General features: G+C 64.3%; 41 protein-coding genes (2 of these 41 running past the window's edge). 18 read left to right on the forward strand and 23 right to left on the reverse strand.

Annotated elements, in window-relative coordinates; translation table 11 throughout:
* Window positions 1-208 carry the final stretch of an inorganic phosphate transporter gene (locus ASR47_RS24840; RefSeq protein WP_065310473.1) on the forward strand. Its footprint begins 803 nt before the window's first position, so the window shows 208 of its 1,011 coding nt (coding positions 804-1,011); its start codon lies beyond the left edge, outside the window; it ends in the stop codon at window positions 206-208.
* A gap of 47 nt (window positions 209-255) precedes the next feature.
* On the opposite strand, the gene ASR47_RS24845 is transcribed toward ASR47_RS24840, so the two are convergent.
* The 3 genes from ASR47_RS24845 to ASR47_RS24850 form a co-directional block, all read right to left on the reverse strand.
* Window positions 256-501 (reverse strand): hypothetical protein, encoded by a 246-nt coding sequence (locus ASR47_RS24845; protein ID WP_065310474.1) that lies wholly within the window; start codon window positions 499-501, stop codon window positions 256-258.
* 59 nt (window positions 502-560) lie between these two features.
* Window positions 561-731 (reverse strand): hypothetical protein, encoded by a 171-nt coding sequence (locus tag ASR47_RS27595; RefSeq protein ID WP_171899034.1) that lies wholly within the window; start codon window positions 729-731, stop codon window positions 561-563.
* A 79-nt stretch (window positions 732-810) separates the two neighbouring features.
* The gene (locus ASR47_RS24850; protein WP_065310475.1) at window positions 811-1,695 is read right to left on the reverse strand and encodes an MBL fold metallo-hydrolase; all 885 of its coding nucleotides are present in this window, start codon (window positions 1,693-1,695) and stop codon (window positions 811-813) included.
* 178 nt (window positions 1,696-1,873) lie between these two features.
* On the opposite strand from ASR47_RS24850, the gene ASR47_RS24855 reads away from it, so the two are divergent.
* The 7 genes from ASR47_RS24855 to cueR all read left to right on the forward strand — a co-directional run bounded on the left by ASR47_RS24855 (window position 1,874) and on the right by cueR (window position 22,274).
* Window positions 1,874-3,517 (forward strand): HD domain-containing phosphohydrolase, encoded by a 1,644-nt coding sequence (locus tag ASR47_RS24855; RefSeq protein ID WP_065310476.1) that lies wholly within the window; start codon window positions 1,874-1,876, stop codon window positions 3,515-3,517.
* Entirely contained in the window at window positions 3,517-5,766 is a 2,250-nt protein-coding gene (locus tag ASR47_RS24860) for a CHASE2 domain-containing protein (protein WP_065310477.1), read from the forward strand. Before ASR47_RS24855 ends, ASR47_RS24860 begins: the two co-directional genes overlap by 1 nt.
* Before the next feature lie 116 nt (window positions 5,767-5,882).
* Window positions 5,883-7,499 carry a ShlB/FhaC/HecB family hemolysin secretion/activation protein gene (locus tag ASR47_RS24865; RefSeq protein ID WP_065310478.1) on the forward strand — a complete coding sequence of 539 codons (1,617 nt, stop codon included), beginning with the start codon at window positions 5,883-5,885 and terminating at the stop codon, window positions 7,497-7,499.
* 33 nt (window positions 7,500-7,532) lie between these two features.
* Window positions 7,533-18,635 carry a YDG domain-containing protein gene (locus ASR47_RS24870; protein WP_150127965.1) on the forward strand — a complete coding sequence of 3,701 codons (11,103 nt, stop codon included), beginning with the start codon at window positions 7,533-7,535 and terminating at the stop codon, window positions 18,633-18,635.
* Between the two features lie 19 nt (window positions 18,636-18,654).
* Window positions 18,655-19,386, forward strand: a complete 732-nt coding sequence (locus ASR47_RS24875) for a FecR family protein (RefSeq protein ID WP_245714462.1) — start codon at window positions 18,655-18,657, stop codon at window positions 19,384-19,386.
* Window positions 19,387-19,458: 72 nt separating this feature from the next.
* Entirely contained in the window at window positions 19,459-21,849 is a 2,391-nt protein-coding gene (locus ASR47_RS24880; RefSeq protein ID WP_065310481.1) for a heavy metal translocating P-type ATPase, read from the forward strand.
* Window positions 21,846-22,274 (forward strand): Cu(I)-responsive transcriptional regulator, encoded by a 429-nt coding sequence (gene cueR / locus ASR47_RS24885; protein ID WP_065310482.1) that lies wholly within the window; start codon window positions 21,846-21,848, stop codon window positions 22,272-22,274. Before ASR47_RS24880 ends, cueR begins: the two co-directional genes overlap by 4 nt.
* Before the next feature lie 5 nt (window positions 22,275-22,279).
* Here cueR and ASR47_RS24890 read toward each other — a convergent pair whose 3' ends face one another.
* The 4 genes from ASR47_RS24890 to ASR47_RS24905 are packed head-to-tail and all read right to left on the reverse strand — an operon-like array spanning window position 22,280 to window position 26,473.
* On the reverse strand, window positions 22,280-22,597 hold the full coding sequence (locus ASR47_RS24890; RefSeq protein ID WP_065310483.1) for a hypothetical protein: 318 nt from the start codon (window positions 22,595-22,597) through the stop codon (window positions 22,280-22,282).
* A gap of 11 nt (window positions 22,598-22,608) precedes the next feature.
* Window positions 22,609-25,125 (reverse strand): cbb3-type cytochrome c oxidase subunit I, encoded by a 2,517-nt coding sequence (locus tag ASR47_RS24895; RefSeq protein ID WP_065310484.1) that lies wholly within the window; start codon window positions 25,123-25,125, stop codon window positions 22,609-22,611.
* Window positions 25,122-26,057 (reverse strand): cytochrome c oxidase subunit II, encoded by a 936-nt coding sequence (locus tag ASR47_RS24900; RefSeq protein WP_065310485.1) that lies wholly within the window; start codon window positions 26,055-26,057, stop codon window positions 25,122-25,124. The genes ASR47_RS24895 and ASR47_RS24900 overlap by 4 nt, the downstream gene beginning before the upstream one ends.
* A complete protein-coding gene (locus ASR47_RS24905; RefSeq protein WP_245714463.1) occupies window positions 26,054-26,473 on the reverse strand; it encodes a c-type cytochrome in 420 nt (139 codons plus the stop codon). The genes ASR47_RS24900 and ASR47_RS24905 overlap by 4 nt, the downstream gene beginning before the upstream one ends.
* 98 nt (window positions 26,474-26,571) lie before the next feature.
* Between ASR47_RS24905 and ASR47_RS24910 the strand changes: the two genes are divergently transcribed.
* The 3 genes from ASR47_RS24910 to ASR47_RS24920 are packed head-to-tail and all read left to right on the forward strand — an operon-like array spanning window position 26,572 to window position 29,283.
* Entirely contained in the window at window positions 26,572-27,444 is an 873-nt protein-coding gene (locus tag ASR47_RS24910; RefSeq protein WP_065310486.1) for a c-type cytochrome, read from the forward strand.
* A 12-nt stretch (window positions 27,445-27,456) separates the two neighbouring features.
* Window positions 27,457-28,530 carry an AI-2E family transporter gene (locus ASR47_RS24915; RefSeq protein ID WP_065310487.1) on the forward strand — a complete coding sequence of 358 codons (1,074 nt, stop codon included), beginning with the start codon at window positions 27,457-27,459 and terminating at the stop codon, window positions 28,528-28,530.
* Window positions 28,531-28,542: 12 nt separating this feature from the next.
* Entirely contained in the window at window positions 28,543-29,283 is a 741-nt protein-coding gene (locus ASR47_RS24920; RefSeq protein WP_065310488.1) for a glutathione S-transferase, read from the forward strand.
* A 5-nt stretch (window positions 29,284-29,288) separates the two neighbouring features.
* Here ASR47_RS24920 and ASR47_RS24925 read toward each other — a convergent pair whose 3' ends face one another.
* Both ASR47_RS24925 and ASR47_RS24930 read right to left on the reverse strand, forming a co-directional pair.
* Window positions 29,289-29,489 carry a heavy-metal-associated domain-containing protein gene (locus tag ASR47_RS24925; RefSeq protein ID WP_065310489.1) on the reverse strand — a complete coding sequence of 67 codons (201 nt, stop codon included), beginning with the start codon at window positions 29,487-29,489 and terminating at the stop codon, window positions 29,289-29,291.
* A 73-nt stretch (window positions 29,490-29,562) separates the two neighbouring features.
* Complete coding sequence (locus ASR47_RS24930; RefSeq protein WP_065310490.1) at window positions 29,563-30,504, reverse strand: bestrophin family protein; 942 nt, start codon at window positions 30,502-30,504, stop codon at window positions 29,563-29,565.
* A 523-nt stretch (window positions 30,505-31,027) separates the two neighbouring features.
* Between ASR47_RS24930 and ASR47_RS24935 the strand changes: the two genes are divergently transcribed.
* A complete protein-coding gene (locus ASR47_RS24935; protein ID WP_065310491.1) occupies window positions 31,028-32,395 on the forward strand; it encodes an NAD-dependent succinate-semialdehyde dehydrogenase in 1,368 nt (455 codons plus the stop codon).
* A gap of 32 nt (window positions 32,396-32,427) precedes the next feature.
* Here the strand turns inward: ASR47_RS24935 and ASR47_RS24940 are convergent, their stop codons facing one another.
* A complete protein-coding gene (locus ASR47_RS24940; protein ID WP_065310492.1) occupies window positions 32,428-33,354 on the reverse strand; it encodes a TPM domain-containing protein in 927 nt (308 codons plus the stop codon).
* Between the two features lie 74 nt (window positions 33,355-33,428).
* Window positions 33,429-34,097 carry a site-2 protease family protein gene (locus ASR47_RS24945; RefSeq protein ID WP_065310493.1) on the reverse strand — a complete coding sequence of 223 codons (669 nt, stop codon included), beginning with the start codon at window positions 34,095-34,097 and terminating at the stop codon, window positions 33,429-33,431.
* Window positions 34,098-34,272: 175 nt separating this feature from the next.
* Here ASR47_RS24945 and ASR47_RS24950 point away from each other — a divergent pair, with 175 nt between their 5' ends.
* On the forward strand, window positions 34,273-39,870 hold the full coding sequence (locus ASR47_RS24950; protein ID WP_065310494.1) for a DUF3320 domain-containing protein: 5,598 nt from the start codon (window positions 34,273-34,275) through the stop codon (window positions 39,868-39,870).
* A gap of 100 nt (window positions 39,871-39,970) precedes the next feature.
* Here the strand turns inward: ASR47_RS24950 and ASR47_RS24955 are convergent, their stop codons facing one another.
* From ASR47_RS24955 to ASR47_RS24995, 9 genes are all read right to left on the reverse strand, one after another.
* Window positions 39,971-41,788, reverse strand: a complete 1,818-nt coding sequence (locus tag ASR47_RS24955) for a PhoH family protein (RefSeq protein ID WP_065310495.1) — start codon at window positions 41,786-41,788, stop codon at window positions 39,971-39,973.
* Window positions 41,789-42,058: 270 nt separating this feature from the next.
* Window positions 42,059-42,529 carry a peroxiredoxin gene (locus ASR47_RS24960; RefSeq protein ID WP_065310496.1) on the reverse strand — a complete coding sequence of 157 codons (471 nt, stop codon included), beginning with the start codon at window positions 42,527-42,529 and terminating at the stop codon, window positions 42,059-42,061.
* 74 nt (window positions 42,530-42,603) lie between these two features.
* A complete protein-coding gene (locus tag ASR47_RS24965; RefSeq protein WP_065310497.1) occupies window positions 42,604-43,563 on the reverse strand; it encodes a polysaccharide deacetylase family protein in 960 nt (319 codons plus the stop codon).
* Window positions 43,563-44,615, reverse strand: a complete 1,053-nt coding sequence (locus ASR47_RS24970; protein ID WP_065310498.1) for a bifunctional UDP-4-keto-pentose/UDP-xylose synthase — start codon at window positions 44,613-44,615, stop codon at window positions 43,563-43,565. The genes ASR47_RS24965 and ASR47_RS24970 overlap by 1 nt, the downstream gene beginning before the upstream one ends.
* A complete protein-coding gene (locus tag ASR47_RS24975; RefSeq protein ID WP_065310499.1) occupies window positions 44,612-45,544 on the reverse strand; it encodes a formyltransferase in 933 nt (310 codons plus the stop codon). The genes ASR47_RS24970 and ASR47_RS24975 overlap by 4 nt, the downstream gene beginning before the upstream one ends.
* The gene (locus ASR47_RS24980; RefSeq protein WP_065310500.1) at window positions 45,544-46,539 is read right to left on the reverse strand and encodes a glycosyltransferase; all 996 of its coding nucleotides are present in this window, start codon (window positions 46,537-46,539) and stop codon (window positions 45,544-45,546) included. Before ASR47_RS24980 ends, ASR47_RS24975 begins: the two co-directional genes overlap by 1 nt.
* An 11-nt stretch (window positions 46,540-46,550) precedes the next feature.
* Entirely contained in the window at window positions 46,551-47,699 is a 1,149-nt protein-coding gene (locus tag ASR47_RS24985) for a DegT/DnrJ/EryC1/StrS family aminotransferase (protein ID WP_065310501.1), read from the reverse strand.
* 242 nt (window positions 47,700-47,941) lie between these two features.
* Complete coding sequence (locus ASR47_RS24990) at window positions 47,942-49,615, reverse strand: glycosyltransferase family 39 protein (RefSeq protein WP_245714464.1); 1,674 nt, start codon at window positions 49,613-49,615, stop codon at window positions 47,942-47,944.
* On the reverse strand, window positions 49,612-50,028 hold the full coding sequence (locus tag ASR47_RS24995; protein ID WP_065310502.1) for an Mth938-like domain-containing protein: 417 nt from the start codon (window positions 50,026-50,028) through the stop codon (window positions 49,612-49,614). The genes ASR47_RS24990 and ASR47_RS24995 overlap by 4 nt, the downstream gene beginning before the upstream one ends.
* A gap of 179 nt (window positions 50,029-50,207) precedes the next feature.
* Here ASR47_RS24995 and ASR47_RS27250 point away from each other — a divergent pair, with 179 nt between their 5' ends.
* The 3 genes from ASR47_RS27250 to ASR47_RS25005 all read left to right on the forward strand — a co-directional run bounded on the left by ASR47_RS27250 (window position 50,208) and on the right by ASR47_RS25005 (window position 53,031).
* Window positions 50,208-50,432, forward strand: a complete 225-nt coding sequence (locus ASR47_RS27250; protein WP_150127966.1) for a hypothetical protein — start codon at window positions 50,208-50,210, stop codon at window positions 50,430-50,432.
* Window positions 50,407-51,636, forward strand: coding sequence for a pyridoxal phosphate-dependent aminotransferase (locus ASR47_RS25000; RefSeq protein ID WP_065310503.1), 1,230 nt, complete (start codon window positions 50,407-50,409; stop codon window positions 51,634-51,636). Before ASR47_RS27250 ends, ASR47_RS25000 begins: the two co-directional genes overlap by 26 nt.
* Before the next feature lie 72 nt (window positions 51,637-51,708).
* Window positions 51,709-53,031, forward strand: a complete 1,323-nt coding sequence (locus tag ASR47_RS25005; protein WP_065310504.1) for a homoserine dehydrogenase — start codon at window positions 51,709-51,711, stop codon at window positions 53,029-53,031.
* A gap of 134 nt (window positions 53,032-53,165) precedes the next feature.
* On the opposite strand, the gene ASR47_RS25010 is transcribed toward ASR47_RS25005, so the two are convergent.
* From ASR47_RS25010 to ASR47_RS25020, 3 genes are all read right to left on the reverse strand, one after another.
* A complete protein-coding gene (locus tag ASR47_RS25010) occupies window positions 53,166-53,522 on the reverse strand; it encodes a ribonuclease E inhibitor RraB (RefSeq protein ID WP_082989164.1) in 357 nt (118 codons plus the stop codon).
* 64 nt (window positions 53,523-53,586) lie between these two features.
* Window positions 53,587-55,068, reverse strand: coding sequence for a sensor histidine kinase (locus tag ASR47_RS25015; protein WP_065310726.1), 1,482 nt, complete (start codon window positions 55,066-55,068; stop codon window positions 53,587-53,589).
* A 20-nt stretch (window positions 55,069-55,088) separates the two neighbouring features.
* The gene (locus tag ASR47_RS25020) at window positions 55,089-55,802 is read right to left on the reverse strand and encodes a response regulator (protein WP_065310727.1); all 714 of its coding nucleotides are present in this window, start codon (window positions 55,800-55,802) and stop codon (window positions 55,089-55,091) included.
* Between the two features lie 187 nt (window positions 55,803-55,989).
* Between ASR47_RS25020 and ASR47_RS25025 the strand changes: the two genes are divergently transcribed.
* Window positions 55,990-57,051: a porin gene (locus ASR47_RS25025; RefSeq protein WP_065310505.1), complete on the forward strand. Its 1,062-nt coding sequence runs from the start codon at window positions 55,990-55,992 to the stop codon at window positions 57,049-57,051.
* 9 nt (window positions 57,052-57,060) lie between these two features.
* Window positions 57,061-57,671 carry the 5' portion of a tripartite tricarboxylate transporter substrate binding protein gene (locus tag ASR47_RS25030; protein WP_065310506.1) on the forward strand. It continues 394 nt past the right edge of the window, so 611 of the gene's 1,005 nt are visible here — the first part of the coding sequence; it begins with the start codon at window positions 57,061-57,063; the stop codon falls past the right edge of the window.

A 57,671-nucleotide genomic window follows, 5' to 3' on the forward strand; every position in this document is an offset into this window, starting at 1 on the left:
CACGCTGTTCGTCTCGACCGCGCTGGGCATCCCGGTGTCGACCACCCATACCATTACCGGCGCCATCGTCGGCGTCGGCTCGTCGCAGAAGATGTCGGCCGTGCGCTGGGGCGTGGCGGGCAATATCGTGTGGGCATGGATCTTCACGATTCCAGCCTCGGCCTTCGTTGCCGCGGTGGCCTGGTGGATCGGCCACCACATCATGTGATGCAGTTCCATCGCCATTGAAAAGGGAGCCGTTCAGGCTCCCTTTTTTCATGCGTCCTTCTGCGCTGCTTTTCCCTGCCGGCGCGCATACCCGATGCACAGCAGTACCATCAGCACCAGGAACACGAAGGGCGACGCCCCCATCACGGCAAACGTGACGCCGTAGCCGCAAGCGCCTTCGGACGCGCCGCCGAACCAGGAGCAGGGCAGCACTTCCAGCGCCACAAAGCCGAGCACGGCTGTCGCCAGTGCGGCCAGCACGGCAAGGCCGGCAATCGTCAGCAGGTTTTTCATGAAGGCCAGTTCTGTGGAGTGGACAAGAAAAAGGAGCCGCAGCTCCTTGTTATGGCATCTTACTGTCCGCGCGGACCCTTGTCACCACCTTGATGCTCCTTCAGGCCGTCATTCTGGCGGATCGCGCCTTTGTCCTGCTCGGCCTGCTGGCGGCTCTTGTTCGCTTCATGCTGGGCTTGCTGATCTTCGCGCTGCTGCTGTTCGCGCGCCTTGTCGCTTTGCTGGGTCATGGTGCACTCCTTGAATGATGAGATTCCATCATGCACCTTTCTGCCGGGCGAGACTGTTCGCCATTCAACATACGCAGCTTTAAGCCAGCGCCACCGTCATGCCCTCGGCCGCCAGCAACACCTGCAGCCCACCCAGGCGCCCGGCAAAGCGCGCCATCACGTCGGCAAACACGGCCTCCAATTGCTCGTCGCTGCGGGTCGGTTCGTGGTGGGTGCAGTACAGCCGTTTGGCGCCGCAGCGCAGCGCCAGTTCGAACGCGCCATCGAAGGTGCCGTGGCCCCAGCCGCGCTTGGCAGCGTATTCGTCGCGCGTGTACGAGCAGTCCATGATCAGTGCGTCGACGCCCTGGACAGCCTGGTCGATGGCTGTCTGGCGCTGGTCGATGACGGCCTGGCAGGCGGCGTGTTCGGCTGCGCCGGCGGGGTACGGATTGTGGAACGGTTCATGGTCGCCGCTGAAAAACAGCGCGGCGCCGCCGGACTCGATGCGGTAGCCCAGGTTGATCACCGGATGGTTCATTTCGGCATTCGTCACCACCGCGTCCGCGACTTCCACGCGCTCGCCGACAGCCAGCGTGCGGTAGCCGATCTCGGCGGCCATGGCCGCTTCGCTGACGGGGAAGTAATTGTTCTGCAGCTGCGTCGCCATCACGTGTTCGATGCCGTTGCCGGACGCGTCGGCCGCACCGTACAGGCACACATGGCTGCCGCGCATGAACAGCGGCGCGAACATCGGCAGGCCGTGGATATGGTCCCAGTGGCTGTGGGTGATCAGGATGTGCGCCGCAACCGGGCCTGGCGGCAGTGCGCTGGCCAGCGCAAAGATGCCGCTGCCGCCGTCGAGGATCAGCAGGGCGCCGCCGGCCGTGCGTACTTCGATGCAGGTCGTGTTGCCGCCGTAGCGCACCGTGTGCGGACCGGGGGAGGGGATGGAACCGCGCACGCCCCTGAAGGTGAATTTCATCGCTGCCTTGTTATACTGAAACGATTGTTGATTCTATTCTAATTGTCTGCGCCAGAACGGCATTTTTTTCAGCTGTTGTGTTTCGTAAATCTATTTCAGGTTATTGCCTTTTTGTAATGTACAGCTGCATGGTGGCAACGGTACACTTGCGGTTGTTGCCACTTACCTACTCACCATCATGCTCCAGCTGCACCCCGAGCAAATCGCCCAGCGGCTCGACCAGCTGACTGAACTGAGCGTCGAACTGGGCCGTGGCGCGGCGGCAGGCATGCTGCATGGCGGCGATATCACGCCGCTGCTCGAACGCATCGTGCTGGTCGCCAAGGACATGACCGGCGCCGATGGCGGCACCTTGTACCGCCCCAGCGCGGACGGGCGCAGCCTGGAGTTTCACATCAGTATCAACGACAGCCTGGGGCTGCGCCAGGGCGCCAGCGCCGGCGTGGCCATCGGCGTGCCCGGCGTGGCACTGTGGCAGGACGACGGCGCACCGAATCTCGGCTCGGTGGCGGCGTATGCGGCGCACCGCCGCGTGTCCGTCAATATCGACGATGTGTATCAGTCGGGCGACTTCAATTTCTCGGGCATGCGCGCCTTTGACGGCCACTATGGCTACCGTTCGACCTCGTTCCTGACGGTGCCGATGAGCGACCATGAAGGCGAGCTGATCGGCGTGCTGCAGCTGATCAACGCCCAGGATCGCGAGACCGGCCTGGTCAAGGCGTTTTCCGCCACCGACCAGCGCTTTATCGAGGCGCTGGCGGCGCAGGCGGCCGTGGCGCTGACCAATCAATTGCTGCTGCGCCAGCTCGAACAATTGCTGGAATCGCTGGTCAACCTGATCAATATCGGCATCGATGAAAAGTCGCCGTACACGGGTCGCCATTGCCAGTTCGTGCCCGAGCTGACGATGATGCTGGCCGACGCCGTGCACGCCACCACGCACGGCCCGATGGCCGACTTCCAGTTGAGCGAGAACGAACGCAAGCAGCTGTGGCTGGCGGGCCTGCTGCACGATTGCGGCAAGATCACCACCCCGGTGCACGTGGTCGACAAGGCCACCAAGCTCGAAACCATCTACGACCGCATCCATCTGGTCGACACGCGCTTCGAAGTGCTGCTGCGCGACGCGGAAATTGCCGCCCTGAAGGCGCAACTGGCGTCGCCGGCGCAAGCCGACGAGATTACCCTTGCCCTGCGCGAACAACAAGCGCTGCTGCGCGAGGAGCGCGACTTTCTGCGCCATGCCAATATCGGCGGCGAAGGCATGTCGCCGGCCGACCAGGAGCGCGTGCGGCACATTGCACAGCGGCGCTGGACCGGCCCCGATGGCGCCGAGCGCGATTTTCTCGACGCCAACGAACTGGAAAATCTCACCATCCGCTTCGGCACCCTGACCGACGCCGAGCGCAAGATCATCAACAACCATATTTCGGTGTCGATCCGCATGCTCGAAGCGCTGCCGTGGCCCAAGCATCTGCAAAAGGTGCCCGAATATGCGGGCGGCCACCATGAACGCATGGATGGCAAGGGCTATCCGCGCGGCCTGACGCGCGAGCAGATGTCGGTGCCGGCACGGCTGATGGCGATCGCCGATATCTTCGAAGCGCTGACGGCCTGCGACCGGCCCTATAAAAAAGGCAAGTCGCTGTCCGAGTCGCTGCGCATCCTTGGCCACTTCAGCCTGAACGGCCATATCGATCCCGACCTGTTCGACGTGTTTATTCGCAGCAAAGTGTACCTCGCGTTTGCCCACAAGCACATGCAACCCGACCAGGTCGACGCCGTCGACGAGGCCGCCATTCCCGGTTACGTGCCCTGATGCGCTCGCTTGCAGCACTGAAAAAGCATGGCGCGCGGTTGCTGCTGGGCGCGCTGTTGACCTTGCTGGCCGCCTGCGCCAGCATCGGTTTGTTCGGTAGCGATACGGTCGGCCGCCTCGACGCCATGCTGGGCGACATGCGCATGCGCGTCGAAGCGCCGCTGCTCGACAAGCGCATCGTGATCGTCGATATCGATGAAAAAAGCCTGAACCAGATCGGCCGCTTTCCCTGGGGGCGCGACGTGCAGGCGCGTCTCGTGTCGCAGCTGACCGGCCACTATGGCGTGGCGGCGGTCGGCTTCGATATCTCGTTTCCGGAAGCCGACACCAGTTCCGGCTACGGCGTGCTGGCCAACCTGGCCAGGGGCGAACTGGCCGGCGTGCCGGGCCTGCGCAGCCAGCTCGAACGCCTGAAACCCCAGATGGACTACGACGCCCTGTTTGCCGAGGCGATGCGCGGCCAGCCAGTGGTGCTGGGCTACAGCGTGTCGGACCGGCAAAAGAAGGGCGTGCTGCCGAAGCCGGCCTTTACGGTGGCGGACCTGAACGGGCGCACGGTGACGGCGTTTACGGCGCCCGGCTACGAGGCCAACCTGGCGCAGCTGCAACAGGCGGCGCATGGCGCGGGCATCTTCACGGCCCTGACCGACAGCGACGGCGTGCTGCGCTCGTCGACCCTGCTGCAGCGCATCGGCGACGGCTATTATCCGTCGCTGTCGCTGGCCACGGCCAGCGTGTACCTGAAGGCGCGCGCGATCGCACCCGTGTTCGGCCAGTCGGCCGACGAGCTGTCCGAGGCCGAGCGCGAGCATGGCGGCCTGGACCACATCGCAGTATTTACGCCGCGCGGGCGCCTCGATATCCCGGTCGGCGAAGCGCTGACCACCACCATCCAGTTTCGTGGCAAGGGCGGGCCGGACGGCGGCGCCTTCCGCTATGTGTCGGCGGCCGATGTACTGATGGGGGCGGTGCCGACGGAAGTGCTGCACGGCGCCATCGTGCTGGTGGGCACCACCGCCGCCGGCCTCAACGATATCCGCGCCACGCCCGTCAATGCCGAGTTCCCCGGTGTGGAAGTGCACGCCAACCTGATCAAGTCGATCCTCGACGGCCACTTCAAGTCGCGTCCCGATTACGCGCTGGCGATCGAGTTTGGCCAGGTGATGCTGGTAGGCTTGCTGCTGGGCTGCGCACTGGCGCTGGCCACGCCGGCGGCGGCCGTGCTGCTGGCCGGTGGCGCGCTGGCCGGTGCGCTGGGCCTGAACTGGTGGTTGTACCACCACTTCGATGCGGCGCTCGATATTGCGGTGCTGCTGCTGTTGATCGCGGCGCTGTTCGTCGCCAACCTGGCCTGGGGCTATTTTTTCGAAGTGCGCAAGGGCAGGGCGCTGGTGTCGCGCTTCGGCCAGTACGTGGCGCCGGAACTGGTGGCGCAGATGGCCGACAATCCCGACCGCTACAGCATGGATGGCGAAAGCCGCGAGCTGACGGTGCTGTTCGCCGACGTGCGCGGCTTTACCGCCATTTCGGAGCAGATGACGCCGCAGGAGTTGCGCGAATATATCAACCTGTACCTGACGGCCATGTCGGAAGATATCCGCGACAGCCACGGCGGCACGCTGGACAAATATATCGGCGACGCCGTGATGGCGTTCTGGGGCGCGCCGCTGGCGTTTCCCGATCATGCCAGCAGGGCCGTGGCCAGCGCCCTGCTGATGCAGAGAAGCGCCGCGCGCCTGAACCAGGAGTTCCAGGCGCGCGGCTGGCCTGCATTACAGATCGGCATAGGCCTCAATAGCGGCCTGATGCATGTGGGGGACATGGGTTCGCGCATCCGCCGCGCCTATACCGTGATGGGGGATGCCGTCAATCTGGGCGCGCGCCTGGAAGGCATTACCAAGGTGTATGGCGTGGGCATCGCCGTGAGCGAATTTACGTGCGCGCAGGCGCCGCAATTCGCTTACCGCGAACTGGACCGCGTGCGGGTCAAGGGCAAGACCGAACCGGTGGCCATTTACGAGCCGCGCGGCTTGCTTGCCGAAGCCGATGCCGGGGAACTGGCGCTGCTGGCGAGCTGGACGCGCGTGCTGCAACTGTTGCGTGCGCAAGACTGGGATGGCGCCGAGGCAATCTTGCTGGAACTGCCAGACGATGGGCTGCGTGGGCTGTACACCGCCCGCCTGCGCCAGTATCGCAACGATCCGCCCGGCGCAGACTGGGACGGTGTCACGACTTTCGAGACTAAATAACCATCGGTAGCACAGATATTTCTGACTGGAAATCAGAATCAGTCTAAAATTTGCTTTTAATCAATTGTTGCTCCAGCCGCGCCTGGCTGGCCATGCACTCACAAGAACTCTCACACATGAACTATCGTCTGGTGCGCCTGCTTGCAGGTTCCGCGCTGTTGCTGTGCGCGGCATGCGCAAACGCCCAATCTCCACAAGCTGATCCTGCTGCCGGCACTTCCGACACGGGGATTGCCGATACGCCCCGGTTCGATATCGCCCGTTACGACGTCAGCGGCGACACCTTGCTCGGCCCGCAACTTGTGCAAACGCTGGTGGCGCCATTTGCTGGCCAGAAACGTGACTTTGGCGATATCCAGCAAGCCGTCGAGGCACTGGAAAACGCCTATCGGGCGCGTGGCTACACGATGGTGCTGGTGAGTTTGCCGGAGCAGGAGCTCGACCATGGCGCCGTGCGGCTGGTGGTGGTGCAGACGCAGGTGGGCAAGGTGGCCATCACCGGCAACCAGGAATTTGACGATGCCAATGTGCGTCGCGCGTTGCCGGGCCTGGTGGAGGGACAGACGCCGAACATGACGGCGCTGGTGCAAAGCCTGAAGCTGGCCAATGAAAATCCGGCCCGCAAGCTGGAAATCAAGCTGTCCGGCGGCGACGACGAGGGCACGGTCGATGCAGGCATCGCGGTGACGGACGAGCGTGCCTGGAAAGCCACGCTCAATCTCGACAATACCGGCAGCAAGGATTCCGGCAAGACCCATGCCGGCGTGGTGCTGCAGCACGCCAATCTGTGGCGCCGCGACCATGTGGCCAGCCTGCAATACACCACTTCGGTCGAGCACGCCAAGCAGGTCGGCGTGTACGGCCTCGGCTACCACGTGCCGCTGTATGCGCTGGGCGACTCGCTGGACTTTTTTGCCAGTTACTCCAACGTCGATTCGGGCACGGTGTCGGCCGGCATCGTCGACCTGGCCGTCAGCGGCCGCGGCACCACCGCCGGCGCGCGCTACAACCAGAACTTCGGCAAGCGCGACGACTATGAACCGAAGCTGGTCTATGGCCTGGACTTCAAGGCCTACCGCAACAGCCTGCGCTTCTTCGGCACGGAACTGGGCACGGACGTGACGGTGCACCCGGTCAGCATCGCCTATATCGGCACCTGGAGCTTGCCGCGCGGCGAGGCCAGCGCGGGGGTGACGTTTGCGCGTAATATTCCTGGTGGCAATAACGGCAGCCAGCGTGACTTCACCCTGGCGCGTGCCGGCGCCAAAGCCGGTTACAGCACCGTGCGCCTCAGCGGCAGCTACCTCCAGGTGCTGGAGCAGGACTGGCAATGGCGCGCGCTGTTCAACGGCCAGTACACGCCCGACGCCCTGGTGCCGGGCGAGCAGTTCGGCGTCGGCGGCGCGGCCACCGTGCGCGGTTTTCTCGAGCGCGAAGTGTCCAATGACAGCGGCGCCAATCTGAACCTGGAGCTGTACACGCCGAACTGGTGCGGCGAAGGCAGCTACCAGTGCCGCGCGCTGGCGTTTTATGACACGGGCTGGGTGCGCCGCAATCATGCGCTGCCTGGCGAAATCGACGGCATGGCGATCGGGTCAAGCGGCCTGGGCCTGCGCATCCTGCTCGGCCGCTACGCCAATGTACAGCTGGACTACGCCCATGTGCTCAACCCCGGCCAGACGGGGCGCCGCGACGCCAACCGCCTGCATTTCAGAGTTGCGATTTCGTATTAAGGCATTGAGGTATTGAGCCTCGAGGAAAAAATCATGACCAAACAAAAACAAGTAAGCACCGTGCGCGCTGGCCGCCCTGTCGAGCCGCCGCTGCGCCGCACCGCGCTGGCCCTCCTGATCGCCGCCTGCTTCAATGCCGCCCACGCCAATCCGGCCTTGCCGCAAGTGGTGCATGGCCAGGCCACGTTCAACCAGCAGGGCAATCTGTTTACCATCACGAACACGCCCAACACCATCATCAACTGGCAGAGTTTTTCCGTCAATCCGGGCGAGATCACGCGCTTTCTGCAGCAAAACGCCGGCAGTAGCGTGCTCAACCGCATTACCGGGCAGGACCCCAGCAAGATCCTCGGTGCACTGCAGTCGAATGGCAAGGTGTTCCTGATCAATCCGAATGGCGTGCTGTTCGGCCGCGATGCGAAGGTCGACGTGGCCGGCCTGGTGGCGTCGAGCCTGGCGCTGTCGAACCAGGATTTCCTGGCAGGCAAGATGAATTTCAACGCCGGCGACAAGGCCGGCGCCGTCATCAACCAGGGCTCGATCAACGCCGGCAGCGGCGGGCAGATTCTCTTGATCGCGCCGAACGTGGAAAACAGCGGCATCATCACGGCGCCGAACGGCGACGTGCTGCTGGCCGCCGGCCACAGTGTGCAACTGGCCGACGCCGCCAACCCGGACCTGCGCGTGGTGTTGTCGGCGCCTGCCGACCAGGCCATCAATGTGGGCCAGATCGTGGCGCAGGGCGGGCACATCGGCATGCTGGGTGCGCTGCTGAACCAGCGCGGCGTGCTCAACGCCAACAGCGCGGTGGTCGGCGAGAACGGCAAGATCGTGCTCAAAGCCACGGGCAAGACGCTGCTGGAAAACGGCAGCATGACCAGCGCCACCAGTGCGGCGAGCAAGGGCGGCGAGATTACCGTGCTGGGCGACCAAGTCGGCATGCAAGGCAACGCTGCGGTGGACGCCAGCGGCGCCCTTGGCGGCGGCACGGTCTTGCTGGGCGGCGACTACCAGGGCAAGAACCCGGCGATTGCCAACGCGCGCCAGGTGGCTGTCGGCAAGGACGCCACCATTGCCGCGGACGCCATTCAAAGCGGCGACGGCGGCAAGGTCATCGTGTGGGGCAATGAGACGGCGCGCGTCTTCGGCACCATCACGGCGCGCGGCGGCGCGGCCTCGGGCAATGGCGGCCTGGTGGAAACGTCGGGTCATTACCTCGACGTCAAAGGCATCCGCGTCGATACCTCGTCGCGGCGCGGCAAGCGCGGCAACTGGCTGCTCGACCCGTACGATATCGACGTGGTGGCCGGTTACGGCGGCGAACTGGACAACGTCAACGAGTTTACCGACGCACCGGAATCCGGCAGCGCCAGCATCGGCGCCGACACGATTTCCAGCGCGGGCAGCGGGGTGACGTTGCAGGCGACGCGCCGCATCAATTTCAACAGCGCCATCAATATGGTCAGCCCCGGCGCCGGTGTGACCGCCATCGCCGGCGAAACCATCAACGTCAACGCCGATATCGCCACCAGCGGCGGCGCCGTGACCTTGTCGGCCAACGACGGCGGCGGCACGGCTTACGGCCTCGGCTCGGACCTGCACCTGGGCGCGACGATCATCACCAACGGCGGCACCGCCTCCCTGTCGGGCGCCAGCGTGACCGGCACCGGCACCGTCAACGCCGGCGGCGGCGACTTGACCTTGCGCGCCAATGACAGCAGCGGCGGCATCAGCTTGAGCGGCAGCGCCGACGGCAATCAACTGACCGGCGGCACGCTGCGGCTGGAAGCGGACAATATCAGTTATGGCCGCGGCATCCGCGGCAATAGCGTCACGCTGACGCCGATGACTTTCGGGCGCCCGATTACGCTGGGCGTGGTCGGCGACAAGCCGACCGACAGCCTGGGGTTGACCAATGCCGAATTATTCCGGGTCGTCGCCGGTACGCTGACCATCGGCAGCAGCAGTGCCGGCACCATCAATCAAACCGGCTCGCTGAGCATCAGCGATTACGTCACCAATCTTGAGTTGACTAGCGGCGTCGGCATCAATCTGAACAGTTTTTTCACCGTGCTGCATAACCTGAAGCTGAACGTTGGCGGCGATGGCGGCGGCGACAATCTGATCACCTCGACCAACCCGCTCAATGTCAGTGGCGAGTTTTTCCTCGAAAGCGGCAACTGGGTCCAGAATAGCGCCAGCCTGCCGTCGTTTTCAGCCTACAGTTTCAAGATCGGCAGCGCCAACTTCCTGCGCGCGACCGGCGGCGATGGCAGCACGGCAAGCCCTTACCGGATCGCCGACGTATACGGCCTGCAAGGCGTCGACAAGCAAGTCAACAATACCAATTACATTCTGGCCGGCGATATCGACGCCAGCGGCACGGCCAGCTGGAACCAGGGCGCCGGCTTCGCGCCGCTGTTCGGCGGCGACGAAGCTGCGTACAGCGGCGCCTTCGACGGGGCCAATCATGCGATCAATAACCTGACCATCAATCGCGGCAATTCCTCGTATTACGGCAGCGGCCTGTTTGCGCGGATCCAGGGCGCGACGATTAATAACCTGACGATGCAGGGCGGCAGCGTCACCGGCGGCAACAATGTCGGCGCGATCGTCGGCAACAACAGCGGCGGCTACCTGAGCAATGTGACGAGCAGCATGGCCGTCAGCGGCACCAGCAACGTCGGCGGCCTGGTCGGCAATAACGACGGCACCATCGACCAGGCGTACGCCACCGGCGGCGTCGGCGGCGCGGCCAATATCGGCGGCCTGGTCGGGCGCAATGGCGGCAGCATCAGCAATGCCTACGCCACCGGCGCGGTCGGCGCGTCGACCAATAGCGACGTGACGCTGGTGCATGAAAACATCGGCGGCCTGATCGGGCGCAGCGCATCGGGCAGCAGCGCCAGGTATGTCTACAGCAGCGGCGCGGTGGCCAGCGAAGGTTTCAGCCGCGCCGGCGCGGTCGTCGGGCGCGTCGACAGCGGCGCCATCGTCGGCCCTGCCTATTTCAATAAGGAAACTGCAGGCAGCCAGCTGGAGCCCGATGGTTCAATCGGACGCTCGGCGGTGGAGATGCAGCAGCAAGCCCAGTTTGGCGGCTTCAATTTCGGCGAAGGCGCGGTATGGCGCATCTACGACGGCTACACGACGCCGATGCTGAAAGCCTTCCTGAAGCCGCTGCAAGTGACCGCCAGCGGTGCGGTCAGCCGCGTCTATGACGGCCAGTTGGCGGCGTTCACCGGCACGCTGGCTTACAGCGGTTTGCTCGACGGCGACAGCGCCGCCAGCGGCAGCGCCGGCTACAACGCGGCGCGCAATGTCGGCAGCTATGCCTTGGGCGGCTTGTGGTCGACCAAATACGACATCACCTTGTCGGGCGCGACGACACTGTCGATCATGCCGCGCACGTTGAGCGTGGCCATCGGCGGCAGCAAGGTCTACGACGGCCAGCTTGGTTTCGGCAACGCCACTTTGACACTCGGCAATACGGTGGCCGGCGATACGCTCGGCGTCACCGGCACGGCGCAATTCGTCGACAAGAACGCCGGCGCCGGCAAGGCAGTCAATATCAGCGGCCTGGCCTTGACCGGCAACGGCCTGGGCAACTACAGCCTGGCAGAAACCGCCAGCGGCACCGCCGACATCAGGCGCGCCACGCTGGCCCTGGGCAGCGTGAGCGCAGCCAATAAAATCTACGACGGCAGCACCAGCGCCAGCCTCAGCGGCAGCCTGGACGGCGTGATCGGCGCCGACCAGGTCCAGTTGACGGGCCTCTCGGCCAGTTTCACCAACAAGAACGTGGGCGTCGCCAAGGACGTGAACTACAGCGTGACGGGCAACAACCTGAGTGGCAACGATGCGGGCAACTATGCACTGACCGCTACCGAAGGCAATACCAGCGCCGCTATCACAGCGCGCACGCTCAATCTCGGTTTTACTGGCGTCAATAAAACGTATGACGGCGGCGTTGCGGCGACTGTGACGCTGACCGATGACCGCATCGCGAACGACGTACTGGCAGCGACGGCGAACGCAGTCTTCGCCGACAAGAACGCCGCAGCGGAAAAAGCCATTGCCGTGCAAGGCGCCAGCCTGTCCGGACTTGACGCGGGCAACTATGTGCTGGCTTCGACTACCGGCGCCACCAGCGCCACCATCGCGCAACGCGCGCTGGCGCTCGGCTTTACGGCTGGCGGCAAGACCTACGACGGCAGCACTGCCGCGATGGTCGCGGTGACCGACAACCGGGTTGCCGGTGATGTGCTGACCGCAACGGCGACTGGCGCCTTTGCCGACAAGAATGCTGGTGTCAACAAGGCTGTGACGGTGCAGAACGCCAGCCTGTCCGGACTTGACGCGGCCAACTATGTACTGGCTTCGACCACCGGCGCCACCAGCGCCACCATCGCGCAACGTGCGCTGGCGCTGGGCTTTACGGCTGCCGGCAAGACCTATGACGGCAGCACTGCCGCCACGGTCGCCGTCACTGACAACCGCGTCGTCGGCGATGTGCTGACGGCAACAGCGACTGGTACGTTTGCCGACAAGAACGCTGGCGTCAATAAAGCCGTGACGGTGCAGAACGCCAGTCTGTCCGGTACCGATGCCGGTAACTATGTGCTGTCGTCGACCACTGGCGCCACCAGCGCCACCATCGCGCAGCGCGCGCTGGCGCTGGGATTCACGGCTGCCGGCAAGACCTATGACGGCAGCAATGCCGCCACGGTCGGCGTAACCGATGACCGGGTTGCTGGTGATCTACTGACCGCAACGGCTACTGGCGCCTTTGCCGACAAAAATGCCGGTGTCAATAAAACGGTGACAGTGCAGAGCGCCAGCCTGTCCGGTACCGATGCCGGTAACTATGTGCTGGCCTCGACCACCGTCACCACCAGCGCCACCATCGCGCAGCGTGCGCTGGCGCTGGGCTTTACGGCTGGCGGCAAGACCTACGACGGCAGCACTGCCGCGATGGTCGCGGTGACCGACAACCGGGTTGCCGGTGATCTACTGACCGCAACGGCGACTGGCGCCTTTGCCGACAAAAATGCCGGTGTCAATAGAACGGTGACAGTGCAGAACGCCAGCCTGTCCGGTACCGATGCCGGTAACTATGTGCTGTCGTCGACCACTGGCGCCACCAGCGCCACCATCGCGCAGCGCGCGCTGGCGCTGGGCTTTACGGCTGCCGGCAAGACCTATGACGGCAGCACCGCCGCGTCGGTCGCCGTCACTGACAACCGCGTCGTCGGCGATGTGCTGACGGCAACAGCGACTGCTACCTTTGCCGACAAGAACGCCGGCGCCAATAAAGCGGTGACCGTGCAGAACGCCGGCCTGTCCGGACTTGACGCGGCCAACTATGTACTGGCCTCGACCACCGGCGCGACCAGCGCCACCATCGCGCAACGTGCGCTGGCGCTGGGATTCACGGCTGCCGGCAAGACCTATGACGGCAGCACCGCCGCCACGGTCGGCGTAACCGATGACCGGGTTGCTGGTGACGTGCTGACTGCAGCCGCCGCTGGTTCGTTTGCCGACAAGAATGCTGGTGTCAACAAGGCAGTGAACGTGCAGAACGCCAGCCTGTCCGGTACCGATGCCGGTAACTATGTGCTGGCCTCGACCACCGGCGCCACCATCGCCACCATCGCGCAGCGCGCGCTGGCGCTGGGCTTTACGGCTGCCGGCAAGACCTACGACGGCACCACTGCCGCCACGGTCGCCGTGACCGATGACCGTGTTGCTGGTGACGTGCTGACTGCAGCCGCCGCTGGTTCGTTTGCCGACAAGAATGCGGGCGCCAACAAGGCTGTGACGGTGCAGAACGCCAGCCTGTCCGGCGCCGATGCCGGTAACTATGTGCTGTCCTCGACCACCGACGCGACCAGCGCCACCATCGCGCAACGTGCGCTGGCGCTGGGCTTTGCAGCCGCCGGAAAAACCTATGACGGTAATACTACCGCCACGGTCGCCATCACTGACAACCGCGTCGTCGGCGATGTGCTGACGGCAACAGCGACTGGTACCTTTGCCGACAAGAGCGCCGGCGCCAATAAAGCGGTGACCGTGCAGAACGCCGGCCTGTCCGGACTTGACGCGGCCAACTATGTACTGGCCTCGACCACCGGCGCCACCAGCGCCACCATCGCGCAGCGCGCGCTGGCGCTGGGCTTTACGGCTGCCGGCAAGACCTATGACGGCAGCACTGCCGCCACGGTCGCCGTCACTGACAACCGCGTCGTCGGCGATGTGCTGACGGCAACAGCGACTGGTACGTTTGCCGACAAGAACGCTGGCGTCAATAAAGCCGTGACGGTGCAGAACGCCAGTCTGTCCGGTACCGATGCCGGTAACTATGTGCTGTCCTCGACCACCGGCGCCACCAGCGCCACCATCGCGCAGCGCGCGCTGGCGCTGGGCTTTACGGCTGCCGGCAAGACCTATGACGGCAGCACTGCCGCCACGGTCGCCGTCACTGACAACCGGGTTGCCGGTGATGTGCTGACCGCAACGGCGACTGGCGCGTTTGCCGACAAGAATGCTGGTGTCAACAAGGCCGTGACGGTGCAGAACGCCAGCCTGTCCGGTACCGATGCCGGTAACTATGTGCTGGCCTCGACCACCGGCGCCACCAGCGCTACCATTGCGCAGCGTGCGCTGGCGCTCGGCTTTACGGCTGCCGGCAAGACCTATGACGGCAGCACCGCCGCCACGGTCGGCGTAACCGATGACCGTGTTGCTGGTGACGTGCTGACCGCAGCAGCCGCTGGTTCGTTTGCCGACAAGAACGCTGGCGACAATAAAGCCGTGGCAGTGCAGAACGCCAGCGTCTCTGGCGCCGATGCGGCCAACTATGTGCTGTCCTCGACCACTGGCGCCACCAGCGCCACCATCGCGCAACGTGCGCTGGCGCTGGGCTTTACGGCTGCCGGCAAGACCTATGACGGCAGCACTGCCGCCACGGTCGCCGTGACCGATGACCGGGTTGCCGGTGATGCAATTACCGCAACCGCCAGCGGCGCCTTTGCCGACAAAAATGCCGGTGTCAATAAAACGGTGACAGTGCAGAACGCCAGCCTGTCCGGTACCGATGCCGGTAACTATGTGCTGGGTTCGACTACCGGCACCAGCAGCGCCACCATCGCGCAACGCGCGCTGGCGCTCGGCTTTACGGCTGGCGGCAAGACCTACGACGGCAGCACTGCCGCGTCGGTCGCCGTCACTGACAACCGTATCGCCGGTGACGTGCTGACCGCAGCAGCGACTGGCGCATTTGCCGACAAGAACGCCGGCGTCAACAAATCGGTGACGGTGCAAAACGCCAGCGTCTCTGGCGCCGATGCGGCAAACTATGTGCTGTCGTCGACCACTGGCGCCACCAGCGCCACCATCGCGCAACGTGCGCTGGCGCTCGGCTTTACGGCTGCCGGCAAGACCTATGACGGCAGCAATGCCGCCACGGTCGGCGTAACCGATGACCGGGTTGCTGGTGATCTACTGACCGCAACGGCTACTGGCGCCTTTGCCGACAAAAATGCCGGTGTCAATAAAACGGTGACAGTGCAGAGCGCCAGCCTGTCCGGTACCGATGCCGGTAACTATGTGCTGGCCTCGACCACCGTCACCACCAGCGCCACCATCGCGCAACGTGCGCTGGCGCTGGGCTTTACGGCTGGCGGCAAGACCTACGACGGCAGCACTGCCGCGATGGTCGCGGTGACCGACAACCGGGTTGCCGGTGATGTGCTGACCGCAACGGCGACTGGCGCGTTTGCCGACAAGAACGCCGGCGTCAACAAAACGGTGACTGTGCAGAACGCCGGCCTGTCCGGACTTGACGCGGCCAACTATGTACTGGCTTCGACCACCGGCGCCACCAGCGCCACCATCACGCAGCGCGAACTGGCGCTGGCCTTTGCGGCAGCGGGCAAAACCTATGACGGCAATACTACCGCCACGGTCGCCGTCACTGACAACCGCGTTGCCGGCGATGTGCTGACGGCAACAGCGACTGCTACCTTTGCTGACAAGAACGCTGGCGCCAATAAAGCCGTGACAGTGCAGAACGCCAGCCTGTCCGGTACCGATGCCGGTAACTATGTGCTGTCGTCGACCACCGGCGCCACCAGCGCCACCAGCGCCACCATCGTGCAACGTGCGCTGGCGCTGGGCTTTACGGCTGCCGGCAAGACCTATGACGGCAGCACCGCCGCCACGGTCGCCGTGACCGATGACCGGGTTGCCGGTGACGTGCTGACTGCAGCCGCCGCTGGTTCGTTTGCCGACAAGAATGCGGGCGCCAACAAGGCTGTGACGGTGCAGAACGCCGGCCTGTCCGGACTTGACGCGGCCAACTATGTACTGGCCTCAACCACCGGCGCCACCAGCGCCACCATCACCCAGCGCGAACTGTCGCTGGCCTTTGCGGCAGCGGGCAAGACCTACGACGGCAACACCGCCGCCACGGTCGCCGTCACTGACAATCGCGTTGCGGGCGATGTGCTGACAGCAACGGCCAGCGGCGCCTTTGCCGACAAGAACGCCGGCGCCAATAAAGTGGTGACAGTGCAGAGCGCCATTCTGTCCGGTACCGATGCAGCCAACTACACCTTGAGCTCAACCACCGGCGCCACCAGCGCCACCATCACCCAGCGCGAACTGTCGCTGGCCTTTGCGGCAGCGGGCAAAACCTACGACGGCAACACCGCCGCCTCGGTCGCCGTCACTGACAATCGCGTTGCGGGCGATGTGCTGACAGCAACGGCCAGCGGCGCCTTTGCCGACAAGAACGCCGGCGCCAATAAAGTGGTGACAGTGCAGAGCGCCAGTCTGTCCGGTACCGATGCAGCCAACTACACCTTGAGCTCAACCACCGGCGCCACCAGCGCCACCATCACCCAGCGCGAACTGTCGCTGGCCTTTGCGGCAGCGGGCAAGACCTACGACGGCAACACCGCCGCCTCGGTCGCCGTCACTGACAACCGCGTTGCGGGCGATGTGCTGACAGCAACGGCCAGCGGCGCCTTTGCCGACAAGAACGCTGGCGCCAATAAAGTGGTGACAGTGCAGAGCGCCATTCTGTCCGGTACCGATGCAGCCAACTACACCTTGAGCTCAACCACCGGCGCCACCAGCGCCACCATCACCCAGCGCGAACTGTCGCTGGCCTTTGCGGCAACGGGCAAGACCTACGACGGCAACACCGCCGCCACGGTCGCCGTGACCGATAATCGTGTTGCTGGCGACGTTCTGACGGCAACGGCTGCTGGCACATTTGCCGACAAGAACGCCGCCGCCAATAAAGTCGTGACAGTGCAGAACGCCAGCCTGTCCGGCCTTGACGCGGGCAATTATCGCCTGGCCACTACCGGCGGTGCGAGCACGGCCAGCATTGCGCAGCGCGCCCTGAGCCTGGCTTACACCGGTGTCGACAAAGTGTATGACGGTGCGGGCGGCGCGCAGGTGGCGATCAGCGACAACCGTATAGCCGGCGACGTGCTGAGCGCCTCGGCCAACGCGGCCTTTGCTGACAAGAATGCGGGCAGCGGCAAGGCCGTGGCGGTGCAGGGCGCGGCACTGTCCGGCGCGGATGCCGGTAACTACCGCCTGGCCAACACGGCTGGCGCGACCACTGCCAATATTGCCCGCGCGACATTGACCCTGGCCAGCGTCAGCGCCAGCGACAAGGTGTATGACGGCACGCAGGCGGCCAGTGTCAGTGGCATGGTGGCCGGCGTGATTGGCCAGGATGCGGTCAGCCTGGCCGGCGGCAGCGGCACCTTTGCCGACCGCAACTTCGGTACCGGCAAAACCGTGGCGGTCGGCGGCTTCCAGCTGGCGGGCAGCGATGCCGGCAACTACACCCTGGCGTCGAACAGCGGCGTGGCCCAGGCCAGCATAGCGCAGCGCGCCCTGTCGACCTGGATCGGCGCGAGCGGCGGTTTGTGGAGCGACGCCGCCAACTGGGAAGGCGGCGTGGCGCCAAGCGGCAGCAATGTGCTGGCGGCCGATTTTGTGGCCAGCACCGGCAGCGTGGTGTACACCGCGGCCGCTGGCGACACCGTGCTCAACAACTTTACCTCGCGCGGCGGCCTGAACCTGACCGGCGGCAGCCTGCTGGTCAACGGCGCCTTGAGCACCGCCAACTATGCGCAAAGCGGCGGCTTGCTCGGTGGCGCGGGTAACGTCACGGTCAGCAACGGCTTCAGCCAGAGTGGCGGCACCATCAACGTGGGCGGCAACCTGGCCATCATCCAGGCCAGCGGCGACCTGCGCTTTGCCGCCCTGGCGGCCAATACGATCAGTTTGAGCGCCAGCGCGGGCGCCATCAGCCAGAGCGGCGCCGTGGTGGCGCGTAGCCTGGTGACGCAGTCGCAAAACGGCACTGTGCTGAACGACGCCGGCAATCGCCTCAAAACATTTAGCGCCAGCAACAGCGGCGCCGGCGGCATTGCCCTGACCACCACCAGCGCGCCGGATGTGCTGGTGCTGGGCAGCCTGGCCACCGGCGCCGGCGACGTGCGCATCGAAAGCACGGGCGGCGTGGAGAGTCACGCCATTACCACTACCGGCGGCAACGTGACCCTGATCGCCCACAGCCCGGTCAACGTACAGGGCGTCGTCCAAGGCAATGACGTCACCGTCGACGCCAGCACCGGCGTGACCTTTGGCGACGGCGCGCGCGTCAACGCGGCGGGCACCATCGCCGTCACCGCCGGCACCGGCGTCAGCTTCGCCGGCGCATCGACCCTTGACGTGCAGGCCACGGGCGGCATCAATGTGCTGGCGAAAAACGGCGACCTGACGGCCGCCGACACGGTGCGCATCAACAGCCGCGGCGCGGCCGTGTCCCTGCTGGCGCCCAATGGCAAGGTGGCGCTGCCGGCATCGGTGATGGTGACCGTGCCGGTGACTCCGCCGGTGACGCCGCCGGTGGCGCCGCCAGCGCTGGTCACCAGCGCCATCAATACCGTGCCGGCCTTCAATGAGCAGTACAGTCCGTTCAATCAGATCAGTACGCCGAACAATGTGACCAGCCCGCTGGTGTCGAGCACGACCAAAAAAGATGATACGACCAAGGAAACAAGCAATGAAGCCAAAAATGGTATCCAGAAGACCTATTGCAACTAGGGCTATGCTGGCGGGCGCCATGCTGTGGCTGGTGCTGATGAGCGTCAGCCTGCACGCGGTGGCCCAGGTGGCGGGCACCGTGACGCAGCTGAGCGGGGCCATGATGGCGAAAAAGGCCGACGGCAAGGTCAAGATACTGTCGCTGAAATCCGAAGTGGAATCGGGCGATACGCTGATGACCGAGAAGAACACCTATGCGCTGGTGAAATTCATCGACAGCAGCGAGATCACCCTGAAGCCAGCGACCACGTTTGTGGTGGAACAGTTTGCCTACCAGGCCGACCAGCCCGACGGCGACCGTGCCTCGTTCAACCTGGTCAAGGGTGGCCTGCGTTCGCTGTCGGGCTTGCTGGGCAAGCGCAACAAGGAAAAGTTTTCCCTGAAAACGCCGGTCGCCACCATCGGCATCCGCGGCACGTATTTCACCGCCGAATATATCAGCGCCGGGGGCAACCAAGCCCCGGGCGCGCCGCTGCCCCAAACGGCGCCATCGTCAGGACCGACCCTGGCGCCGGGACTGTACACGTCCGTGACCACCGGACAAATCGTGGTCAGCAATCCGGTGGGGACGCTCGATATTGTCGCTGGCCAGTTCGGTTTCACGCCAAGCTTCAGGCAGCCGCCGATGCTGTTGCCTGCCGATCCGGGTATTCGGTTTACGCCGTTGCCTGTGTTCAATGCCAGCACGGGTCCGACGGCCAGCAATACCACGCCGGGGAAATCGAATAATGTCGACTGCGAAGTACGCTGATTTTCGCTTGACCTTCCCATCATGGTAGGGCCGATCCTGTAGACATCACCTCTTGTCTACAGGATCCGCGCCATGCCAGCTTCTTCTTTTACCCAGTCATTCGTCGTCGAAGGCATGAGCTGCGCCACGTGCGCCACCCGCGTTGAAAAAGCGCTGGCGGCCGTGCCGGGTGTGTCCAGCGCCAGCATCAACCTTGCCACCGACACCGCGCGTGTCGCGTCAGGTCTAGCCATTCCCCTGGCCACCTTGCAGGCGGCGCTGGAAAAAGCCGGTTATGCGCTCGCCATGCAGGAGATCGATCTGGCGGTTGCTGGCATGACGTGCGCCTCGTGCGTGGGCCGGGTGGAAAAAGCCTTGCTGAAAGTGCCGGGCGTGCTGGCTGCAGGCGTCAACCTGGCGACGGAAAGCGCGCGCGTGACCGTCAGCGGCGTTGAGCCCTCTGCGCTGGCGGCGGCGATCGATGCCGCCGGCTATGCGGCCAGCGTGCCCAGCCAAGTTTCCGCCAGCGCGCCGCCTGCAGCGTCGCGCGATGGCCTCAAGGTCGTGCTGGCCGGCGCCTTGGCCCTGCCTTTGATGCTGCCGATGCTGCTGGAATGGCTGGGCATGCATCTGATGCTGCCGGGCGCCCTGCAATTCGCCCTGGCCATGCCAGTGCAGTTTTACTTGGGCGCGCGTTTCTACAAGGCAGGCTGGAAGGCGCTCAAGGCGGGCAGCGGCAATATGGATCTGCTGGTGGCGCTTGGCACCAGCGCCGCGTATGGCTTGTCGGTCTATCAGTGGCTGACGGCGGGCGCCATGTTGCCGCACCTGTATTTCGAAGCCTCGTCCGTCGTCATTACCCTGGTGTTGCTGGGCAAGTGGCTCGAAGCGCGCGCCAAGCGCCAGACCGCTGCGGCCATTCGCGCGCTGCAGGTGCTGCGCCCCGCGTCGGCCCGCGTGCGCCGCGATGGCCAGGAGCACGATGTGCCGATCGCGCAAGTGCGGCTCGGCGACCTGGTGGTGATCCGCCCTGGCGAGCGCATCGCGGTCGATGGCGTCGTGGCCGAAGGCGCCAGCGATGTCAATGAGTCGCTGATCACGGGCGAGAGCCTGCCGATCGCCAAGCATATGGGCGAGCAGGTGACGGGCGGCGCCATCAATGGCGACGGCCTGCTGCTGGTGAAAACCACCGCCGTGGGCCTGGAAACGACCTTGTCGCGCATTATCCGGCTGGTCGAAGATGCGCAGGCCGCCAAGGCGCCGATCCAGCACCTGGTCGACAAGGTCAGCGCCATTTTTGTGCCCGTGGTGCTGGGCCTGGCGCTATTGACCCTGCTGGGCTGGTGGTGGGCCAACGGCGAGCTGGAGACGGCGATCATCAATGCCGTCGCCGTGCTGGTGATTGCCTGCCCGTGCGCGCTGGGACTGGCCACGCCGACCGCCATCATGGCCGGCACCGGCGTGGCGGCCCGCTATGGCATTCTGATCAAGGACGCCGAAGCGCTGGAAGTGGCGCATGCGGTCACCACGGTGGTGTTCGACAAGACGGGCACCCTGACGGTGGGCAAGCCTTCGCTGGCGGCCATCCATGCGCATGGGATCGATGAAAGCCGCTTGCTGCGGCTGGCGGCCGGCATCCAGTCCGGCAGCGAGCACAGCCTGGCCAAGGCGGTGCTGGAAGCGGCCGGCGCGCGCCAGCTGGCGCCATTGGCGGCCAGCGGCGTGTCGGCCTTGCCGGGCCGTGGCCTGGCGGCGCAGGTCGATGGCCTGGCATTGAAACTGGGCAGCACGCGGCTGATGCGGGAAGAGGGCGTGGACCTGGCGCCGCTGCAGTCACAAGCGCAGGCGCTGGAAGCGGCCGGCAACACGATCTCCTGGCTGGCGCAAGGTACGCAGCTGCTGGGCCTGTTCGCCTTTCACGACCCGGTCAAGCCCGGTGCGCGTGAGGCGATTGCAGAGCTGCATGCGCTGGGTATCGCCACCGTCATGCTGACCGGCGACAACCAGGGCAGCGCGCAGGCCGTTGGCAAGCTGCTGGGCATCGCCACGGTGGCGGCCAATATGCTGCCGGCCGATAAAACCGCTAAAATCATGGAACTGAAGGCGGCCGGCGCCAGGGTCGCGATGGTGGGCGACGGCATCAACGATGCGCCCGCGCTGGCGGCGGCCGATGTCGGCATTGCCATGTCGACCGGCACCGACGTGGCCATGCAGGCGGCCGGCATTACCCTGATGCGCGGCGATCCGGCGCTGGTGGCGGACGCCATCGATATCTCGCGCCGCAGCTACGGCAAGATACGGCAGAACCTGTTCTGGGCGTTTATCTATAATCTGATCGGCATTCCGCTGGCCGCGTTCGGCTTGCTGAACCCCATGGTGGCGGGCGCGGCGATGGCCTTCAGTTCGGTCAGCGTGATCAGCAACGCGCTGCTGCTGCGGCGCTGGAAGGCGCGCGGCGCCCATGCAAAGGATGATGAAAAATGAATATCGGCCAGGCGGCAGGCGAGACCGGAGTCTCGGCAAAAATGATACGCTACTACGAGAGCATTACCTTGTTGAAACCCAGCGCGCGCAGCGATGCCGGCTATCGCATCTACACGCCGCAGGATCTGCACGCGCTGCACTTTATCAAGCGCTCGCGCAATCTCGGTTTTTCGCTCGAACAGATCCGCGAACTGCTGTCGCTGTGGCAAAACGACCAGCGCGCCAGTGCTGACGTCAAACGCATCGCCCTGGCCCATGTGGCCGACCTGAACCAGCGCATCGCGGAACTGAGCGACATGCGCAATACCCTGAACCAGCTGGCCAGTTCCTGCCATGGCGACGACAAGCCCGACTGCCCCATCTTGCAGAACCTGGGGCTGGCGATGGGCGGCGGAGCTCCCTCCGAGAAATCCTGTTGCAGCTGATCCTGTTAGCTCCACAGCAGCAGCATCGGCAGGCAGCTCAGCAATACTCCCACGGCACCCAGCATCGCGCAAGCCGCGCCGGCCCAGTGCAGCAGGCTGATATTGCCGCCCGCATGCAGGCGGCGCAGGGCGCGCCAGCACAACACGGCCAACCATCCCAGCGCCAGCAGCGAGGCACAAGCCAGCAGCCACAGCGTCGCCGCCTTGCCGAATCGTAGCTGCTCGGCAGCAATAAAATAACAGAAGAAAAAGTGCACGCCCCATATCAGCAGCGGCAGCGACGGTTGCATCATCCGGCGTAGCAAATGGTCTTGTGCACGCATGGCGATTTTCCTTAGCCCATCAGTGACGGCATCAAGTGCACGATGGCAATGCCGACGATGCCTTGCAGGGCCGTGCCATGCCACAGCAGGCTGCAGTTGTCGAGCGTGGCGCGGTGCAGCGGCAGCAGGCGGCTGGCCCACGAGCGCGCGCACAGGAAACCGGCCACCAGCACCAGGATCACCACATGACAACCCTGGTAGGCCAGCAGGGCGGCGATGGTGGCGGCCCAGGCGCTGGACGTGGGCGACAGGCCCGACTGCATCTGGCTCGTCCAGGCCAGGCCGAAGCCGGCCACGGTGCAGGCCAGCGCCAGCAGCACGGCCAGGCGCAGCAGGGCCTGGCCGTGCTGCAGCTGCAAACGCCGCGCCCACAGCATCATCACCGAACCGGCCAGCAACAGCGCGCAGGCGGTCCACGGCCACAGCGGCGCGGGCAAGCGGGCGCCCGGTGGCGGACAGATCTGCAAGGCCATGGCGCTGTGGATATGCGCAAACACAAAGGCGGCAAAGATGCTGGCGTCGACCACCAGCATGATAAGGGTGGCGCACCAGGAATGCGAGGCGGGGCCGGTGATGCCGACCGGCAGCACGACAGTATCCGATACCTGTGCCGTCGTCACGGGCGGCGTGCTGTCGGACTGCCACATCCAGGCGATGATCGCCACGATGGCGGCCATGCCGCAAGCCCACGCGAGCAAGGTTTGCTCTATCGTCAGCAGCAGGAAGAAGCCGGCCGTACCCAGCGCGCCGATCAGCGGCCAGATGCTGTCGCCGGGCAGAATTTGCAAGTACAAGGGGCGCGCCTGGACCGGACTGGTGATGATGGTTTCACGCAGCCCAGTGACGGTGCCGGGCAGCCAGTGCCGGCCGGCCACCACTTCTTCGGGCAGGTTCGGCTGGTCCCATAGCGGATGGCGCGAGCCGATAGCGGGAATGCTGCGCACGGCGTAGTCTTCCATCGGCAGCCATTCCAGCGTCGACGCGCGCCACGGATTGCCGTGCTCCTGTTTCGGTGTGCGCAGGGTGCGGATGAGGTCGATAAAGAACAGCACGATGCCCAGCGCCAGGACCAGGGCGCCGATGCTCGACGCCAGGTTCAGGCTGTTCCAGCCCATGTCGGCCGGGTAGGTGTACACGCGGCGCGGCATGCCCCACAAACCGGTCAGGTGCATCGGAAAAAACGCCAGGTTGAAGCCGCCGAACATCAGGCCGAAGACCCAGCGCGCGCAGCGCTCGGACAGCCGGTGCCCGTTGACCAGCGGCAGCCAGTAATAAATGCCGGCAAACATCGGGAACACCATGCCGCCGATCAGCACATAGTGCAAATGGGCGACGATAAAATACGTGTCGTGCGCCTGCCAGTCGAACGGCAGCACGGCCACCATCACGCCGGTCAGGCCACCGAGCACGAAGATGAACATAAAGCCGAGCAGGAACAGGGTCGGCGCATGGGCTGGCGACGCTTTCCCGCGCCACAAGGTGGCGATCCAGGCGAACACCTGCACCCCGGTGGGGATCGCCACGGCCATGCTGGCGGCCGACACCAGGCTCATTTCCAGCACGCCCAGCCCTGCCGTGAACATATGATGGGCCCACAGCGCAAAGCTGAAAAAGCCCACCGCCAGCAAGGCCGCCACAATCGAGCGGTGACCGACCAGGGCCGTGCCAGCCAGTGTCGGGATCATGGTCGAGACCATGCCGGCCGCCGGCAGGAAGATGATATACACCTCAGGGTGGCCGAAGAACCAGAACAGGTGCTGCCACAGCAGCGGGTCGCCGCCGCGCTCGACAATAAAGAAGGGCCAGTCGAAGGCGCGTTCCATTTCCAGCAAGCTGGTGCCGGCGATCACGGCCGGAAAGGCAAACACGATCATTACGCCGACCACCAGCATGGCCCAGGCATAGACGGGCATTTTCGACAAGCTCATGCCTGGGGCGCGCGTGTACAGGATGCCGACGATCAGTTCGATGGCGCCGGCGATCGCCGAAATTTCGATAAAGCCGATGCCCAGCAGCCAGAAGTCGGCGTTCAGGCCCGGCGAGTATTCCTTGCTGGTGAGCGGTGGATACATGAACCAGCCGCCGTCGGGCGCCAGGCCCCAGAACAGGCTCATGAAAAAGCCCAGGCCGCCGACCGCATAGGCCCAGAAGGCATAGGCCGACAGGCGCGGAAACGGCAGGTCGCGCGCGCCCAGCATGCCGGGCAGCAGGTAGACGGCAATCGCCTCGACCACGGGAATGGCGAACAAAAACATCATCACCGTGCCATGCATGGTGAAGATCTGGTTATAGGTGCCGGGCGACAAAAAATCGTTTTCCGGCACCGCCAGCTGCAGCCGGATCAGCAGGCCCAGAATGCCCGCCAGCACGAAGAACAGCAGCGCGGTGCCGATATACAGCAGGCCGATATTGTTGTTGTTGACGGTGGTAAAGAAGCGCCAGCCGCCGGGCGTGCGCCAGATTGCTTGCAGTTGTGCCAGCTCGCCGGGCGGGCGGGGCAGGGAGCTGGGCAGTGCGGTCTCTGTCATTGCAGCTGCTCCAGGTAAGCGCTGATGGCGGCCAGGGTTGCACTGTCGAGGTCGCCTGCGGCCGGCATGCGCACACCGGGTTTGCTGGCATGCGGATCGGCAATCCAGCCGGCCATGGCGCCGCGGCTGTTGCGCAAGGTGCCGGCCCCCAGGTACAAACGGCTGCCGACATGGGTCAGATCAGGCCCCGGTTTTGCCTCGTCGGCCACGCCGCGCACCGTATGGCAGGCAACGCAGCGTTGGGCAACAAAGGCGTCGCGGCCGCGCAGGGCCAGCGCGCCGGCCGGCGTGGCGGCAGGTTGCGATTGATGATCCAGCCAGGCCTTGAATGCTTCAGGGGTTTGCACCACCACATGCAGCGCCATGCGCGCATGCTGCTGGCCGCAGTATTCGGCGCACTGGCCCCGGTAGACGCCGGGCTGGCCGGCGCGCACCGTCATGCCGTGCAGGCGGCCCGGCAGCATGTCGACCTTGCCGGCCAGCGCGGGCACCCAGAAGCTGTGGATCACGTCCTCGCTGGCGAGGCCCAGGTAGACGCTTTGCCCGGCCGGCAGGCGGATTTCATTGGCCAGCACGATATCGCGCCCGCTGGCCGGATCGGTATAGCGCACCTCCCACCACCACATTTTTGCGGTGACTGCAATCTTCACCGCATGCTGCGACGAGGGCCGCGTCAGCTGGGCGCTGCGCAAGGTGCTCCAGGCCAGTAGCGCAGTGAGCACCACCAGCGGCAACACCACGCCGCCGCCGGCCAGCCAGCGCAGCGGGCGCACCGGCGCGCCCGGCCGCCGCAGCGCCAGCGCCAGCAGGACCATCACGCCCAGCAACATGGCGCTGGCGCCGATGAACAGCAGCCACGACAGGTCGTGAATGATGGCCGCGTCTGCGCCGGCCGGATGCAGCGCGGATTGATTGAACGACGGCTGGCTCATGGCAAGCCATACAGATAGGCCGCCATGTCGCGCGCCTGCTCCGGCGCCACGCCCATGGCCGGCATCAAGGTGCCTGGCTGCATGGCTTGCGGATCGACGATCCAGCGCACGAGGGTGTCGGGCTGGTTCGGGAACTGGCCGGCGATATAGCTTTGCCGGCCCAGGTAGGCCAGGCTGGGGCCGACCTGGCTGCGCGCGGCCGGCACGCCGGGAATCTGGTGGCAGGCGCCGCACTGGAACTGCGCCAGCAGGCGCTGGCCCCGTTCGGCATTGCCGATGGCGGCGGGCGAGGCCGGTGGTGCTGGCGTGTCGGGACTGTCGCAGGCGCTGGCGAGCAGCGCGCAGCCGAGCAGCAGCAGGCGCCAGCTTGACGCCCGGAAAAGGTATGGCCGACAGAGAGAAAGAGGCTTGCGCACGATTGCATCCTGCTGAAACCTGATCAATCTTTATAATACGACAAAGACTTTGTTTCATTGTTTTCAATAGAAACCTGCTGTCGCCATGGAGCGTTTTGATGCCATCACGCCGCGCCACCATCGTTCGCACCGTCGCCGACACCTTGCTGGCGTGCGCCCTGGCCGGTGTGCTGGGCGGCTGGATCGTGCTCAAAAGCGGCTGGTACAACATCGGCGCCACCAGGCAGCACTGGCAACCGGTGTACACCTTGCTGGAGCAGGGCATGCACGAGTCGGTGCGCCATCATGCGCGCGAGGTGGTGGCGCCGGCCGTGCTGGCCGGCGGTGCCGCGCAAGCGCAGCTGGCGGCCGGCGCCGGGCTGTACCGCCAGCATTGCGCGCAGTGCCATGGCGCGCCCGGTGTGGCGCAGGAGGCCATCGGCAAGAGCATGCAGCCGATACCGGGGCCGCTGGTGGAGGCGGCGCGGCGCTGGCAAGCCAGCGAGCTGTACTGGATCACGCGCCACGGCATCAAGATGAGCGGCATGCCGGCCTGGGGCCATCACCTGGACGAGGAACAACTGTGGGCGGTGGTGGCCTTTTTGCGCCAGCTGCCGGCCATCTCCACGCAGCAGTATGCGCGGCTGGCCAGCGCCCCCGCATTGCTGAACGACACGGTGCCGGCCACGCACAAGCGCGCACCGGGCAAGGCAACCAGCATCGAACGCGGCAAGGTGGCGCTGACGCAGTTTGCCTGCCAGGCCTGCCACATGATCCCCGGTATTACGGGCTCGACCGTGCATGTGGGGCCGCCACTGGACAAGCTGGCGCAGCGCGGCTACCTGGCCGGGCGCCTGCCCAATACCGAAGCGCATCTGCAGCAATGGATACGCGATCCGCAAGCCATCAAGCCGCGCACGGCCATGCCCGACCTGGGCGTGGGCGTGGACGATGCGCGCGACATGGCCGCCTATCTGCTGAGTCTGGATTAGCGGGGGAGGATCATGCCTGCCGGCTCTCCCCATCCCATCGAACGCAGCTTCGTGCAGCGCGTGGCCATCGTGTATGGCCTGGGCGTGCTGTTCATGCTGGCGCTGGCGGCCCTGTGGTTTGGCGCCGACGTGCTGCTGCTGATCTTTGCCTGCATTTTGTTCGCCTTGCTGCTGCATGAACTGAGCCGGCGCCTGGCCGCGCGCCTGCATTGCCGGCGCGGCATCGCCCTGGCCATCGTGGTCGTGGTATTGCTGGCGGTGATCGGTGGTGGCGGCGTCTTGACGGCGCCGCAGATCGGCGAGCAGGCGGCCAAACTGGGCACGGTGGTGCCGGAAACCATCGAGCAGTTGCGCGCCGCGGTGCAGAAAAACGCCTTGCTGCGCAGCCTGGCCACCGACCTGCCTTCGAGCGAGCAGATCCGCAAGCAGTTGCTGTCGCTGGTGCCCAATGCCGGCCTGTTCTTTTCCGGCATCCTGGGCGCCTTGGGCAATGTCATCATCATCGCCTTTGTCGGCCTGTATTTCGCGGCGCAACCGAAGGTGTATCTCGACGGCTTCATCGCGCTGATACCGCAGGCGCGCCGGCCCCGCGCACGCGCCGTGCTGGACGAGATCGGCCATACCCTGGCGCAATGGCTGGTGGGCAAGTCGGTATCGATGGTGGTCGTCGGCTGCGCCACCGCCATCGGCCTGTCGCTGCTGGGCGTGCCGCTGGCGCTGATACTCGGCGTGATCGCCGGCCTGCTCGATTTTATACCCTACGTGGGACCGCTGATGGCCGGCGTGCCGGCCGTGCTGATCGCGTTTTCCATCAACCCCACCCTGGGCGTATCGACCATCGCGCTGTTTGCCGCGATCCAGTTGCTGGAGGGGTATCTGGTGTCGCCGCTGATCGAGGCGAAAACCGTGTCGCTGCCGCCCGCGCTGACGGTGGTCATGCAGTTGCTGTTCGGTGCGCTGTTCGGCCTGGCCGGGGTGGCGCTGGCCACACCGTTGACAGCCGTGCTCGTCATTTTGCTGATCATGCTATATGTGCAGGACGTGCTGGGCGACGACGTCAAGCAGCCTTCGCAAACCGACTCCTGAAAGGCAAACCCCATGAGCGCACCGTATCTGCTGTATTACTGGCCCACCATCCAGGGCCGCGGCGAATTCGTGCGCCTGGCGCTGGAAGCAGCGGGCGCCGATTACCAGGACGTGGCGCGCCTGCCCGAACGCAAGGGCAGGCAGCAGGGCATGCCGGCCATGCTGGCCTGTCTCGATGGCAATGTCACACGGCAGCCGGCGTATGCGCCGCCGGTGCTTGGCCATGGCGAGCTGCTGATCGGGCAGACGCCGAATATCCTGTTTTACCTGGGCAAGCAGCTGGGCCTGGCGCCACGCGCCGAAGCGGGCCGGCTATGGCTGAACCAGTTGCAGCTGACCATGGCCGACTGGCTGACGGAAGTGCACGACACGCATCATCCGCTGGCCATGGGCCAGTATTATGAAGACCAGGCGGCGGCTGCCGCGCTACGTGCACAGGACTTTCGTACCACGCGCCTGCCGAAATTTCTCGATTATTTTACGCAGGTGCTGGCGAACAATGGCAGCCGGGGCAATTTCCTGGTGGGCGGCAAGCTGACCTATGGCGATCTGTCGCTGTTCCAGATGATCGCCGGCTTGCGCCATGCGTTTCCGCAGGCGATGGAGCGGCTGGCGCCGCGCTGCCCGGCGCTGTCCGACCTGCACGACAGCGTGGCGGCGCGGCCCCATATTGCCCGCTACCTGAACTCCAGGCGGCGCTTGCCGTTCAGCGAAGAGGGGATCTTCCGGCATTACCCGGAACTCGATGGCTGAACGTATCAGGCCGCCCTGGTGACGGGGTAGCCGGCTTCGGCGATGGCCGCGCTGATCGCTTCGAGCGACTTGTCGGTGCCGACCTTGACGCTTTTTTCGTCCAGTTCGATCTGCACCTGCGCCTGCGGGTCGACCGATTGCACGGCCTTGGTGACGGCGTTGACGCAGTGGCCGCAGCTCATGTTTTCAACTTGTAACTGGTACATAGTCATGCTCCTGTAAGTGAGTGTGATACCACTATAAGCCTTGCCGCCATGGGAAGGTCAAGCTGTGTACACCTCAGGTCAGCATGTAATCGTGCGGCTGCATGGGCGCTGGCAACTGCTCGTCCTGCAGCGACTCGCGCAGGTTGATTTCGATGGCCCGGCAGATGGCCGACAGCGGCAGGTCGTTGGCGTCTTCGCCGAACGGTTCCTCGATTTCATCGCCGAGCGCGTCGAGGCCAAAGAAGGTGTAGGCGACGATGGCCACCACGAAGGGCGTCATGAAACCGATGGAGTCGACCAGGCCGAACGGCAGCAAAAAACAGTACAGATAGGCCGTGCGGTGCAGCAGCAGCGAATACGAAAACGGAATCGGCGTGCCGCGGATGCGTTCGCACGAGGCGCCGGCGCCGACCATGGCCGAGATCGAATTGTCGAGCTGTGCGGCCAGGATGGTGTCGATGCGCTGCTCGCGCACGCAGCTGGCCAGGTCGTGGCCCATCTGCCGCATCAGGTGGTCGGACGGATTCGACGACTGGCAGGCCAGTGCCCATTCGCTAGGGCGCAGCAGCGGCTGCAGGTCGGCGCCCGGCTTGCTGTCGCGCAACTGATGGCGCAGCGCATGGCAAAAGGCGATGGTGCGGCAGACCATGCGCACGCGCACATCATCGAGCCCGAGTTTTGCGTGCGCCACCGTGTCGCCGGTGATCATGCTCTGGCACTGGCGCGAAAAATTGCGGCTGCGCAGCACCAGTTCGCCCCACAGCTTGCGCCCTTCCCAGTAGCGGTCATAGGCGGCCGTATTGCGAAAGCCGAGAAAAATCGCCAGCGGCAGGCCGATCAGCGTAAACGGTATCGTGGTCAGCATCACCTTGTGGTCGAACAGGGTGCCATGGCACCAGGTAACCAGGGCGGCGAACAGGGTATTGACGATCAGGGTGGTGCGGATGCGCGGCAGGATCGAACCGCGCACGATCAGGAACAGCTTGAGCGCCGAAGGGCGTTCGCGCACGATCATGGCGTGCTCCCGGAGCTGGTGAAGAAGAACTGGTGCTGCGAACGACAAGCCCGCAGGGAATGCGGGCTGGAATGGATGATCATGGGTGACAGTGGTGAGGAGACGGCAGGAGTATAGGCCGCTGGCAGGCGGGCGGCCAATTCAAAAGCGCTATGGCAGTTATTCATTTTATGAATGTATATTTCAGAAATTAATAAATATCATGTTCCGGGCAATGTCGTTTAGTTAAGGTGCCCGACGCATTTAAATGCGTAAGGCGTAAAAACGTAAAAATGGCGGGCCGGAGACGCGCGCCTTGGCCCGGTGGGCCTGTGCGGGCGACTGGGGCTTTAATCCGTTGTGCAGGTTTACTGGTAGCGTAGGGGCACTAACTGAACGGCATTACAGCATACTGGCAGTCTTGTTTTTTGGCAAATAGTTGTAGTCGCCACTATGTACGTCCCCGAACGGTCGCGTTTGCCTTGGCGGTGCATACTCGCCGTCTACCCATGCAATCGCGGGGCGTCATGACAAAGGAAAACAGATGAGCTATCAGACCACGAATCCGTACAGCGAACAGATCGAACAAACCTTCACGCCGCACAGCGACGCGCAAATGGAAACCATCCTGGCCCAGGCAGCCACCACCTTCGAGAGCGACTGGCGCCTGCGCAGCTTCGCCGAGCGCAAGGCAGTGGTCAAGCAAGCGGCCATGCTGCTGAAAGAGCAGCGCGATGATTTCGCCAAACTGATCACGCTGGAAATGGGCAAGCTGTTCCAGGAAGCGCAGCAGGAAGTGTCGCTGTGCGTGAAAATCCTCGACTACTATGCCGACCATGCCGAGCAGTTCCTGGCGCCGAAAAAACTCGACGTCAAGCGCGGCGAAGCGAGCGTGGAAATCGCGCCGCTGGGCGTGATCTTCTGCGTCGAACCGTGGAATTTCCCGTATTACCAGCTGGCCCGCGTGGCCGGACCGAACCTGATGGCCGGCAATACCCTGGTCGTCAAGCACGCGTCGAACGTGCCGCAATGCGCGCTGGCGTTTGAAAAACTGTTCACCGACGCTGGCGCGCCAGCCGGCGCCTATACCAACGCCTTCTTCTCCAGCGAGCAGGTGGCCACCGCCATTGCCGACGTGCGCGTGCAGGGCGTGGCGCTGACCGGCAGCGAGCGCGCCGGCGCGTCCGTTGCGGCCACGGCCGGCAAGGCCTTGAAGAAAACCACCATGGAACTGGGCGGCAGCGACGCCTTTATCGTGCTCGACGACGCCGACATGGACCTGGCCGTGAAACTGGCCGTGATCGGCCGCATGCAGAATTCGGGCCAGGTCTGCGACGGCTCGAAACGTTTTATTCTGGTCGACAGCATTGCCGACACCTTCGTCGAACGCTTCCAGGCCGAACTGGCCAAGTTGCAGGCGGGCGACCCGATGGACGCGGCCACCACCCTGGCGCCACTGTCGAGCAAGTCGGCGCTGGACCTGGCCGTCAAGCAAGTGGGCGAAGCGGTCGAAGGCGGCGCGAAAGTACTGCTGGGCGGCAAGCGCATCGAGCGCACCGGCTACTTCATGGAGCCGACCATCCTCACCGATGTGAAACCCGATAATCCTGTTTATTACCAGGAGTTCTTCGCGCCCGTCGCCATGATCTTCCGCGTCAAGGACGAGAACGAGGCAATCACCCTGGCCAACGATTCGCCATTCGGCCTGGGCGGCACCATCATCACGGCCGACATCGCGCGCGGCAAGAAGCTGGCCAGCCAGATCGACACCGGCATGGTCTTTATCAACTCGCCAGCGGTGACCGCGCCCGACCTGCCATTTGGCGGCGTCAAGCATTCCGGCTATGGCCGCGAACTGTCTGATCTCGGCATCATGGAGTTCGTCAACCGCAAGCTGGTGCTGGTCGGCTAAGCCCGCACCTTATCGTGGCGGGGCCGCCGGCCCTACCACGATCCGGACGCGCCACCGCCACCGGAGCGTCCGCCTCCGCCTGATGTACCACTTTCTGACGAACCGCTGTCCGACGAGTCGCTATCACCGTCGCGCCTGTCATCGCGTTCGCGCTTGCGCTGCGGCCCGCCGCGCGCAAATCCCAGCGCAAACAGATACACCTTGAGCCAGGCCAGCGTGGTATGCCGCGCCTTGGGCAGGTGATACTTGCGCACATTCGCCGCCACCATCTTCCAGCGCAGCAGCAGCCACGCCAGCACCAGCACGCCGCCACCGACCCAGGCGCGCGCGTCGCCACTGGCCATCATGATCACGGCCGCCGCCACGGCGATGCTTGCCAGCAAGCCGAACACACCGGCAAACAGCGACATGCCCAGCGCAAACAGCGCCAGCAAACCAAAGATGCCGATGACGATCCATTTTGCCGCCCCCGAGATGGACTTCTCTTCAGGCTGGGCCGCCGCCTGCGCAGGCAAGGGCTGGCCCGCGATCACCGTCAGCATGGCCTCGACGCCATCGGCCACGCCGCCCTCGATATCGCCCTGTTTGAACTTGGGCATGATCACCTCGCGCACGATGCGCGCGCTTTGCAGGTCGGTCAGCCTGTCTTCCAGGCCATAGCCGGCTTCGATGCGCATCGTTTTATCGCCAGTGGCGATCACCAGCAGCGCGCCATCGTCCTGGCCCTTGCGGCCCGGTTGCCATTGTTCGAACACGGCCACGGCATAGGCCTCGATCGAATTGCCGGCGCCGGTCGATGGCACCGTCAGCACGAACACCTGGTGCCCGGTCTGCGCCTCGAAGGCCTTGAGCCGCGCATCGATGGCCGGCCCGCGCGCGGCCAGCACGCCCGCCACATCATTGACATGCGATTGCAGCGGCGGCACCGTGATGGCGGCATGGGCGAGGCTGATGGCCATCAGGCATAGCGCGCACAGCCATGCCCACTGCCGTTTCCAGGATCGTGTCCAAGGCCGTGCCCACAGCAGCGCGCTCATGCCTGGCTCCAGCAATAAAAGCCGAACGCCACCAGCCACGCCAGCGTCACCGCCAGCCCCGGCAGCAGCAGCCATTTCGCCACCGTCTCTTCCCACGCCACATACGGCTTGCCGCCGCGGGCGATCGCCAGCAGCACCTGGCCGCCTGCCAGGCCGCCAAACGGCAGCAGGTTGAAGGCGCACAGTTTCAGGCTGAGCAGGGCGAACACCAGCGCAAAGCTGTGCGTGGCGGCAAACGAGGCTCCATCGGCCAGCAGCAGCTGCGCCATGTTCAAAGGCGCCAGCGCGCCCGAGATAATCTGCGCAAACGCGCCTGTAAAACTGGGCCAGCCCTGCGCGCCCAGCAAGCCCAGCGCCAGTATCAAGGGCACCGCCACGCCACTGAGCAGCAGGGCGATCTGCTGCCACAGCGGCCGTTCGTTATAAATGTCGTTGCCGCGATCGTCGTCGTAAATGTCTTCTTCACGCGTGTCTTTGAGCACCACGCTGCCGGCAAACGGCAGCAGCTTGACCTGCGTCTTGCCGATTGAAAGCAGGGCGGGGCCCACGCCATAAGCGATGCGGCGAATGGTGATGCCGAAAGCACGGGCGCACAGGGCCATGACCGAAACATGGATCACCATGAACAGGAAAATGGCGAGCAGGAACTGGAAGATGGGATGCATCGCGGCAGAGAAAAAGTTGACGAGCCGTATTAAAGCATGGCGCGAGATATTGCCACGTCCGCCATACCTTGTTGCATGCCCGTCATGCGCTTTTCAGTTCGATGCAGGTCGATAAGGAGTAAAGTTGCAGACAAAACCCGAGCGATCCAATTTATAGTGAAGTGATGAGACGACAATGAATGACGCTGACGTCGTAGTACCGGCATTTGAATCAACGTTTTTGCAAGGCAGCCTGTCGGCGGACGCAAAACTGGAACGCGCGCGCACCGAATTGCTGGACCTGACAGCACGCAACCGCCTGTTGAATATTCCCCGCTCGTCGACCACGGCGCGCACCATCGATGTGGTCGATGAAAAGACCAGCGAAGTGTTCCGCCTGATGGTCTCGGAAAGCCGGCCCTTTACTTTTTTGCCGGGCAAGGAAGCGAACAAGGCCGGCCTCGATAAAACGGGCCATGCAGAAGACAGCGATGAAATCGGCGACCTGGCCCAGCCGGAGAATAACGGTGTCGATGAGCGCGGCGTGCTGCATCGCCATGCCGATACGAAGCTGCAAACGCGGCTGACGTCGAAAGGGCTGCAAAAGCGCCTGCTCGACATGTATCTCGATGCGCGCACGCTGGAAGAAGAACAGGGCGTCAATATTTTGTTCCTGGCGCTCGGTACCCTGAAATGGCTCGATCCGTTGAATGCCAAAAACGTGCGCCATGCACCGCTGATACTGATTCCCGTCAGCCTGGAGCGCGGTAACGCCGCCGAGCAATTCAAATTGAAATGGCGCCAGGAAGAGCACTCCTCGAATCTGTCGCTGGAGGCGTTTCTCGAACGCGTGCATCATTTGAAAATGCCGGCCTATGAAGCCGGCGACGAATTCGATCCGCTGGCCTATATCGAGGCCGTTCGCGACGCCGTCAAATCGAAGGAAGGCTGGGTGGTCGATGGCGACGATATCGTGCTCGGCTTTTTTTCGTTTTCGAAATTCCTCATGTACCGCGACCTCGATCCGGCCACCTGGCCCGAAGGCGGGCTGACGACTCAGCCGCTGATGCGCGGGCTGCTGTCCGATGGTTTCGCGTTTGAAGAATCGACCATTCCCGAAGACGCCAACCTGGATGAGCATATCGCGCCGGCTGACTTGCTGCATATCGTCGATTGCGACAGCTCGCAAACCCTGGCCGTGCACGATGTGCGGGCCGGGCGCAACCTGGTGATCCAGGGGCCGCCCGGCACCGGCAAATCGCAGACGATAGCCAATGTGATCGCGTCGGCGATTGCGGACGGCAAGACGGTGCTGTTCGTGGCCGAGAAAATGGCGGCGCTGGAAGTGGTGAAGCGGCGCCTGGACCAGGCCGGCGTCGGCGACGCCTGTATCGAGCTGCACAGCAACAAAGCCAACAAGAAGATGTTCCTCGACGAGCTGCGCCGTACCTCGGAACTGGGCTCGCCCAAGGGCGATACGGCCACCACCCTGAACCACCGCCTGCTGGCGGCGCGCAATGAGCTCAACGCGCACAGCGCGCGCCTGCATGAACCGCACTCTGCCGCGAGGCTGACGCCGTATCAGGTGATCGGAGAACTGAGCAGGCTGCGCCAGGACAACGTGAAGCCGGTCGATATCCGGCTGCAGCAGCCGGAAAGCTGGTCGCCCGACGAGCTGCAGCAGCGCCTGGCGGTGGTGGAGGAACTGGCGCAGCGCATCGTCGATATCGGCGAGCCGCAGGACCATCCATGGCGCGGCGTGGCGCTCAAGGTGATACTGCCCAATGACGTCGAGCGCCTGGTGGCGCGCATCACGGCCTTGCGGGCGTGTTGCCAGGAGCTTGCCGCGCAGCAGGCCGATCTCGCCCTGTCGCTCGATACGCTGGCGCCGGCCGTGCTGCGCGATATGGACTATCTGACCGAGCTGGCGCGCGCGGTGGCGGCAGCGCCAAACCTGTCCGCCGCATCCTTGCGCTCGCCTGCATGGGGCAGCGCGGGGCGGGAGCTGGCGGCACTGGTCGACGATGGCCTGCGCTTGCAGCGCGTCATGGCCGAGCTGGCCGGCGAGATCAAGCCCGAGGCCTGGAACACGGACGTGCAGGCGCTGCGCGAGCAGCTGGCCGGTCTGCCGGCGCACGCCGATGCGCTGGCATTCGAGCGCTACGACGCATTGCAAACGCTGCTGGCCAAGCTCGACGGCGAGGTGGCCCTGCTAAGCCGCCTGCTCGGCGTCGATACGGCGAGCCAGATGGCCAGGCAGATGGTCAGCTACGGCGAGATCAACCGCATGGTGCAGACGGCGCAAAAAGTGGCGAGCGCGCCCGATGTCAGTGCCGATGTGTTCGTCTCGACCGTGTGGGACGAGGGCGTGGAACAGGCGGCCGACCTGGCGCAGGCGGTCGCCGCGCTGGAAGGTTTGCAGGCGCGGCTGGAGGGCAAAGTCAGCAGCGGCGCCTGGCAGCTCGACCTGGTTCCGGCGCGACAGGTGCTGGCCGCCCATGGCGAGAGCCTGCTGCGTTTCGTCAACGGCGAATGGCGCGCCGCCAGCAAGCAGGTCAAGGGCGTCTTGCGCAATCCGGAAGCGCCGCTGCCGGAGCAGCTGGAAATTCTCGATGAGCTTGCGGAGGGCCGCAAACTCATCGAACGCATCGCCTCGCAAGATACGTTTGGCAGCGGCGCGTTTGGCGCCGACTGGCGTGGCGAGCAGACGCGTTCGGCGCCGCTGCTGGCGCTGGTCGAGTGGATGCGCAGCCTGCGTGGCCTGGGCGCGCAGCCGCGCATGATCGCCAGTACCTTGCCTGACCGCCCCGAAATGAGCGGGCGTGCGGCGCTGGTCGCCGGCCTGCTGCAGGAGATACGGCCGCTGCTGGACACCATGTGGTTCAGCGGCTGGAAAGATGAAACCGCGTTTCGCGACTGGACCAGCGTGGAGGCGGCGCCGCTGCAAAGGATGACAGAACAGGTGGCGCGGCTGGTGCTGTGCCAGGCGGGTTGTGCATCCGTCATGCTGAACGTGCCGCCCGGCCTGGCTGACAAGATCGCCCGGCTCGATCTGCTGATTGCGACGCAGGCGCTGCGAACGCGGCTGGAGGCAGCCGGCGAGTTGGCCCGCTCCGCGTTCGGCGCGGCATGGCAGGGTGCGCAATCGGACTGGAACCATTTGCGCAGCAGCGCGCTGTGGCTGGCTGAACATCAGCAGTTGCGGCAGATGGTGGCGCGCCACGATGACCGCGCCGCGCCCCTGCGGCGCGCGCTGGAAATCGACGCCACGCAGCGCCAGTTGCTGGCCGGTCTGGACGCGCTGTACGGCGAACTGTGCACCAATAGCGAGAAACTGTTCCAGGTACCGGCGATTGCCGACTTGCCGGCGTTTGCCTTGCTGGGACGCATGGGGCTGTGGATCGAGTTTGCCGAAGAATTGTCGACGTGGGTGACGTACCGCGAGCGTTGCGCCAGGGCGCGCCAGCTGGGCATCGGCGAGATCGTCACGCAACTGGAAGCCGGCGTGCTGGCGCCGGCGCAGGCCATGTGCACCTTCACGATGGCCTACTTCGAGGCGCTGTTTGCCGACCAGGTGCGCAGCGACGAGGCGCTGGCGCATTTTGACGGCCACCTGCATGGCCGGCTTGCCGCCAGTTTTGCGCAGATGGACCGCCAGCGTATCACTGCCTCCAGCCTGGAAGTGGTGCGCGCGCATCACCGGCGCATCCCGCAGGGCGGCGGGGCCATCGGCCCGCTCGGTGTGTTGCGCGGCGAGATGGCCAAGCGCAAGGGCCATATGCCGATCCGGCGCCTGATGCAGCGCGCGGCGCCCGCCATCCAGGCGCTGAAACCGGTGTTCATGATGAGCCCCTTGTCGGTGGCCCAGTTCCTGCCCGCCGGGCAGCTGAGTTTCGATCTGCTGGTGATGGACGAGGCCAGCCAGATCCAGCCCGTCGATGCGCTGGGCGCGATTGCGCGTTCGCGCCAGGTGGTGGTGGTCGGCGACGAGCGTCAGTTGCCGCCAACCAAATTTTTTTCCAAGATGACCAGCGCCGAACCCGACGACGATGGCGACGATGACACGCAGGTGTCCGATATCGAAAGCATCCTGGGGCTGTTTACGGCGCGCGGCTTGCCGCAGCGCATGCTGCGCTGGCATTACCGCAGCCGGCACCAGTCGCTGATCGCCGTGTCGAACAGCCAGTTTTATGACAACAAGCTGTTCATCGTGCCCAGCCCGTATACACAGGAAGCGGGCATGGGCCTGCAGTTCCACCATATCGCCAACGGCGTGTTCGATTCGGGCAATACCGGCACCAATGCGGAGGAGGCGAAGGTCATTGCCGAGGCGATCATCCACCATGCGCGCACCGCACCCGGCCACTCGCTGGGCGTGGCCACCTTTTCGGTCAAGCAACGGCGCGCCATCCAGGATGCGCTGGAACTGCTGCGCCGCCAGCATCCGGATGCGGAACCGTTCTTCCAGCAGCATCCGAGCGAGCCGTTCTTCATCAAGAACCTGGAAAACGTCCAGGGCGACGAGCGCGACGTGATCTTCATCTCGGTCGGCTACGGGCGCAACCAGCTTGGCGCCATGGCCATGCGTTTCGGGCCGCTGAGCGCGGAGGGCGGCGAGCGGCGCCTGAACGTGCTGATCAGCCGCGCCAAGCGCCGCTGCGAGGTGTTCGCCTCGATCACCGACGAAGACATCGACCTGGAACGGGCCAAGGGCCGTGGCGTGGCCGCCTTCAAGCTGTTCCTGCATTTTGCGCGCACCGGCAAGCTGGGCCTGGCGCGCGTGTCGGGCCGCGAAGCCGACAGCCCGTTCGAAGTGCAGGTGGCCGACGCCGTCAAGGCCTGCGGCTACGAGGTCCATCCGCAGGTGGGCATCGCCGGCTTTTTCATCGACCTGGGCATTGCCGACGCCGAGCATCCGGGCCGTTATTTGCTGGGCATCGAATGCGATGGCGAGTCCTATCACCGGTCGCGCTCGGCGCGCGACCGCGACCGGCTGCGCCAGGCGGTGCTGGAAGACCATGGCTGGATCATCCACCGCATCTGGAGCCTGGACTGGTACCAAAGGCCCAATAACGAATTGCAGCGTCTGATCCTTGCCATCGATGCGGCCAAGGTGGAACTGGCGGCGCGCGCGGAACTGCATGGCCGCCAGGAACGCAGGCCCGGTGTGTCGGTGGTCACCGTGGAGCGCGAAGACCATGCGGAGATTGGCCTGGAACGGCAGGGCAGCAAGCGGCCGGCCGCCTATGTCGAGGCCACTTCCGTCAAGCCCGCTTATGCCGACGAGCTGCACGACATGCCGGTCGCCGCCTTGAGCGAACTGGTCAGGCAGATCGTTGCCGTGGAAGGCCCTGTGCATGCCGATGAGGTGGTGGTGCGCCTGCGCACGGCCTGGGGCCTGAAACGCACCGGCGCGCGCATCCAGGCGGCGGTGGAACGCGCCATCGATGCCGCCATCCGCTTCGATGGCATGCTGATGACGGAGCGTTTCCTCAGCCTGCCCGATACGGTGATCGCCATCCGCGACCGTGGCGCAGTGGTGTCCGACACCTTGCGCAAACCCGACATGCTGCCGCCGCAGGAAATCGACGTGGCCATCCTCGGCGCCTTGCAGAAAAACTATGGCGCCGGGCTGGTCGAGATTGCCCAGTACGTGGCGCGCCTGTTCGGCTTCAAGGCCACCAGCCCGCAGCTGCGCGAAACCATCAGGCTGCGTCTCGATGACTTGCTGCTGCGCGGCTTGCTGCAGAAAAATGGCGAGGTCTTCGCGCTGCGCCAGCAGGAAAGCACATAAGCGCCTAAGCGCATACAGCGCCCGGCAAGAAAAAAGCCCCGCCCGCATCGCTGCGGCCGGGGCTTTTCAATGACCGGGGCAGCTGGCTGCCCCGTAAAACTTACAACACTTCGCTGGCGTGATCGGCCAGGCGCGAACGTTCGCCGCGCGCCAGGGTCACGTGGCCGCTGTGCGTCCAGCCCTTGAAGCGGTCGACCACATAGGTCAGGCCGCTCGAACCTTCGGTCAGGTAAGGCGTGTCGATCTGGGCGATGTTGCCCAGGCACAGGATCTTGGTACCGGGACCGGCGCGCGTGACCAGGGTCTTGACCTGTTTCGGCGTCAGGTTCTGCGCTTCATCGATAATCAGGAACTTGTTCACGAAAGTGCGGCCGCGCATGAAGTTGAGCGACTTGATCTTGATGCGTGAGCGGATCAGGTCTTGCGTTGCCGCACGGCCCCATTCGCCACCATCGGAGTCGGACTTGTTCAGCACTTCCAGGTTGTCGTCGAAGGCGCCCATCCATGGCGACATCTTTTCTTCTTCCGTGCCCGGCAGGAAACCGATGTCTTCGCCGACCGGCACCGTCACGCGGGTGACGATGATTTCATTGTACAGCTTGGTTTCCAGCACTTGCGCCAGGCCAGCGGCCAGGGCCAGCAGGGTCTTGCCGGTACCGGCCTGGCCCAGCAGGGTGACGAAGTCGCATTCCGGATTCATCAACAGGTTCAGCGCGAAGTTCTGCTCGCGGTTGCGCGCGGTGACGCCCCATACATTGTTCTTGGTGTGGCTGAAGTCGCGCAGGGTCTGCAGCACGGCCGTCTTGCCGTTGATCTGTTTCACCTGGCCGTAGAACGCTGTTTCGCCGTTTTTCGGTTCCAGGTAGATGAACTGATTCACCAGCAGGGAAGGGATAAACGGACCGGTGACGCGGTAGAACGTCGAGCTGTAGCCGTTCTTGCTTTCCTGCCAGGATTCCATGTCCTTGCCGTGCTTGTTCCAGAAGTCGTCCGGCAGTTGCACGATGCCCGAATACAGCAGGTCCGTGTCTTCCAGCACATGGTCGTTGAAATAATCTTCGGCCGGCAGGCCCAGCGCGCGCGCCTTGATGCGCATGTTGATGTCTTTCGACACCAGTACCACCGGACGGCCATCCTGTTCCGATTCGAGCGAGCGCACCACGGCCAGGATCTGATTGTCGGCCTTGCCGACCGGCAGGCCGGCGGGCAGGTCTGCGCTTTGCAGGCGCGTCTGGAAGAACAAACGGCCCTTGGCGTCCTTGTTGCCCAGTTTCGCCAGCGGGATGCCGTTTTCGATCGCGTCGTCATCGGTATTGCTGATCAGGGCGTCGAGGGTACGCGAGACCTGGCGGGCGTTGCGCGCCACTTCCGTCATGCCCTTCTTGTGGTTGTCCAGCTCTTCCAATGTCATCATCGGCAGGTAGACATCGTGCTCTTCGAAGCGGAACAGCGAGGAAGGGTCGTGCATCAGCACATTGGTGTCGAGCACGAACAGTTTCGACACGCCGCGCTGGTCGGCGGCGCGGCTGGCCGACGATTTGAGCTGCACTTCGACCGGCTTGTGCTTGGCCGGATGGGCTTGTTCGACCTGCTTGACGGATTTGATCGGCGTCACCTTGGCCGCTGGCGCCTTGGCCTTTGCGGCAGGCTTGGCCTTGGCCACAGGCGCAGGGGCCGCAACCGGTTCCGGCGCAGGTGCAGGCACGGGCTTGGCGACCATCAGTGCCGCCACTTGCTTGATTTTGGTGGCCGCATTGCGGACCGGTTTGGCCACTTCGGCGATCGCCGCTTCAATAATGGGTGCAGCCACTTTCTTGGCCGCCGGGGTTTTGGTGGCCGGGCGCGCTGCGCCTGCGGTTGGGTAATCTTGGGTGGCCAGGATGGTGGCTGGCTTGCTCGGTAATTTTGGCAGTGGCATCAGGATCTCAATCAAAAAATTTCTGGAATGAATCGCCCACGGGCAGCCGGTTTTCGGCGGCGCGGCGTGGGGTGGATGCGGGAACAACAATGGAACAGGACGATATGACTGCCGGCTGGCCGGCTTGCTGAGCCGGTAAGGAGGTCCATCAGCGGGCGCGGGGCCCGGCTGGCGGAGTGGAGTGAGGCGCTTCGTTGACTCAAAATGGCGATAGCTGCTGTGAACTGAACGATAGGTTGAACGACGCTTGCTGGAAACCCGACACGCGCATCAGTTCAGACGCGCCACGAATTCCAGCACTTCTTCCACGTGAGTTGCGACCTTCACGCCCCGCCATTCTTTCACTATTCGGCCCTCAGCGTCAATCACAAACGTGCTGCGCTCGACGCCGCGCACGGTCTTGCCGTACATCTGTTTCATCTTCATGACGTTGAACAGCAGGCACATCGCTTCTTCGGGATCGGAAATCAGTTCGAACGGCAATTCCAGCTTGGCCTTGAAGCTTTCGTGCGAGCGCAGCGAATCGCGGCTGATGCCGTAGATTTCCACGCCGGCGGCGGTGAATTTGTCGTAGGCGTCACGGAAGGCGATGTTTTCCGTGGTGCAGCCAGGAGTATTGTCTTTCGGATAAAAGAACAGCACCGCGGCCCTGGCGGGACGACCCAGCAATTGAAAAGTTTTGCCGCTGGTCATGGCGGCGGTGAAATCGGGTACGGCGACGAGGGATAGGCTCTCAGCCACAGGTTCTCTCCTGAACGGTGATCATCAGCGCTGTTTTTAACCTGGCAACGCATCCAGGTGCAACGATACAGTATTCAGGCGGCTTTACCCTGCACGATCAGGCGTCCCGAGCGGCCCGGCAGTTCATCCCAGGTAATCGGACAGACGGGCAGTTCGGTGTGGCGCACTTTGTCATGATACCGGGCCATTGACGCAAACTCATAGCCCTGGGCTTGCCAGCCTGTCAGCAGTTGCTCGAAAATGGGGGCGAGTTTCTGTCCTTCAAGCTCTGCGTGCAAAGTATAGACATGATCGCGGCGATTCTCCGCCGTCAGGGACAGGATATGGTCGGCAATATTGCTGGTGGTGAGCATTTTGCCATCAATCTGGCATCCCAGCAATTCGTCGAGGGTCGGCAAGGTGGTCGGCAGTTGCACGCATTGCAATACCGTATTGCCGTTGCGCAGCCGGTGCGGTCCGTCGCTGGCGCGCACCATGGCGCCGCGTTCGTCGAGCATGGCGCGCCCGTCGGACGCATACTGGTAGCCGGCCGTGTCATGCTCGACAAAGGCGCTGACATTCATTTGCCAGCCGGCGGCGCCATGGGTGGGGCTCGGCATGCCAAATACCTGGGCAAAGCGGGCGGCGGCCTTGCGCATCATGGCGTTGGTCCAGCCGGCGTCACGGCGCGCCACGTTGTCCTGCCACAAGGTGTGGTCCCAGGTGTGGATGCCGCATTCGAAGCCGGCGTCGCGTACCGCGCGCAGCTCATCCGCACACAGCTTGCCGATGTCCGGCCCCGGCAGCAAGGTGCCGTACATCAGGGTTTTCAGGCCATAGTGCTCGACCACCGAGGTGCGCGAGACCTTGCTGAAAAAACCGGGCCGCAGGGCCCGGCGCAATGCCCAGCCCGTATGGTCCGGACCCAGCGAAAACAAAAACGTCGCCTGGGCCTGGTGCGCGGCCAGCATGCGCACCAGATTGCCCATGCCCTCGCGGGTGCCGCGATAGGTGTCGACGTCGATCTTCAGTGTCAGTAAGGGTTTGCTCAACATTAATCCATCAGCGCTTGCGCCTGCGTGACCTGGCCGCGGTAGGCGTCGAAAATATGGCGCAGCGCGTCGCTCATGTTGGTGCTCGGCGCCCAGCCCAGTTCCTCGCAGGTATTGGTAATCTTCGGCACGCGGTTCTGCACATCCTGGTAGCCGGCGCCGTAATAGGCGCCCGAAGTGGTTTCCACGATCTTGACGTGCTGCGCGCCGTCGGCGTATTCCGGGTATTCGGCGGCCAGGGTCAGCATCATGCCGGCCAGGTCGCGGATCGAATAGTTGTTGCTCGGATTGCCGATATTATAGATCTTGCCGCTGGCAACGCCGTTCCGGTTGGCGATGATGTGCATCAGCGCATCGATGCCGTCGTCGATATAGGTAAACGCGCGTTTTTGCGCGCCGCCGTCGACCAGCGAAATGTTTTCACCGCGCACGATATGGCCGAAGAACTGCGTCACCACGCGCGACGAACCTTCTTTCGGCGTGTGGATGGAATCGAGACCGGCGCCAATCCAGTTGAACGGACGGAACAGGGTGAAGTTCAGGCCTTCCATGCCGTAGCCCCAGATCACGCGGTCCATCAGCTGCTTGGCGTTCGAATAGATCCAGCGCGGCTTGTTGATCGGGCCGCAGATCAGTTCCGAGTTTTCCGGATCGAACTCCTCATCGTGGCACATGCCATACACTTCCGACGTCGACGGGAACACCAGGTGCTTGCCGTACTTGGCGGCCGAACGCACGATGGGCAGATTGGCTTCGAAGTCCAGCTCGAACACGCGCAGCGGCTGCTTGACATAGGTCGATGGCGTGGCGATCGCCACCAGCGGCAGGATCACGTCGCATTTCTTGACGTGGTACTCGACCCATTCCTTGTTGATGGTGATGTCGCCCTCGAAAAAATGCATGCGCGACTTGTATGCCGGGTTCTCCAGCACGTCGGAAATGCGGTCCGAGTTCATGTCCATGCCATAGACATGCCAGTCGGTGGTTTCCAGGATGCGCTTGGACAGGTGGTGGCCGATGAAACCGTTGACGCCGAGGATAAGGACTTTTTTCATATGAATTTCTCTTGGGTGGAATTTAGGGGGCCGGCACAGGCGGCCAGCTGGTCTTGCAGTTGTGAGGCAGAAATCGGTTGACCGTTGGCGTGCAAGGAGGAAATGGCCAGCATCCTTCCGTCGCCGCAGACGCCGACCATGGCGCCGTCGATAACGGCCAGGCCGGGTGGCAAAGCGACGGGTGCAAGCCGGCTCAATCTGGCTTGCTGGATCACATAGGTCACGCCGTCGAGCTCGGTAAATGCACCGGGATACGGTGGCGCGACCGCGCGGTGCAGGTTGTAGACCTGCCGCGCCGGCTGCGTCCAGTCGATGCGGCCGTCGGCGGGTTTGCGGCCGCCAAAATAGCCGCCCTGGGTCAGGTCGTTCGGCAGCAGCGGCGCGCTGCCATCGAGCAGCGCCGGCAGCACGCCCCACAAGGTTTGCTCGGCGGCCACGGTGACCTTGCCGAACACTTCGAAAGCGGTGTCGTCGGGCAAAATCGGCACGGCGGTCTGCGCCACGATGGCGCCGGCGTCGGGCTTGACCGTCATCGCGTGCAGGGTGGCGCCGGTTTCGCTGGCGCCGTGCAGCACGGCCCAGTTGACGGGGGCGCGGCCACGGAACTGCGGCAGCAGCGAGCCGTGCATATTGTAGGCGGGCGCCAGGTCGAGGATGCTGGCCGGCAGCATGTGACGGTAGTAAAAGCTGAACAGCGCATCCGCGCCAGCCGCCCGCAGCCGCGCCAGCAGCTCGGGCGCGTTGGCGTCGGGCGGCGTGATGCAGGCAATGCCCTCGCTGCGGCACAGTTCGGCAACCGATGCGAACCACAGGTTTTCATCGGGGTTGTCCTGATGCGTGACGACCAGCGCGATATCGACGCCGCCGGCCAGCAACACCTTGATGCAGCGTACGCCCACATTATGGTAGGCAAACACGACGGCGCGCATCAGCGGGCCACCTGGCGTTTTTCCAGGCGCACATACGGTACGGCCTCGGCCTGGGCTTGCGCCATGCCGTCCTGCAAGATGGTCTGCACCACATAGCGGGGGCGGGCGCGTACCTGCTGGAAGATGCGGCCCACGTATTCGCCCACCAGGCCGATGCCGAACAGGATCACGCCCATCAGGAAGAAGGCGAGCGCGAACAGGGTAAACACGCCCTCGGCTTCGGCGCCGAACAGGAAACGGCGCGACAGCAGATAGATCACCAGCAGCGCCGAACTGGCCGACAGCAGCATGCCCAGCATGGAAAAGATCTGCAGCGGGATCAGCGAAAAGCCCGTCACCAGGTCGAAGTTCAGGCGGATCAGGCTGTACAGCGAATACTTCGATTCGCCAGCCGCGCGCTCCTCGTGCTCGACGATGATTTCGGTCGGCTTGCGGGAAAAGGTGTAGGCCAGCGCCGGCACGAAGGTGTTCACTTCGGCGCACTGGTTGACCAGGTCGATCACGTTGCGGCCATAGGCGCGCAGCATATTGCCCTGGTCGGTGATCTTGATGTTGGTGATGCGCTCGCGCAGGCGGTTCATCATTTTCGAGGCCACCGTGCGCCAGGCCGAATCTTGCCGCTTGCGCCGGATCGAACCGACGTAGTCGTAGCCTTCGCGCATTTTCGCCACCAGGTTGCCGATTTCCTCGGGCGGGTTTTGCAGGTCGGCGTCAAGCGTGACCATGATCTGGCCGCGCGACGCTTCGAAGCCGGCCAGGATGGCCATGTGCTGGCCGTAGTTGCCGTTGAACAGCACCACGCGCGTCACTTCCGGTCGCTGGCGGAATTGTTCGGCCAGCAGGGACACGGAATTGTCGCGGCTGCCGTCGTTGACGAAAATGATCTCGTAGCTGGTCTGCAAGGCGTCGAGCGCCGGATACAGGCGGGCGAACAGGCTGGCCAGGCCCTCCTGTTCGTTGTAGATCGGGATGATGACCGACAGTTCAGGTTTCATGATGGGGCCGCTTACTTGATCAGGATGGAGTTAACAGCGGCAACAGCGCGCTCCACGTCGGCCAGCGTCATGGCGTAAAACATGGGCAAGGTGACGGTCAGGCGGCCGATTTTTTCCGCATGCGGGAACATGCCTTCGCCAAAGCCGCGGGCGCGGTACAGGCTGAACAGGTGGATCGGCGCGTAATGAAAACCGGTGCCCACGTTCAGTTCGGCCATCTGGCGCATGAAGGTGGCGCGCGTGTCGGGACCCTGGTCGGGCAGGATGATCTGGAACAGGTGCCAGTTGCTGTTGTCAAAGTCGGCCACCGGCAATTGCGCGCCGCTGGCCGCCTCGAAACCGCTGCCGAATTGCGCGAAATAATGGCGTGCCAGCGCGCGGCGGTGGGCCGTGATCGCCTCGATATTGGCGAACTGGCCCAGGCCAATGGCGGCCATGATGTCACTCATGTTGTATTTGCCGCCCAGCACGTCGACATCAATGCCGTCCACGCCGCTGCGCGAGACGCCCTGCAGGCGGAATTTTTCTGCCAGTTTGGCCTCTTCCAGATTGTTCAGCACCAGTGCGCCGCCTTCACCGGTGGTGATGTTCTTGTTGGCCTGGAAGCTGAACGAGACGAAGTCGCCGAAGGCGCCGATGCGCTGGCCCTTCCATGAGGAACCGAAGGCCTGGGCGGCGTCTTCCACCACGCGCAAGTTATATTGTCTGGCGATCGCGTACAGGCGGTCCATGTCGACCGGCAGGCCCGACAGGTAGACCGGGATGATGGCTTTGGTTCTTGGCGTAATCGCCGCTTCCAGCTTGTCGAGGTCGATATTGCGCGTGATGGGGTCGATATCGGCAAACACGGGCGTGGCGCCCACTTCGATGATCACATTGGCCGTCGCCACCCATGACACGGGCGTGGTGATGACTTCGTCGCCAGGGCCGATGCCGGCGATGCGCAAGGCGATTTCCATGGTGCAGGTGCCGGAATTGAAGGTGCGCACCGGGCGCCCGCCAAAATACCCGGACAATTGCGCCTCGAACGCCTGCACCTTGGGGCCACTGGTGATCCAGCCCGAGCGCAGCACGTCGCCGACGGCGGCGATCGTCGCCTCGTCGATGGTGGGCTTGGAAAACGGCAAAAATGGCAGGGACGGGCTCGTAATGTTTGTCATGCGGCACTCACTTCTTCTTCGTTCAGGCGGGTTTCGCCATGCGGCGTTGTCGCGAAAGCTGCCCACAGTCATTCTTGCGGGCACTCCCATTCTAAAGCTACTCAATGATGCAGTACGGCCATATTCAGCGGGGGCGGGGCTGAGGTCCGTGCTGCGGAAGGGGTGGCAATGCCGGCCAAGCCTGATGGCTGGCCGGTCTTGCCGGGGTTGCTGCCGTGGCGCAGGCACGCACCACGACTTTATTACAAATTGGCAATGATCATGCGGCGCGCATCTTCGGCCACGACACGCATGGGCACACCGCGGTGTTTCAGGTCTTCATACCGGTCCAGACTGATGATGGCGACGTCGTGGATGCCGGCAGCGGCGTCATTTGTCCATTGCGTGATGAAAGTCTCTATCAGGGGCATCGACAATTCGGGCTGTTGTTTCAGGCCAAAAGCGAATTCATCGGTGTAAGCCACCAGGGTCACCGGCCGCTGCAGATAAAACGTCAGCGACTGTTCATAGATGCCGACCGAGTACAGTTTCGTACCTGGCTTGAGCTCGGCCTGGATCTGCGGCAGCAGGCCGGTGCCGGCGCGGTTCTGGCCATACAGTTCGGAGCCTGCCAGGATGCTGTGGGTGGCCAGGAAGCCTGCCACGGCGACCGTCAGCACGGCCAGGTCGCGCCGCGACTGGCGTTCATGCAACAGCGCCAGCACCCCGCCGGCCATCACCAGGCCGCCTGCCGCCATCACCCACGGCTGGTAGCCGCGCAGCGCCGCCAGGTGCGCCTCGTCGCGCGCCGTGATCACGGCCAGCGTGACCGGCACGGCGACCAGGATGGCCAGGCCCAGCACGGCCAGCGTGCCGGCGAAGATCGTGCGCTGGCGGCGCGAGGCGGCATCGAGAAACAGCGCCGTCAGCAGCGCCAGCGCCGGGTAGATCGGCACGATGTAGCCGGGCAGCTTGGAGGTCGAATAGCTGAAGAACAGGAAAATGAACACGGCCCAGATCAGTATCATCAGGCGCGGCTGGAAGGCGCCGTGCTGACGGCGCATGCTGGCCGCCAGGCTTTGTGGCAACAGGGTGATCCAGGGCAGCAGACCGGGGATCAGGAGCACCAGGAAGTAGTACCAGCCGCCTTCGCGCTTGTGGCCCTTCATCATGAAACGCTGGAAGTGTTCGTGGACAAAGAAGAAATACGGCTGCTCGGGATTGCGCAAGGCCACCAGCACGAACCACGGCGCGGCAATCGCAAAGAACACCAGCATGCCCTTGAGCAGGTGCAAGCGGGTCCAGATGCGCCAGTCGCGCGCGAACAGGCTGTACAGGATCAGCACGGCGCCCGGCAGCACCAGGCCGATCAGGCCCTTGGCCAGCACCGCCAGCGCCATGCCGGCCCAGCACAGCAGCATCCAGTTGCGCCGCTCGCTGGCGGTCGCTTCGTCGCGCTGGGCGATCAGCAGGCTGGCCAGGGTCACGGTCATCATGCCCGACAAGCCCATGTCGAGCGAATTGATCTGGCCCGAAGCGAGCCAGAACAGGCTTGACGCCAGCACCAGGCCCGCATACAGGCCCACCCGTGCTCCGAACACCTTGCGCCCGGCCCAGGCTGTCATGCCGACGCCAAGGATGCCGCATACGCCCGTCCATAGCCGGGCCTGCCATTCACCGAGGCCGAACGCGGCGAAGGTGAGGGCGTTCATCCAGGTCTGCAGCGGGGGTTTTTCGAAATACTTGATGGCGTTCAGGCGCGTGGTGATCCAGTCGCCGCTGGCGAACATCTCGCGCGCCATTTCGGCGTAGCGGCCCTCGTCGGGCGGCACCAGGGTGCGGATGCCCAGCGCATAGACGGTGAGGACGACAAAGACCCCGAACAGGGTCCACAGCGCTGCTTTCGACGCGTGCAGCTCGCGCACCGGCAGGCTCATGCCGGGGTGCCGGCGGTGACAGTCTGTGCTGCGGGCAGGGTTGCGGGCAGAATCAGTGCCAGGGTGACCTTGCGGCCCTCGCCCATCAGGATATTATAGGTGCGGCAGGCGGCCTGGCTGTCCATGCACTCGACGCCGATGCGGCGCATGGTCAGCGCCGCCGTCAGTTTCGGATGCACGAAGCGCTGGCGCTCGCCCGTGCCGAGGATCACCACGTCGGGCGCGTCGGCCAGGATCTGCTCGAAATGGGTTTCGGTCAGGTCCTCGAAACGCGTCACGTCCCAGGCGCGCGGCGCCGTTTCAGGCATCACGATCAGGCTATAGCCGAAATGTTCGGCGTTGATCTCCACGCCGCTGGCGTCATAGCCGGTCACTGTCTGGTATTGCTGGGTGCTGGAAGCGTGCAGTTTCATGGTGGTTCAGGTGCTCAATTCGGTGGATCGGGATGCTTTGTGGTGAAAAAAACATGCGGCGAAGGCCGTCAGGATGCCATAAACATGCTCAAAGAGCGAATGGAAAAGGCTTTCCTTTCCAAAATGCAATCTAGATGTCTACTAACAACATCATCCTAACCAGCGAAGATTAAGAGAACATGAAGAAGCCTGCCCCGCCCGGCTGCCCACTATGCAGGCAGGCGTGGCAGGATGGGCGCGAAATGCTGGGGTTGACCATGTTTAATTTGATAAAATGGCCTGCTTTCGGCGAGAATGCTTGTTTTCGCCTTGCAGTGGCACCGCGATTGACTTCAGGCGCGCAGCCTTCGGCGCGCCGCATCACGACAGGGATTTATTTTGCGACCGATTCAGAAATCGAATAAATTGGCGGATGTCTGTTACGACATCCGCGGCCCGGTCCTGGAAAAATCCAGGCAAATGGAAGAAGAAGGCCACAAGATCACCAAGCTCAACATCGGCAACCTGGCCGTGTTCGGTTTCGATCCGCCCGACGAGATCGTGCGCGACATGATGCTCAACCTGCAAAACGCCGCCGGCTACACCGATTCGAAGGGCATGTTCGCGCCGCGCAAGGCTGTCATGCACTATACGCAAGGCAAGAACATCGCCGGCGTCACCATCGAAGACATTTACCTGGGCAATGGCGCATCCGAACTGATCGTCATGTCGATGAATGCGCTGCTCAACAGCGGCGACGAAGTGCTGGTGCCGGCGCCCGACTACCCGCTGTGGACGGCCGCCGTCAGCCTGTCGGGCGGCAACCCGGTGCATTATGTGTGCGACGAGCAGAACGAGTGGTATCCCGATATCGAGGACATGCGCCGCAAGATTACGCCCAATACCCGCGCCATCGTCGTCATCAACCCGAACAACCCCACCGGCGCGCTGTACCCGGTCGAGGTGCTGTTGCAGATCGTCGAACTGGCGCGCCAGCATCAATTGATCATTTTCGCCGACGAGATCTACGACAAGGTGCTGTACGACGAAGCCGAGCACGTGTCGATCGCCTCGCTGGCCGACGATGTGCTGTTCATTACCCTGAACGGCCTGTCGAAGAACTACCGTTCCTGCGGCTACCGTTCCGGCTGGATGGTGGTGTCGGGCGAAAAACGCCACGCCAGGGACTATATCGAAGGACTGAACATGCTGGCCTCGATGCGCCTGTGCGCCAATGCGCCGGGGCAGTTCGCGATCCAGACGGCGCTGGGCGGCTACCAGAGCATCGACGACCTGGTGGGGCCGGGCGGACGCCTGCTGAAACAGCGCGACCTGGCGCACAAGCTGCTGACCGATATCCCTGGCGTGACCTGCGTCAAGCCCAAGGCCGCGCTGTACATGTTCCCGAAGCTGGACCCGGCCGTCTACCCGATCGCCGACGACCAGCAGTTTGCCTATGAACTGCTGGCCGAGGCCAAGGTGCTGATTGTGCAGGGCACCGGTTTCAACTGGATCGCGCCCGATCATTTCCGCGTCGTCTTCCTGCCGAACTCGGACGACCTGACCGAGGCGATGGGGCGCATTGCGCGCTTCCTCGAAGGTTACCGCAAGCGTCACGGCCGGGTTTGAGCCGGCCAGCAGCAGCATCGATCAACCTGGCGCGGGCGCTTTGCCTGCGCCACTCATGAGCACAAGAACATTATGAAATCCATCAAGATCGGCCTGTTGGGCCTGGGCAATGTAGGCTACGGTACCTTCAGCGTATTGCAGCGCAACCAGGAAGAAATCAAACGCCGCGCCGGCCGCGGCATCGAAGTGGTGGCCGTCGCCGTGCGCGACGTGGCGCGCGCCGAAGGCCTGATCAAGGGTGCTTGCAAGGTGGTCAACGACCCTACCCTCATCGTCAACGACCCCGAAATCGATATCGTCGTCGAACTGATCGGCGGCTACGACCTGTCGAAAACCCTGGTGCTGCAGGCGATCGCCAACGGCAAGCACGTGGTCACCGCCAACAAGGCCCTGCTGGCCGTGCATGGCAACGAGATCTTTGCCGCCGCCCAGGAAAAGGGTGTGATGGTGGCGTTCGAAGCGGCCGTGGCCGGCGGCATTCCGATCATCAAGGCGCTGCGCGAAGGCCTGACGGCCAACCGCATCGAATGGATCGCCGGCATCATCAACGGCACCACCAATTTCATCCTGTCCGAAATGCGCGACAAGGGCCTCGATTTCGCCACCGTGCTCAAGCAAGCGCAAGAACTGGGCTATGCGGAAGCCGACCCGACCTTCGATATCGAAGGCGTGGACGCGGCCCACAAGGCCACCATCATGTCGGCCATCGCCTTCGGCATTCCGGTGCAGTTCGACAAGGCCTACGTGGAAGGCATCAGCAACCTCAATGCGCTCGATATCCGCTATGCCGAAGAACTGGGCTACCGCATCAAGCTGCTGGGCATCACCAAGCGCGCCACCGTCGATGGCGTCGAAGGCATCGAACTGCGCGTGCACCCGACCCTGATCCCGGCCAAGCGCCTGATCGCCAATGTCGAAGGGGCGATGAACGCGGTGCTGGTGCATGGCGACGCCGTCGGCGCCAGCCTGTATTCGGGCCGCGGCGCCGGCGCCGAGCCGACCGCCTCGTCGGTGATCGCCGACCTGGTCGACATCACCCGCCTGGCCACGGCCGACCCGGAACACCGCGTGCCGCACCTGGCGTTCCAGCCGAACGCGATGACCGATATCGCGATTTTGCCGATGTCGGAAATTACCACCAGCTACTACCTGCGCATGCACGTGGCCGACCAGCCCGGCGTGCTGGCCGACCTGACGCGCATCCTGGCCGATCGCGGCATTTCGATCGACGCGATGCTGCAAAAGGAGCCGGCCGAAGGCGAGACGCATACCGACATTATCATGCTGACTCACCAGACGCAGGAGAAAAACGTCACGGCCGCCATCGGACAGATGGAGGCGCTCAATAGCGTGGTGGGCACGGTGACCAAAATCAGGCTGGAAAACCTGAGCTGACATTTTTGCCAGCGCGTAGGTCGGATTGGCGCAGCGTAATCCGACAACATTGTTGGCCTGCCCGGTGGTGGTGTCGGATTACGCGGCTTCGCCGCTAATCCGACCTGCGCGATCTGCATATCCTGATGACGCGGTCATTGTTTTGCTTCACCCACCGGCCCCACATCCATGCCGTCATAGCTGGCCAGTTTCTGTTCCAGCGCGAACTGCTGCAGCTCGCCATTGCGCGCGTGCAGGCTGTCGACATTGTGCACTTCCGCTTTTTCCACGTGCAGCACCCACACCGGTGGCGCGGCCGCGTCTTCGAGTTCGGGCTGGTACAGCTCGACCGGGCGGTAGCCGTCGATGGCCAGCACGCCGGCCGCCTGCTCCAGCGCTTCCGGCGTCGGGTTGGTGAAGTAGTATCCCCACAGCAGCGGCGCTGTCAGGTCCCAGGGCGCGTTTTCGGCGATATTGTCAAACAGTTCGGTCACTTCTTCTCTGGTCATCATGGCATGTGTCCTGGTTGGATAGGCAGGGCGCGATGGTAACATCGGCAGCGCGCGTACACCAGTTTCAATCGCCGGCGCCGTGTCCCTTGAACCGCACGCGCACCAGCAAACCCTTGCCATTGTCGGCGTTGGCCAGTTCCAGCCGTGCGCCGTGCAGGGCGGCGATATCGCGCACGATGGCCAGGCCCAGGCCGGCGCCGCCCGGATTGCGTTCCAGCGCCGACGATACGCGGTAGAAGGGCGTAAACACCCGCTCGCGCTCGGCTTCGGGGATGCCGGCGCCGCTGTCCTGCACTTCCAGCACCGGGCCCTGGCCGGGCTGCTCCGGCGGATGCACGCGCAGCGCCACGCTGCCGCCGGGCGGCGTGTAGCGCAGCGCATTGTCGACCAGGTTGACCAGCAGTTCATGCAGCAGCAGGGCCTGGCCCTGCACCATCGCGTCGAGCTCGGCGTCGAGCGAGAGGTCGATCTCGCGGCCCACCGCCGCCATCGCCATTTCCGATCCCACCTGCTGCGCCAGTTCGCGCAGCGACACGGTTTCCATCAGCAGATGTTCGCCGCCATGCTCGATGCGCGCCAGGGTCAGCAGGCGGTTCGCCAGCAGCACGGTCGAATCGGTGGTGGCGGCGATGCTGGCGACGATGTCGCGCAGGGCGGCCACCGCCTGCGGGTTGTCAGGCTGGCGGTCGCAGGCGCGCAGCGCCAGCTCGGCCTGGGTTTTGAGCACCGTCAGCGGCGTGCGCAGCTGGTGCGAAGCATCGGCGATAAAGCGGCGCTGGCTGGCGATCAGCTGCTGCAGCCTGGCCATCGAGCCGTTCATGGCCGAGACCAGCGGGCGCATTTCGCGGTGCACCAGCGCCGGGTCGACGTCCGACAGGTCGGACAGGGCGCGCGTTTCGACTTCGGTCTTCAGGCGCATCAGCGGACGCAGCACCAGGCGCACGGCAAACCAGACCAGCGCCGCCATCACCAGCACCATCGCCGCCTGCCACCTCAATGTATCGAACAGGATCTGGTTCGACAGGCCGCGCCGCGCGTCCAGCGTTTCGCCGACCTGGATCAGGGCGATGCCGCGCATGGAATCGTCATACACGGGCTGCAGCAGGGCGGCGATGCGGATCGGCTTGCCGTGGTAGTCGGCGTGATAGAAGCGCACCAGCGCCGGGTAGTTCTGCGAACGCGGCACATTGGCCGGCACCGCCGGCAAGTCGCCATAGCCCGATACCAGCTCGCCATTGATGCCGGTGACCTTGTAGTAGATGCGGCCCAGGGTGTCGGTCTCGAAGCTGTCGAGCGCCACGTAGGGCACGTCGGCCACCACCTTGCCGCGTTCGATGGAAACCCGTTCGGCCAGCGCCCGCGTCGAGGCCAGCAAGGAGCGGTCATAGGCCATGTCGGCCGCGTCGAGCGCATTGCGGTAGACAAACACGGCGTCGAGCAGCACCAGCATCACCAGCGGGATCAAGAGCCAGCGCAGCAACTGGTTGCGCAGGCTGCCCAGGCGCCGCGCCTGCAGGTGGCGCTGCAAGCGTTCCAGCCAGCTCAGTCGGCGTTCGGTGCCGGGCTTCACTTGGCGGCGGCGGCCGGCATGGCGCTGCGTGGCTGCAGCAGGTAGCCGATGCCGCGCAGGGTGGTGATGGCGGCCGGGTCGGCGAGGTCGCCCTGTTCGAGTTTTTTGCGCACGCGGTGTATCAGCAGTTCGATGGCGTCGAGGTTGACGTCGTCGGCCAGCGCGAACACCTCGTCGAACAGTTTTTCCTTCGATACGGCGCGGCCCAGGCGCGTGATCAGCGCCTCGAGCACGGCGTGTTCGCGCGGCGTCAGGGCCATCGCCTTGCCGCCATAGCTGAACATGCGCGTGATGGTGTCGAAACTGAGCGCGCCGCAGTTGTGCACCAGCGCTTCGTTGCCCTGGCTGCGGCGCAGCAGCGCTTTCACGCGCGCTTCGAGTTCGGCCAGTTCGAACGGCTTGGCCAGGTAGTCGTCGGCGCCCAGGTTCAGGCCCTGGACTTTTTCATCGATGCCGCCGCGCGCCGTCAGTATCATGACGGGCGTCTTGGCGCGCGTGCCGCCGCGCGCGCGCAGCCGGCGCAGCACGTCCAGGCCGTCCATTTTCGGCAGCGACAGGTCGAGCAGCACCAGCGAATAATCCTGGGTGTGCAGCAGGGCGTCGGCGTCGGCGCCGTTATGGGCTGTCTCCACCGTCAGGTGCGCGTCGCGCAAGGCTTTCGCCAGCCAGTGCGACAGCTCCAGATGGTCTTCCACTAATAATATGCGCATGGTCTCCGCCATTCGTTGTTATGGCTGCAGTGTAAGCCAGGCGCGACATTTTTGGGCCGCTTGTGGCTGGCCGGCGACAGCGGTGATGCTGAAAGCCAATTGAAAGGATGGCGGCCATATAGTGTGATCCTGATTCAGAAAACGAATCAGGCATATCACCAAAAAATATAACTATCGGGAGACTCCTGTGAAGAACACCGCATTGCCCCTGGCCGCTTTGGCCTTGTTTGTTACCGCCGGCGCCGCCCAGGCGCAGTCCAACGTCACCTTGTACGGCCGTCTCGACGCCGGCTTCAGCACCACCACCAATGCCAGTGCATCGAAAAGCTCGGTCACGCAACTGAGCTCGGGCGGCATGAATACCTCGCGCTGGGGCATCCTCGGCAGCGAAGACCTCGGCGGCGGCCTGAAAGCCGTGTTCAACCTCGAAGGCGGCATCCTGGTCGATACTGGCGCGGCCGACGGCGCGCTGTTCAAGCGCCAGGCCAACGTGGGGCTGGAAGGCGCCTTCGGCCGCGTGGTGCTGGGCCGCTCGTTTACCACCGTGTACGACTTCGTGCTGCCCTACGATCCGATGGCCTACGCGCCGTTCTATTCCTGGGCCACCTCGGCCAACGCCACAGGCCCCAGCAAATACGGCATGACCACCGCCTTCGACAACCTGGTCAAGTATTCGGGCAAGACCGGCGGCTTCAGCTACGGCGCTTCCTACGGCTTCGGCGAACAGAGCAGCAGCAGCTCGGACAGCGCCAAGCTGTCGACCGCCCTCAACTACAAGACCGGCCCGGTCAGCGTGCTGGCCACCTACGAGCGCATCAACGGCAACACGATCGCCGGCGGCGCGCGCGACAAGAACACGGTGGTGCACCTGGGCGCCATGTATGACGAGGGTCCGTGGAAGCTGCAAGTTGCCGCGCGCGACTACAAGCTCGATCCGGCCGCCGCCAACCGCGCCGACGTGCGCGGCACCATGTACTGGGGCGGCGTCAGCTACAAGACCACGCCAGCGATCACCCTGACCGGCGTGGTGTACTACCAGAACGTGAAAAACGTCGCCGCCAATGTCGACGCCGATCCGGTCATGTACGTGGCGCGCCTGCGCTATGCCCTGTCCAAGCGCACCGACCTGTATCTGGCCGGCGCCTACGCCAAGGCCAAGCATGGTCAACTGGTCAGCCTGTCGCGCGACGACGCCGGTTTCGGCGACACGCAGCGCGGCCTGATCGCCGGCATCCAGCACCGCTTCTAAGGCAGGGCCATGCTGCGCACCGCCTTCCTGCCGCTGCTGTCGCTGTTGTTTTCGCTGCTGGCGCTGCCCGCGCCGGCAGGGGCAGCCGCGCCTGAAGTCGACTGCGTGGTGCCGTCCAAGCCCGGCGGCGCCATGGATCTGACTTGCAAGCTGGCCAAACATGGCCTGCTGCAGCCCGATCCGGCCGCCGGCACGGCGGCGCCGTTCGCCTCCTCGGTGCGCATCAGCTACCTGCCGGGCGGCATCGGCGCGGTGGCCTGGCGCTCGATGGGCTCGCAGCGGCGCCGCGCCGAAGCCAACACCCTGGTGGTGTTTTCGGGCGGCTCGCTGCTGAACCTGGCGCAAGGCAAGTTCGGCAACGCCAAGCCTGGCGACGTGCGCTGGGTGGCGGCGCTGGGCGCCGACTACGGCATGATCGCCGTGCGCAACGATTCACCTTATAAAACCCTGGGCGACCTGATCGCCGCGCTCAAGCGCCATCCCGACAAGGTGCTGATCGGCGTGTCCGGCACCATCGGCAGCCAGGACTGGCTGAAGATGGCGCTGGTGGCGCGCCAGGCCGGCATCGATCCGAAAGTGCTGCGTTTCGTGGCGCTGGAGGGCGGTGGCGAGATCTTCAC

Origin of the sequence: Janthinobacterium psychrotolerans (assembly GCF_001677885.1) — a bacterium.
GTDB lineage: Bacteria > Pseudomonadota > Gammaproteobacteria > Burkholderiales > Burkholderiaceae_D > Janthinobacterium > Janthinobacterium psychrotolerans.

Excerpts from the sequence above, each read along its gene's own strand:
- ASR47_RS24855 (WP_065310476.1), top strand. The coding sequence starts at position 1,874 with ATGCTCCAGCTGCACCCCGAGCAAATCGCCCAGCGGCTCGACCAGCTG.
- ASR47_RS24930 (WP_065310490.1), bottom strand. The coding sequence starts at position 30,504 with ATGATCGTGCGCGAACGCCCTTCGGCGCTCAAGCTGTTCCTGATCGTG.
- ASR47_RS24845 (WP_065310474.1), bottom strand. The coding sequence starts at position 501 with ATGAAAAACCTGCTGACGATTGCCGGCCTTGCCGTGCTGGCCGCACTG.
- ASR47_RS25010 (WP_082989164.1), bottom strand. The coding sequence starts at position 53,522 with ATGATGACCAGAGAAGAAGTGACCGAACTGTTTGACAATATCGCCGAA.
- ASR47_RS24965 (WP_065310497.1), bottom strand. The coding sequence starts at position 43,563 with ATGTTGAGCAAACCCTTACTGACACTGAAGATCGACGTCGACACCTAT.
- ASR47_RS24980 (WP_065310500.1), bottom strand. The coding sequence starts at position 46,539 with ATGAAACCTGAACTGTCGGTCATCATCCCGATCTACAACGAACAGGAG.
- ASR47_RS24945 (WP_065310493.1), bottom strand. The coding sequence starts at position 34,097 with ATGCATCCCATCTTCCAGTTCCTGCTCGCCATTTTCCTGTTCATGGTG.
- ASR47_RS24865 (WP_065310478.1), top strand. The coding sequence starts at position 5,883 with ATGAACTATCGTCTGGTGCGCCTGCTTGCAGGTTCCGCGCTGTTGCTG.
- ASR47_RS24895 (WP_065310484.1), bottom strand. The coding sequence starts at position 25,125 with ATGACAGAGACCGCACTGCCCAGCTCCCTGCCCCGCCCGCCCGGCGAG.
- ASR47_RS25020 (WP_065310727.1), bottom strand. The coding sequence starts at position 55,802 with ATGCGCATATTATTAGTGGAAGACCATCTGGAGCTGTCGCACTGGCTG.
- ASR47_RS24920 (WP_065310488.1), top strand. The coding sequence starts at position 28,543 with ATGAGCGCACCGTATCTGCTGTATTACTGGCCCACCATCCAGGGCCGC.
- ASR47_RS27250 (WP_150127966.1), top strand. The coding sequence starts at position 50,208 with ATGAAGAAGCCTGCCCCGCCCGGCTGCCCACTATGCAGGCAGGCGTGG.
- ASR47_RS24935 (WP_065310491.1), top strand. The coding sequence starts at position 31,028 with ATGAGCTATCAGACCACGAATCCGTACAGCGAACAGATCGAACAAACC.
- ASR47_RS24975 (WP_065310499.1), bottom strand. The coding sequence starts at position 45,544 with ATGCGCGCCGTCGTGTTTGCCTACCATAATGTGGGCGTACGCTGCATC.
- ASR47_RS24880 (WP_065310481.1), top strand. The coding sequence starts at position 19,459 with ATGCCAGCTTCTTCTTTTACCCAGTCATTCGTCGTCGAAGGCATGAGC.
- ASR47_RS24990 (WP_245714464.1), bottom strand. The coding sequence starts at position 49,615 with ATGAGCCTGCCGGTGCGCGAGCTGCACGCGTCGAAAGCAGCGCTGTGG.
- ASR47_RS24970 (WP_065310498.1), bottom strand. The coding sequence starts at position 44,615 with ATGAAAAAAGTCCTTATCCTCGGCGTCAACGGTTTCATCGGCCACCAC.
- ASR47_RS24860 (WP_065310477.1), top strand. The coding sequence starts at position 3,517 with ATGCGCTCGCTTGCAGCACTGAAAAAGCATGGCGCGCGGTTGCTGCTG.
- ASR47_RS24955 (WP_065310495.1), bottom strand. The coding sequence starts at position 41,788 with ATGCCACTGCCAAAATTACCGAGCAAGCCAGCCACCATCCTGGCCACC.
- ASR47_RS24995 (WP_065310502.1), bottom strand. The coding sequence starts at position 50,028 with ATGAAACTGCACGCTTCCAGCACCCAGCAATACCAGACAGTGACCGGC.
- ASR47_RS24940 (WP_065310492.1), bottom strand. The coding sequence starts at position 33,354 with ATGGCCATCAGCCTCGCCCATGCCGCCATCACGGTGCCGCCGCTGCAA.
- ASR47_RS24950 (WP_065310494.1), top strand. The coding sequence starts at position 34,273 with ATGAATGACGCTGACGTCGTAGTACCGGCATTTGAATCAACGTTTTTG.
- ASR47_RS24870 (WP_150127965.1), top strand. The coding sequence starts at position 7,533 with ATGACCAAACAAAAACAAGTAAGCACCGTGCGCGCTGGCCGCCCTGTC.
- cueR (WP_065310482.1), top strand. The coding sequence starts at position 21,846 with ATGAATATCGGCCAGGCGGCAGGCGAGACCGGAGTCTCGGCAAAAATG.
- ASR47_RS24875 (WP_245714462.1), top strand. The coding sequence starts at position 18,655 with ATGCTGTGGCTGGTGCTGATGAGCGTCAGCCTGCACGCGGTGGCCCAG.
- ASR47_RS24915 (WP_065310487.1), top strand. The coding sequence starts at position 27,457 with ATGCCTGCCGGCTCTCCCCATCCCATCGAACGCAGCTTCGTGCAGCGC.
- ASR47_RS24850 (WP_065310475.1), bottom strand. The coding sequence starts at position 1,695 with ATGAAATTCACCTTCAGGGGCGTGCGCGGTTCCATCCCCTCCCCCGGT.
- ASR47_RS24985 (WP_065310501.1), bottom strand. The coding sequence starts at position 47,699 with ATGACAAACATTACGAGCCCGTCCCTGCCATTTTTGCCGTTTTCCAAG.
- ASR47_RS24890 (WP_065310483.1), bottom strand. The coding sequence starts at position 22,597 with ATGCGTGCACAAGACCATTTGCTACGCCGGATGATGCAACCGTCGCTG.
- ASR47_RS24900 (WP_065310485.1), bottom strand. The coding sequence starts at position 26,057 with ATGAGCCAGCCGTCGTTCAATCAATCCGCGCTGCATCCGGCCGGCGCA.
- ASR47_RS27595 (WP_171899034.1), bottom strand. The coding sequence starts at position 731 with ATGACCCAGCAAAGCGACAAGGCGCGCGAACAGCAGCAGCGCGAAGAT.
- ASR47_RS24925 (WP_065310489.1), bottom strand. The coding sequence starts at position 29,489 with ATGTACCAGTTACAAGTTGAAAACATGAGCTGCGGCCACTGCGTCAAC.
- ASR47_RS25005 (WP_065310504.1), top strand. The coding sequence starts at position 51,709 with ATGAAATCCATCAAGATCGGCCTGTTGGGCCTGGGCAATGTAGGCTAC.
- ASR47_RS24910 (WP_065310486.1), top strand. The coding sequence starts at position 26,572 with ATGCCATCACGCCGCGCCACCATCGTTCGCACCGTCGCCGACACCTTG.